Genomic DNA, 46642 nt, shown 5'->3' with positions numbered 1-46642 from the left:
GGGCTTCTGGGGCACGGGGATTGCCCTCAAAGTAGGTGTTGGTGAGATCGTAAAAAATGATCTTTTCTCCGTGGTAAAAGTACGTGGTGCTCTTATGGGAGTCTGTTTTTCTGACACGTCAAATGAACATCGTGTGGGGACGGTAGCACAGTGGGAACGTTGAGTTAATTTGAGCCTCCAAAGCTGACAGACTTGGGCTAAGACGCGGCTGCCCCCTTGTCGGGCACGCTTCTAGCGCACATGCGACGGAGAGGGCATGGGCTCCGGAAGGACTTCCACAGGATTTTCGGGAACCGTGCGGACCACCAATCGGTCCTTGAGCAGCTCGCGGGCAAGCGCTTGCACGTCGTTGGCCGTCACCGAACGTACTAGGTCCGGGTAGCGCGAGGCATAATCGTAGCCCAGGCCCAGCAGCTCGTTGACCGCCGCGCTTTGCGCCTGGGCTTCCAAACTTTCCAAACCCAGTAGATGCATGGTGATGACCATGTCCTTGGCCCGCTGCAGTTCTTCTTCACCGATGGGTTCCTCCATGAGGCGGTCTAAATGTTCATGAACAACGGATTCCACCTGCTGCGCGTTCTTCAACGTGGTTTGCGTGATCACGCCGAAGTATCCCGCACGATACCCATTGAAGGGAAAGGCGTGCACCACGTACACCAGGTCCTTTTCTCCGCCCCGCAAGGCGTTGTGCAACCGCCCTCCAGGGTACCCGATACCGGAGAGGACGGCGTCCACCACATCCAGAACCACGACGCGAGGATCCTCGAGATCGAGGCCCCGAGTACCCACAAAAAGCCCCAGGGATGTCTTGTCGCTGGTTTTTTCCACCACGCGCATCCCCTCAAAAGCCAAGGCTTGTGCCTTGACCATGGGCATGGCGGAAGGTCCGCTCGAAGGCCAGGGCCCAAAAGCCTTTTTGATCAGCGGGATCACCCGCTGCGCATCAAAGTCCCCGTAAATCGCCAGGACGGCCCGCTGCGGCACGACCATTTTGGCGTAGAAACGCTGCAGGATTTCCCTGGTGATGCGTTGGACGGTAGCCTCTGTGCCCAGTACATCGTGGCGGTATGGGTGGTCCTGAAAATAATTTTTCTTAAACAGACGCACCAGTTCCGTTTGCCAGTTTTCATCCTGCTTCTGGATGGCCAAAAGGGTTTCTTGCTTCTTTTTCTCCACTTCCGACAAAGGGAATATGGGATGAAGCACCACATCGGCCATGACGTCCACGGCCAGGGAGAGGTCGTCTTTGAGCACCTTGGCGGCCACGAAATAGGTGTTGTGCTGGGATCCGGTGGCAAGGCTTCCCCCCACCGATTCCAAGGCCTGAGCGATTTCCAGCTTGCTACGCCTTCGGGTTCCGGCTGTGAGCAGGGAGGCCGTCATGGCCGCACAGCCTTCTTCTTCGGGGTTTTCCAGAAGCACACCGCCAATCCCGTAAAGTTGCAGCGTGACAAAAGGAAATCGGTGATCTTCCTTGAGCAGCACGCGTAAGCCGTTGTTCAAAGTGAGGCGCCGGGTCGCGGATGCAGGGGGCCCCACGGCCGCAGCCCCCAAGGCTGTTGTTGCCGACTCGGATGGGCTCGATGTGCCCTGCGGCACAACGGCAGCCACCGTCATGGCCGATTCCACCAAATAACGCCGCGCCACACGAATCACGTCTTCTTTGCGCACGCGCCGAATGTTTTCGGCATACCGGTCCTCAAAGTAGGGATCCCCCGTGTCCATGTAAGAAGAACCCAAGGAAGCGGCCATTGCCTGTGTGGTTTCCTTGCCAAAGACATGCGAGGCGATCACTTTCTTTTTGGCCTTTTCCAATTCCGCCTCTTTGACCCCTTCCTCCTGCACTTTTCGAATCTCATCTTTGAGCGCCTCGAGCGCCTTCGGCCAGTGTTGAGGGGCAAGGGTCATGGACACCACGAACTGTCCAGGCACAAAGGCCGGCGTCCAATTGAAGGCTTGCACCTGAAGCACGCTTTGATCCCGCTCTTTGAGCCTCTGGTGCAGGCGGCTGGTGCGGCCTTCGCCCAAAACAATGCCCAAAACATCCAAAGCGTAAAGGTCCTCATGACTCAAAGCCACCGAACGAAATCCCACCATGGCTTGCACCAATTGCGCCAGGGGAAGGCTTTTTTCCGCCCATCGGGATCCGATGGGAGCCGGTTCCAAAGGAAGTCCGTCCACAGTCCAGTGCGTGCGCTCTGCGCCCCCCGTCTTTTCCGCCACAAAGGCGATCACTTCCTGAGGTTCCACGCGCCCGACCACCGCCAGCACCATGTTCTGGGGCTGGTATCGGGCTTTGTAGTACTGGAGCAGGTCATCGCGGGTTGTCTGCACAAAAAGGTCCTCATACCCGATGACCGGATGCCGCACAGGATGGACGGCGTAAGCGGTTTTCATGAAGAGCTTCCAAAGCTCTCTATGCGGGTCGTTTTCCCCCATCTTGAATTCCTGCTGAATCACGGCTTTTTCGCGAATTACCTGCGAGGCGTCTAAAGTGCATTCGGTCACGTACGACAAGAGTAGATCCAGAGCTGCGCGCCAGTGCGCCGTGCTGGTAGTGATGTAATAAACCGTTCGATCGTGGCTCGTATAAGCGTTGGTGGCCCCACCCAGCTTCTCCAGCCGGTCTCGAGCCTCTTGTTCCGTAAATGATGCGGTGGTCCCTCCGGACACCACATGTTCCAAATAATGGGACAACCCGGCACCCATTTTTTCTCCTTCAAAAATGGATCCGGCGCGAACGAAGACCATGGTCGCCACCACATCGGTGTCGTCACGAGGGCGAATAAGCACGGTCAAACCATTGCGCAAAACGACAAATACGTCTTCACCCTGCGATGGAAGCCTGCGATCCACAAAAGATTCCGGCGCCGAGGACGCCACGGCCTTCGGGGTCGGGACCCACGCAGCCAACCCCACAAGCCACAACGCCGCCACGAAGCGGATTCCAAAAACGAGACAACTACGGGCGCTAGCGAGAAGGCTTTCTTTGGAGCTTCGGGGCTCCAGAAGATGCCTTCCGCGAAACCGAAGCGGCATAATCCGTGCCATCAAAGACGCATCCAAAACTTTCCCTTGGCAAACCGCAAATCGGTGATTTCGTTTGCGGCCAAAGAGCCCATCCATCCCTTGTTCAAGCCTAACGCCGAAAGCTTCGCCGAGAAATGCCTTTTGCCCCATTAGTTCCACTCCTCAAGGATGGACGGCCTATGACCCGCTGCTTTTTCCGGCCCCAAACCTACGCTTCCTGATCCAAAGCCGCACGCACTTTTTCGCCGACGTTTTGCTCGCCTTCGGCACATCAGGTCACATCTCTGCCCGTGAACCACTCATGGAATCATGGCTGGGATATGGATGACAGCGTTCCAAAAGTCCCAAAAGGCAGGCCGGTATCTTCGCAAGGAGCAGGGTCGTAGGTGAGTTATCCATCAGTTCTTTGCAATTCTTCAAGAATCCAGCGGATCTTAGCCTCATCTCGCATATCTTCGGGTTTTTTCTGCTCCGTGCGCAGAAGGTCTTCCAGTTCCAGTCGCCTTCTCTCACGAAACCCGGCAACGTCTTTTCGAAAATGGCGTTGGGCCATGTGAGCCGATTTTTCGTATTCCTTTTCCCATATCATTTGTCATTGCTTTTGACCTCTCAGCCGACCGTTTGCTTTGCACGATGCGCTTGCGCTGCTGCGTGAAGACCCATTGTTTGCCGCTTCTCCAAGGCCTTGATGAACATTCTCACACCACGAAGTCAAGCTTCTTCTCGCCGCGTGAAACCTTCCTCTGGCAACGGTGGTTCAAGAACGTTGGGCATGTTTTGAAGCAACGCCGAAAAGGCGATGCGGTGCCGATCATGTTTTGCTTCACCGACAGTCAAAAACGGCGGGGGCTTGTGCACTCCTTCGAAAAAGACATTCGGGCTGCCATCGAGGCGGCCCCAGGAAAGGACGGCTTCCTCGATGTGCGCCGATCGGCACACCCAGAGGCTGTGCCGGAGGAGTGCTTCATTCGGGTCGGTCCGAAAAACCGCAACCCACGGGCCCCATTGCGGCTCGTTCGCACCGTTCCACATCCCGGTTCTTTGGGCCACGACCATGCCACAGGCCACCCAAACGTCTTCCCGCCATCGGTAAGGCACCCAATCCATCACAAGCCACGGATGCCTCAACGATGCAGCCGCGGCGGGCCAGTCCCGCCAGGATTCTACCAAGACCATGGCATCCTTGCCGGAGCGAGGTCCCATGACACGAAAAGGAGGAGAAAACCGTGAACGGATATCCCGCTTTGCTTTTTGCCCGTAATACAGGCGGGTTTGTACCCTGGGAAGGTTCAAAAAGGCCGCAAGGGTCCATTGAAGTGGGCGCCACCGCTGGTACCGATACGTGACCGCCGAAGGAAAGCATCGGCAGCCGCCCGCCTCTAGAACATCGGCAAACCGCACCGTGGGGAAAAGCACGCAGAGGGCTTGTCGAAGCCGCCGCCTCTCCTCCGGAGAATAATCTCCCAGCGTCGGTCGCACACCCAAAGTCAGTACTCGAGAATCGTCCTTAAGAAAAGAAGCCAGCGCCACAAAGGACACGTTGGGCCTCTCGGCGCACGTCAAGGAATTGTTCCACATTTCCGCCACGGCACATCACTCTCGGTGGCCTGCATTTTTTGAAGACTTCCGCACCCCAAAGGGCACCCCGCATAGGGTTTGAGAGCTTTGAGGAACCTGTTCGAGAATAGCGCATTTGATCCAAGGCAGCGTTGTTAATCATTGGAATTGCAAGACGGCAAATCGTAAGAAAAGAGGTTTCGAAGAAGCTCTTAGGGGCTTGTCCGAGAACACCGATTTTGGTCTAATGCGACCTTGCAACTTATCGAAATTGCTCGGTCGCCAACCGTCATAATTGAGTTCTCGGACTCACTCCTCTAAGGAGCTTGTCCGAGAACCCGTTTTCGCCCATCGACCGTCTGGGAATTGCAATGATGAATAAGGCCGCATCGGCTGAAATCGGCGTTTTCGGACGAGCTCTCAGCTTATGCGGTTCGGCCCGGCGCCCTCAGTTGCCACTGAGCAACACGTCGGGATGGACGCCGTAGTTGTAGCTGCGCATACGGAAATAGTTTTCAAAGAGGCCGATTTTCAGATCCACATAGTCATAGATTCTGACGCGCCGGCCGTTGGATTCGCCGGCCGAGCCGTTGCCACCGTATGCGCCGGACTGCGTCAGCAGCGCACGCAAGGCCTGGGTCACACTTTTCTTAAAAAATAGCGGCACGGCCAGGAACAGCACCTCCGTCGCCACGTGCCGATAGCACTGCAAAAGGTCTTCGGCTTTGAGGAGCACCACGGCCGGCCCTTGAGGAAAGCCGTCCAGGCACGCGCAGACTCTGTTCCCGTCCGCCTCACCCATCTCCTCCAGGTCCTCCTTGGCTTCTTCCCATCGGCACGCAGGAATGAAGACTGCAATGCCCCTTTGATACAGCTCCGCCTGCAGCGCCGTGTTCTGCTCTTCTCCCCCGGAAACCACCACAAGAGGACCTTTCGCCGCCTGCAGCTCGGCTTCAATATCGTCGGCGATCATGCGGGTGCGGTTTTCGTCGCCCATCAGAGCCTGCAACATAGGGCCGTAATCTTCCCGACTCCGGTATGGATAATCAAAGGCGGTGGCCCGCGCCACCACATGGGCTCGAAGAATACCTCGGCCTTCCCGCGCATCTTGTTCATTGATCGTGTAGACCACATCGCCCATATACAAATAGACGAATCGGGACAGCAGATCGTAGCGCTGCGTGGCGTTGCACAGCCCGAGCAGGTAGCGGCTGTCGAAGTTAGGGATCAGCTGCGTGAGCACCTTGGCGGGGCTTCTTTGACATTCGTCCAGCACCACAAAGCCCACGTGGTCCTTGACTCTTCGCCACACCTTCATCATCTCCGCCGTGTGGGCCACGGTGATGCGATCCCCCATCTTGTGCAGTCCCTGCACAAATAAACCGATCTCGTCCAAAGGAATTCGCAGGAAATTGACGATCTTGGTGAGCCACCCCTCCAAAAGGTCCTTGCGTGGAATGAGCACCAAGGTGGGCTGCCTGCGCTGGGCGATGACATAAAGGGCAATGACCGTTTTACCACTCTTGTAGCCGCCACGAAGCGTCGCCGCATCCCGCTCAAGAATCTCTTCCGCTGCGTGGAGCTGGTACTCCTTCAATTGGCCGTGAAATTCCATGGGCACCGATTGCAACAACCGCCGATTGTCAAAAATCTTGTACGGCTGCTGAAACTTACGGCACAGTTCCAAGAGCTGATCCAAAAAACCCCGAGGGGCCACATAACTGGAGCCCACTTTGCGCAGGCAATGAATCTGGGGGGGGATGCCCCCGATCCACTCCCCTCGTAAGTGCCTCTGCTCATATTCCGGATTGGTAAAAACGAGCCGGTCCTGTATCCTGCGCAAGACCTGCGGCGACACATCGCCTGCGGGAAATCGGATCTGCTCGGCCACGTGAATCTTGAGAAGCTTCGCCGCCATGGGATTTTCCCCAGCCTCATGGAGGTCACGGTAACCCCGGTAACCTTCGTCAACATAGCGGTAAGAGGGAATTTTTCTCATTTTCCAGCTTGAAGCTCCTTGTGATGTCAATGGAATGCCTGGAGTCACATACCAGAAAACTGTGATCTTGCAAAGCCGAGTCGCGTCAGGAAATTCGTGTGACTCCGGTCATAGATTTTGTTGTACTCTAGTCACGGTGAACGCCGGTGTCACCCGCAAAAACTCTACCTTTTGACCATTCCTTGCACGGAGAGCGTCCATGACACATTCCGGACCGTCCGCCCTGAAAGAACTGGTTTCTTTGGCCAAAGATTACGACACCAAACGCCGTCAGTTGGACGAGCTGGCTCACGACCTGGACTTTGACCTGCTTTTGCGGCATCTATTGGTCTTTTCGGAACGGGCCACGGACCGGTTTCGCGCCGCGCAACAGGTTTTGTTTGAGCACCTTTCCGAGGGCGAAGCCGACCCCGAGGCCATGGAAGCCGCTCGAGCACTATGTCGATGCTTTGACGAAATGCTCCTTCTTTTCCTCAAACTGGCGGACCACGCCAACCCGAGAGCCTAGAGCCCGTCAGAGAACGGTTGGACCCCGCCCTTTCGCCATAAGGCTGTCGAAGCGCCGTAAGGCTTAGTAAGGCATCACGGCTAGCGCCGCTCCTGCACAAAGTGTCCTCAGAGAAGCTCCCCACTGCGTGCACAAGAAAAGCGCCTGAGGCAGGGGTGCACGCCACAGCGTCTGATCGCGCCTCGAGGCGCTTCACCGGATGAAAGAACGCGCATCCCCCATCGGGAAAAGCAGCCCTCGTGGGAGAGCCAAGAACCCCTTTCGGGACACGTGCTTAGTGTGAAGGCGGCGGTTCCTTTTTCAGCAGCACGTAAAAGGTGCCGGGCGCCTTGAGGTGCCCCGCCACCCGCTCCGCGCTCGGTCCCGTACCGCAAAAGAGGTCTAATCGGTGAGGTCCTCGAATGGCGCCCCCGCTGTCCTGGTGCACCACCCATCGAGACAGGGGTTTGGTGTTCATGGTGGCGTTGTCCCGCGGGTCCGGCAGCGTTCCCTGAAGAAAGCCCACAAGCGCTTTGGGGTAGATTTCGCCGTCCAGGGCGACGGATCGGCCCGCTGTGAGCGGCACGTTCAAACTCCCCACGGGGCCTTCCTCCACCCATCGAAAAAAGATGTAGCTGGGGTTGCGCCCCAGCAGTTCCGCCGTCCTTTCCGGGTGCGCGGCAAAGTACTCCCGAAGCCTCTGCAGGGACATCTCTTCCCTGGGAATGGCTCCTTCCTCCATCAGCACCTTGCCCACACTGACATAGGGATGGCCGTTGGAGGCCGCATAGCCCACTCGCTGCAGGGATCCGTCCTCAAACTGCAGCAGCCCTGAGCCTTGAATATGCAAGGTAAAGGCGTCAAAGGGATTGGCCAGCCACGCCAAGGCGGTGCCTTTGGCCTGTAAGGCGCCATCCCCGTCGATCTCTTTTCGGGAATAATAGGGCACCAGCAGCCGCCCTTCCACCCGCCCCACTAGGGTTCGCACACCCCCTGGATCCAGCTTGACGAATGGAAAGCGCTCCAAAGCCACGCGAACCAGGTCCGGGGGCGGCTCATAAATGGGATACCGGTACTTTTCGTCGGGCTGCCGACGGGCCGAAAGAATAGGCTCATAATAGCCGGTGATGAGCATCGCGGGCTCCGTCTTGGCGGCGGCCTTGGGGGTGTACCAGTCAAACTCCTGGGCCAGCGTGCGCTCATTCAAGCGCCCCTGCCGAAGGCGCTCCAGAAAAAGTTGCACCGTATCGCGCACCCTTTCTTTACTAACCGGGCGGCCGTTCAATTCCAGGGTTCGAAAGTCACAGACCCGGTGCAGGTACACCAGAGACTGTTCCAGAGCCCTTTCCAGCCCTTCTTCGAAAAGGTCGTCGGTGACTCGAGGGATCTTCTTCGGTGCCACCTTCACGAAGCGCTCGGGGGGTTTGGGCCGATGCTTCCAAAGACCGCATCCCCCCACCGCCACAAGCCCTACCAGCACCCACAGCAGCCCGGCCCACAGGTTTTGAGCCCTTCTGCCCCTGTTCACGGCAGCCCTCGCCCATGGGCTTTGCGCAGTGCAGCTGTCATGTTCCCATTTCCCACGAATGGAGGTACTTTTTTTGTTCATCGGTCAGTTGGTCGATAGTCACCCCCATACTTTTCAATTTAAGGCGCGCGATTTCCCGGTCGATGGCTTCGGGCACGCCGTAGACCTTGTTTTCCAGCGTTTGAGCATGCTTGGCCAAGTGTTCCACGCACAGCGCCTGGTTGGCAAAACTCATGTCCATGACGCTGGAAGGATGACCTTCCGCCGCCGCCAGATTCACCAATCGCCCTTCACCCAGCACATAGAGGCATCGGCCGTCGAGAAGTCGGTACTCGTCCACAAAGTCCCGCACCGGCCTCTTGGCCACCGCCATGGCCGCCAGCGCCTCCAAATCCAGCTCCACATTGAAATGGCCGGAATTGGCCACAATGGCGCCGTCCTTCATGACCTCAAAGTGTTCACGGCGAATGACGTGAATGTCTCCCGTCAGCGTACAAAAGAAGTCCCCGATACGGGCCGCTTCCGCCATGGGCATGACCTGGTAGCCGTCCATGACGGCTTCCAGGGCCCGCAGCGGATCCACCTCCGTGATGACCACCTTGGCCCCCATGCCGGCCGCACGCATGGCCACGCCGCGGCCGCACCATCCGTAGCCGCTGACCACAAAGGTGGATCCCGCCAGCAGCCGGTTGGTGGCCCGAATGATGCCGTCAATGGTGCTTTGTCCCGTGCCATAACGGTTATCAAATAGGTGCTTGGTCTTGGCGTCATTGACGGCGATGATGGGATAGCCCAACACGCCTTGGTCCGCCATGCTCCGCAGACGGATCACCCCGGTCGTCGTCTCCTCGGTGCCTCCAAGAATGCCGCGCAACAAGTCCCTTTTGTCCGCATGCAGCGTGGTTACCAGGTCGGCGCCGTCGTCCATGGTGATCTGCGGTGCGTGGGCCAAAGCTTGATGAATGTGTCGGTAATAGGTGTCGGTGTCTTCCCCCTTGATGGCAAAAACGGCAATGCCGTCGTGCACCACCAGGGACGCTGCCACGTCGTCCTGGGTGCTCAAAGGGTTGGAGGCACATAAACGCACCTCGGCCCCGCCGGTTTTCAAGGTTTGCGCCAGGGCCGCAGTTTCCGTGGTCACATGCAGACACGCCGACACGCGCAAGCCTTGCAATGGTTTTTCTTTAGCGAAGCGTTCCCGAATGGAACGCAGGACGGGCATGGATCGAGCCGCCCACTCGATGCGCAGCTGCCCTTTTTCCGCAAGAGACGCCTCTTTCACATGATAGTCCATGCCTTCTCCTCAACTGGGCCACGGCCTGTCGCCGGCCCAGGGCTTCATTCATTACGAAGCGCCGAAACGCCCTGCCCTCTCCAAAAGAACATCCACCATATCGGTTTTTTCCCAAGTGAAATCGGGATCGTTACGGCCAAAGTGACCGTAGCAGGAAGTCTTCTTGTAGATTGGGCGAAGCAGCTTCAGGTCCCGAATCATGTTGGCGGGTTTGAAGCTGAACACTTCCCGGACAATCTTGGCAAGTTCGTCCGGGGGGATCTTGGACGTGCCGTGGCTGTCCACCATCAAGGACACGGGTTCCGCCACCCCGATACTATAAGCCACCTGGACTTCCACGCGATCGCACAAGCCGGCGGCCACGATGTTTTTGGCCACGTATCTCGCCATATAGGAGGCGCTTCGGTCCACCTTGGTGGGGTCTTTTCCGGAAAAGCACCCGCCGCCGTGGCTGCCTTGGCCGCCGTAGGTATCCACGATGATTTTTCGACCCGTCATGCCGCAATCGCCCATGGGGCCTCCGATGACAAACCGGCCGGTGCTGTTGATAAAATAGCGCGTCTTGTCATCGAGAAGCTCCGCCGGCAAGACCTTTCGAATAACTTCCTCGATGATCCCTTCCTGGATGGTCTTGTAAGTCACATCGGGCGAGTGCTGGGCCGCCACGACCACCGTGTCGATCCGCACGGGCTTGTGGTTATTGTATTCGATGGTCACCTGGCTCTTGCCGTCGGGGCGCAGCCATTCCAAAATGCCGTTCTTGCGCACTTCCGCCAGCTTTCGCGTAATGCGATGGGCATAGTAGATGGGCATGGGCATGAGCACGGGGGTTTCGTTGCAGGCGTAGCCAAACATGAGCCCTTGGTCTCCCGCTCCTTGTTCGTCAAAAAGGCCTTCGCCTTCGTTGACGCCCATGGCGATGTCCGGCGACTGCTTGTCGATGGAGGAAATGACCGCACAGGTTTCCCAATCGAAACCCATAGATGAGTCATTATAGCCGATATCGCGGATGCATTCCCTGACGATCTGCGGCATGTCCACCCACGCGGAGGTGGTGATTTCCCCGGCGATGAAGGCCAGCCCTGTGGTCACAAGGGTCTCGCACGCCACGCGAGCGCCCTTGTCTTCCGCGATAATGGCGTCGAGAATGGAATCGGAAATCCGATCGGCCACCTTGTCAGGATGACCTTCGGTCACCGATTCCGACGTAAAGAGATAACGACTCATGGACATTTTTTTTCTCCCTTCCTATGGTCGATGGCGGTCTGTGCCGCCGCCTCGCCTGGTGGGGTCAAGGTCCGGGCGGCACCATTCCACACCAGCCCTTCTTGTGAGCTGACAAGTCCTCCAGAGATGATCAACTTGAAGGCGTCCTCTACGGAGATTTTCAGAGGAATGACATCCGTTTCCGGCACCAAAAGATAAAAACCCGACGTCGGGTTGGGCGTGGTGGGCAAAAAAACATTGAGCACCCGCTGCGCGGTCATTTCTTGCACCTCACCCCGCGCTACTCCCGTGACGAACCCCAGGGCGTAAATCCCCCTACGGGGATATTCGATCAGGACGACCCTTTCAAAGCCTTCGCCCTTTTCGGTGAAAATCGCCACCAGCAGTTGCTTAACGGCCGAATAGATGGGGCGCACCAAGGGAATTCGATAGACAATTTTCTCTCCAAACTCCATGATGCGGCTTCCCACGTAGTTCTTGACCAGCAACCCAGTCGTGAAAACGACAAGCACCACCACCACAATGCCCAGCCCCGGAAGGGGAAAGGGAATCCATCGTTTTGGGTTGTAGGCCTCGGGGAGCAGATTGAAAATCTTATCCGAGTTTCGAAGAACAATGCTGATGACGTAAATGGTAAAAGAAAGCGGGACCACGGCCAGCAGTCCCGTGATAAAATAGCCTCGAATGCGATGTCTCAATCCTTTCAGGGACGACAACTCTGCACTAGCTCCGGCTTCTTGGGTTTGTTGCGTTCATCCAAAAGGACCACGCGCGGTGTGTGCCTTCTGGCTTCTTCCTCTTCATAATCGGCATAAGTGACGATAATAATCAAATCTCCCGGAGCACCCATGCGAGCCGCGGCCCCGTTCAAACAAATGTCCCCAGTCCCTCGAGACCCCTCAATGGCATAGGTCTCAAACCGCGCTCCCGTGCTCACGTTATAGACCCTCACCTGTTCATAGGGCAGAATGTCGCCCAATTCCATGAGCTGCGCATCGATGGTCAGGCTTCCCTCGTAATCCAGATTGGCATCGGTCACGCGGGCACGATGCAACTTGGATTTCATCATGGTACGACGCATGGCAGGTCCTCCTCACAACATGGCCAAGGGTCTAAGGGTGCAGCACGGCGTTGTCGATGAGGCGCGCTCCCCCCACGTAGGCCGCCAGAGCCAGCACGCCCGGGCGATCCAGCGCCACCATCTCTTCCAGGGTCTCGGCATCCCGCAATTCGGCATAATCGATGCGAATGCTCGGCCCTTGCGCCAGAATCCTTTGAACGGCCGAAACCAGCACCGACCCGTCGCGTTCACCAGCCTGCACCAGCCGAGCGGCTTCCGCCAAGGCTTGAGACAAAAGGCGCGCCTGCGTGCGCTCTTCCGGTGACAGGTACACGTTGCGGCTGCTCATGGCCAACCCGTCGGGTTCCCTCACAATGGAGTGCCCGACAATCTTCACGTCCATGGCCAAATCTCGAACCATGCGTCGAATGGTCAACAGCTGTTGGTAATCCTTTTCGCCGAAAACCGCCACATGCGGCTTGACAATGTGAAAAAGCTTGGCGACCACCGTGGTGACCCCGCGAAAATGCCCGGGGCGTTTGGCGCCACACAAGGGACGGGTGACCTTTTCGACTTCCACGTACGTCTGATACCCCTCCGGATACATATCTTCGACCGAAGGGGCAAAGACCACGTCCACACCCACCGATGCCATGAGACCAAGGTCCCGGTCCAGGTCTCGAGGGTAGCGTTCAAAGTCTTCTCCCGGAGCAAACTGGGTGGGGTTCACAAACACACTAACCACCACTCGATCGCTTCTTTCCTTGGCGCAGCGCATCAGAGCCAGATGGCCTTCGTGAAGGTATCCCATGGTGGGCACGAACCCGATGATCAGTCCTTCACGGCGCCACAGGTTCGCCTGCTGCTGCATCTCGCTAACGGTGTCGATGACGCGCATGGCTTCTCCTTTCTTCGGCTCTACGGGCTGTTCACAAAAAAAGCCCTCGAGACCGCTGCCCAGAAGGCTCAAAAAACAACCCTTGCCTTAATCCAGTGATGCCCTTCGTCGGCCGCATCCGTCTCGGTCCTTTACGGATCCAAGCGGCGGTACCGGCATCCCCACGATGCCGCAGCTTCCCTATCAAGCTCAGCCCGCAATGTCAACAACGACGGATACCCTTGGAATCTTTCCCTCCCCCGCAGGCTTGACCGTATGGCCTTGCACGGTGAGCATGTAAGAACCTTGCCTCTCAAAACATGACAAGACCCGCCCCGATGGCGGGCGGCATGAAACGAATAAGCCCATCCCTCCAAGCCCCTGAAGACATTTCCGTCGCAGGTACCGCCGGGGTGAGAGCTGGCCCCAATGTCCTGAGCACCTAGGGACACTATTGGATAAACTGAGCGATGAGCGCGTTGTTTTCCTTGAGCCTCTGAATAATACGGTCTGCATGGCGGATTTTCACCACAGCGGAGTGGATCAAGTAAACTCCGAAGGCCATAAGAGCCAGACAGGCTAGGAGCAGAGGTGTCAGCAACGGCCAGACCCGTAGCACGCGATAATGCTCGGAGGTGGCGATAAGAAAACTCACGAGACTCAAAGGCAGGGCAATGACGGCGATGCCCGTGCGCAGGAAAGCCAGGGAGGTTCTTTTTTCCGCCAGCAACAACTGGATCTCGTTGATTACAAAAGCATCCCGCATCGGCTGCGGTTCGGGGTCTTCGAAAGGTTTCCTCAAGGCTGCGTCCTTTTCCCTCAAACTCTATCTCCTTTCCCGCCGGACCCAATGCGCTCTTTTGTCTCGGTCACCCCACCTTGGTTTGCACCGGTGGACGGCGGGGCTTGTCCTCTGAAAAAGCGAATCTTTCCTTAGCCTAATTTCCAAACCCTAGGGTGACAAGGCCGTCCGCCTGCGGTTCATCACAACGCCTTCGGGGTTCAGACTGCCCCGCCAGCCAAGCAACGCGCCACGGTCGCAAAATCTTCAGGGGTCAGAGCCTCCCCTCTCAAGCCCGGGTCAATGCCCACACTCTGCAAGGCCTCGCGCACCCTTTGCGCGCCCAGTCCTTGAAAGCCGGCAAGGCTGTTGGCCAAGGTCTTTCGCCTTTTTTGAAACGCCGCGTTGACCACAGCTCGAAGCATGGAAAAATCGACCCCGCCAAAATCCGTTTGGGACTCTGGAAAATCGATGCGAATGACCAAAGAATCCACCTTTGGCGGCGGATAAAACTGCCCGGGTCCAATGAAAAAGAGCGCCTGCACGCGTCCGTAAAGGTTCAGAAGCACCGAGAGAACGCCGTAGTTTTTGGAACCCGGAGAAGCGGCCAGGCGCTGGCCCACTTCCTTTTGCACCATGAAAACACCGTGGTGGATGGCTCGGCGATGCTCCAAGAGATGAAACATGAGGGGTGAAGTGATAAGATAGGGAAGATTGCCCACCACCACCACTCGCCGGCCGGTTTCTTTCGCCACGCGTGTCCAATTGAAGCGAAGAACATCCGTTCGATACACGCGCGCCCCATGGCCTCGCTCCCTCAGGGCCTTTTCCAAATACTCCGCCAGCACAGGATCCACTTCCACCAGGTGCACCTTTTGGCACACCTCCAGCAGGTGGGCGGTGAGGATACCCAAGCCCGGTCCAACCTCCACCACGGCATCTTCGGGGGCCAGATCGGCCACCGAGACGATCTTTTCCGCCGTTTTCGGCTGCGTCAGAAAATGTTGGCCCAGACCTTTTCTGGGGCGTCCCCCAAAGCGTCGAAAGTATTCCTGGGGTGATAAAAAGCCGTTCATGAGCCTAAGTCTTGCTCAGCCATCGCGAGACAGCATCCAACTGCAGTGGATCCATCGCAAATCCTCGACGCTGCCACACGCGATAACCAGCCATGGCGATCATGACGGCATTGTCGGTACAATACCGAATCGCAGGCATGTAAAGGTGCGCTCTTCGATACGCCGCTTCCTCTTGAAGCTTGGCCCGCAACCGGCTGTTGGCCGCCACCCCTCCCGCCACGGCCACATGGCGGACCTGAAAAAGTTCCACGGCCGCCATGGTCTTTTCCACCAGGACATCGACCACAGCTTCCTGAAAACTGGCCGCCAGGTCTTCGAGGCAATAGGGCGTTGGCACGCCTTGTAAGGGCAAGCCGTGTTTTTTAACAAAATAGGCTACTGCCGTTTTGATGCCGCTGAAACTAAAATCCAAAGATCCTTTTTCCAAATGGGCCTTAGGAAAAGAAAAGGCCGTCGGATTTCCGTTTTGGGCCAGCCTATCGATGACTACTCCACCTGGGTATCCAAGCCCCAAAAGCTTCGCCACTTTATCGTAGGCTTCTCCCGCCGCATCGTCTCGAGTGGTTCCCACGCAGCGTGCCGAGCCGTCGGCACCCACGTAATAAAGGGCCGTGTGTCCTCCGGAAACCACTAGACACACCAGAGGCTCGTCAGGCCGTTGCGCATTCACGAAGGCGGCTTCCATGTGCCCCTCCAGGTGATTGACAGCGATGAGCGGTTTTTCCAGCGCATAGGCTACACCCTTGGCTGCGCTCAGCCCAACCAAGAGAGCTCCGATCAGCCCCGGGCCTTGTGTCACCGCCAGAGCATCCACCTGGCGCAGCGTCACACCTCCTGAGCGCAAGGCTTCGGCGATCACCGGCAAAATGTTTTCCACATGTTTTCGAGACGCCAGTTCGGGCACCACACCGCCGTAGGGACTGTGCACCGCAATCTGGCTCGCCACCACGTCCGAGATAACGTGACGGCCGTCTCGAACCAAGGCCGCCGCTGTCTCATCGCACGAAGTCTCCACACCAAGAATGAGCATTCGCTTTTTCACCACCCCGCAGCCTTAGGGCGCCTCACCGCGAAGGAACCGGCCCGCTTCATCCACATCCTCTTGACTGCCCACGAACAGAGGCACGCGATCGTGCAAGGTTTCGGGTTCGATGTCCAGAATACGCCGCACACCATCCGTGGCGGCGCCGCCTGCCTGTTCGGCCACCATGGCCATGGGCGCCGCCTCAAACATCAGCCGCAGCTTTCCCGAGGGCTTTTTAGGATCCTTGCGGTCGGCGGGATACATGAAGATACCACCCTTCAAAAGGTTGCGGTGGAAGTCGCTCACGAGTGAACCGATGTAGCGGGCCGTGTATGGACGGCCTTTGGAAACATCAGGGGTTTTCAGGTAGTCCACGTAGCGGCGCACGCCTTCGTCCCAGTAATTATAATTGCCCTCGTTGACACTGAGAATCTTACCCTTGTTGGGAATGCGAATGTTTTCGTGGCTCAGGAAAAATTCACCCAAGGCGGGATGCAGCGTGAAGCCGTGCACGCCCTGTCCCGTGGTGTAAACCAGCATGGTGCTGGATCCGTAAATGAAATACCCCGCCGCCACCTGTTCCGTGCCCTTGCGCAGCACCTCATCCAAAGTCACGGGACCGGTATCCCGAAGGCGACGCCGTATGGAAAAAATCGTGCCCACGCTCACGTTCACATCGATGTTGGAAGATCCATCCAGAGGATCCATAAGCAAAATGTAAGGACCTTGGGGAATGGTGGAGGGAATCTCGATGATATCCGCATCCTCTTCCGAGGCGATGGCGCACAGCTGCTCCGACTGACTCAATCGACGCACCAGCACGCGATGGGCGTACTCATCCAGTTTCTGCACCTGTTCCCCGTAAACGTTCGTATCCCCGGTAAATCCATAAATGTCGTTCAAGCCCGCCTTGTTCAGTTCTCGGTTGATGAGCTTTGCGGCCACCACCAGTTCGTTAAAAAGGAGTGTAAAGGCGCCTGTCGCCTGGGGCGTCAAGCGCTGCTGGCGAAGAAGATGCTCGGTCACCGTAACGCCCAGTTTTTTCCCTTGCATGCCCGCTGCCCTCCCTTTTCGGCCCCTTTTGAAAAACTTTTCTCCGCGCTGCCCGCTTTCGTACCCTTGGGTCGTCAGCTTCCTCTGCCGACATCCAACCTCCACATCACGACTCCCACGGCCGAATCCTCAAGCCAGACCCATCATAGCACCGAAGCCGTGAAGCACAAAAGGCGTGTTTGCGTTATTCACGGCTTGACATAACGCAAGAGCCGGTTTTAATAGATCTCAAAAAGGCGACAACGGAAGACGCGATGATCAAGGATAGCGCCATGCCCCAAAAGCTCGTGGACGGTTTCGAGCGACGCGTGGATTACTTGAGGCTTTCCGTCACGGATCGGTGCAATCTTCGGTGCACCTATTGTCTGCCGGCCGAAGGTTTTCGTTTTCTTCCGCACGAAGATGTCTTGCGCTATGAGGAGTTGCTGCGACTGGTGCACATTGCCTCCGGACTTGGCATATCCAAAGTGCGTGTCACCGGGGGAGAACCTTTGGTGCGCAAGGGCATTCTCGGGTTTCTTGAGCGTCTTTGCGCTTTGACCGAGATTCGGGACGTGAGCCTCACCACCAATGGCGTGCTCTTGGAATCGTTGGCCGAAGAGCTCTGGGCTGTGGGTGTGCGGCGTCTCAACGTGAGTTTGGACACGCTGCAGCCGGCAAAGTACGCGGCCATCACTGGGGTCGATGCCTTTTGGAAGGTGTGGCAGGGACTGTGCGCCGCCTTGGATCGGGGTTTTTCTCCCGTAAAAATCAACGTGGTCACCATGCGAGGCGTCAACGACGATGAAATCGAGGCTTTGGCGGACATTACCCGGTCTTATCCGTTTCACGTGCGCTTTATCGAGCTCATGCCTTTTCAACCCGAAGGCTATGAAGAACGTTATCTGTCGGCCGATGTGGTCATGGAACGCCTGTGCGCCATGGGAACGCTTGTTCCCGCCCGTTCAGAAAACGGCAATGGACCGGCACGCTACTACCAGTTCCTCGACGCTCCCGGAAAAATCGGTTTAATCAGTCCCATGAGCCATCACTTCTGCCCGTCCTGCAATCGGTTGCGCATTACGGCCGAAGGGGGCCTGCGCACCTGCCTCTTTTCCGACCGGCATGTGGACCTTCGGGGCCCGCTGCGCTGCGGGTGTTCCGATGAAGAAATCGCCGCGCTGATCCTTGAGGCCGTCCGAAAGAAACCGCAGCGGCATCACGTGAACGACGGACCCGTATTCCAGCGCAAATGCCAGTCGCGCCCCATGACCGCCATCGGGGGCTAGCCGCACCTTGAAGAAGGCCGCTTCTCAAAGCCACGTGCACGGCACCGCGCCGCCAGAAGATGCGGCAGGCCCTGAGGTTTTGCCCCTCCGCTGAAAGTTCATCCCTTTAACACCTTCAGGAGGAGCGCCGCAAGCCGCGATGCCTTCTTGCGCCTTGGGGCCTGCTCCTGAATGAAACAAAAACGGCCCCTCAAAGCCATTTTCGGACGTGCTTCCAGGCGAATTCCGGCACCTTGCGGCGCGGGTTAAGTGGAATCACCTGCCCGTTCCTGCAGGCCTTGCCAGGCTAGGTGTGCCGCTCCATAGAGAGGCGCCAGGGGACCGAGGCTGGTTCGATGAATTTTTATTTTCGAAGGGTCGAGCATGCGTGGTGTGGTTTTCAGGGTTTCCATGAGGTGAGGGAAGAACAGATCCCACGCTTGGCTCACCCCTCCCCCAATAACGGCCGTCTGAATACCGAGAAAGGTAAAAAGATTTCCCAGCGCCAGACCTAACGCCCAGCCCATGCGCCGGAACAGATCAAGCGCGCGCGGGTGTCCTGTCCGAGCGGCTTTGTCCACGTGTTCCGGCGTGAGGGATCCCGAGGCAATGGCATCGCACAGCCACGAAGGCAAGGGGCTTCCTTCATGGAAAGCCTGCGTTATGCCCCGGGTCAAAGACGATCCCGAAGCATGGGCTTCCAGGCACCCCGTCTGCCCGCACGCACAGGAGGGACCATGGGGGTCCACAATGACGTGGCCGATTTCTCCAACAAAACCCAACCGATCGCCCAGCCACAGGGAACCGTTCGTCACAAGGCAGCCGCCGACGCCCGTGCCCAAAGTGACACCGATCCAGTTAGCCACCTGGCGGCCGTGTCCCGCCCAGAGTTCCCCAAGGCCGAACACGTTGGCATCATTTTCCATAAAGACGGGAATACCCAAGGCCTTTTCAAGGAGGGGCGCCAACGGGAATCCCGCCATATTGGGAAGATTTGGTGAAAAAACGACGCGCCCCTCCTGATTGTCGAGCTTTCCGGCGACTCCGAGACCGACAGCCAAAACACGACCTTCGTGGGCCTGCCGTGCATCCATCAGGTTTCGGCATGCCTGAACGAGGCTTTCGAGCAGCATTTCCGGCGGTCTCAAGGCGTTGGAAGGCAGACGTTCCAACGCGTATTGAACGCCCTTTTCATCAAAAAGTCCCATTTTGATGAACGTTCCACCGATATCGACCCCGATGCAGCAAGCTTTCCCCATAGACGATGTTCCTCTTGAAAACGCGCAGGGCGTGGATTCCGGCCGTTCTTGCGCCCGCTTTTGCCAAAACCCGAGAAAGCCTCAAGAGCACCCCCACGAAAAACGGCGCCGTTATCCATTCCTTCCGGTTCGGTCGATGTCCCGATACATGTCCTCAATCAGCGGGGCGTAGCATTCCAGGATGATCTTTCGCTTGAGTTTCAAAGTTGGGGTCATCTCGCCGTCTTCCAAGGAAAACTCCTTGGGGATAAGGGCAAAGCGCACGATCTTTTCATGGGGGGCGAGGTTGCGCCTGAGGTCGTCGATTTTTTGCCTGAAAAAATCGATCACGGCCGGATGTTTCACCAGCTCTTCTCGCGAAAGCCCTTGCAGGCCTTTTTCCACCACGAAACCTTTGATGTTTTCAAAGCTGGGCACCACCAAGGCCGTCACACACTTTCGCCCCTAGCCCACCACGGCGATGTGTTCCACGGCCGGATCCGCGCCCACCAGGGTCTCGATCATCTGAGGAGCGATGTACTTACCGCCCGATGTCTTGAAAAGATCCTTAATGCGATCGGTGATGATCAGCTCCCCATAGGCGTCAAAGGCTCCGGCGTCCCCGGTGCGAAAATAGCCGTCTTTGGTGAAAACAGCAGATGTCTCTTCGGGCTTGTTGTAGTAGCCCTTCATCACATTGGGGCCTCGAACGAGAATTTCGTTGGTCCGTGGGTCGATGCGCACTTGTTGGCCCGGAAGCGGCCTACCTACGGTACCAAAAGAGAATGCTTTGGGTTCATGGCAGGTGACGCTGGCCGTCGTTTCCGTCGGGCCGTACCCGCACACGATCAAGACGCCGACACCGCAGAAAAAGCGTTCGATTTCCGCCGAAAGGGGCGCCCCGGCGCAGGGCATACAGCGCACCCGCCCCCTGAAAATGGCCCTGAGCTTGGAAAGCACAAGGGCGTCAGCCACGCGATGCTGAACCCTTAAGCCCAATGGAACACCCAGACCATCCTTTTGACGGCGAAAGACATCGTCGCCGACGCCAAGGGCCCACTGAAACAGGCGCCGGCGCGTGGGAGGCGCCGCCTCGACCTTTTCCTGCACGGCCCCATAAATTTTTTGCAGAAGTCTTGGAACCGTGCACATGACCGTGGGACGCACCTGTTTCATGGCTTCCGCCACTTGTTTTGGATCGTCCTGGTAGGCGTTGGTCATTCCCTTGTGAAAGACATAGTAGGTCCAGGTCCTCTCAAAAACATGCGAGAGAGGAAGGAAACACAGGGACAGATCCGATTCCCCGCAAGGCAGGATGCGCTCTTCGTGGGAAGTCATCTGATAGAGCACGTTGGACTGGGCCAACGTGACGCCCTTGGGTTTGCCGGTGGTGCCAGACATGTAAATGAGGGTGAGAAGATCCTGCAGATGCGCTTCGCTCAGCCGCCGGAACACTTCCTCGTCGTGAATGCCTTCGCCCAAAGCCAGAAACGCCTCAAAGGTCATGACCTTGTTCGAAGTTCCATGGTCCAACGCCTCGTCCAGGATCACCACAGCCTGAATCTGCGGCAGATCTTCCATGACGTGCAAGGCCTTGGTGAGCTGATCCTGGGCACCCACAAAAACCACCTTCGACTGAGAGTCTTTGAGAATGTAAGCCGCCTGCTGGGATGTGTTGGTGGGATAGACGGGCACGGAAACCGCTCGAACAAACTGGCACCCAAGGTCCGCCACGGTCCACCGGGGCTGATTGTGACTCCATATGGCCACCCGGTCCTGGGATGTGACGCCCAAGGCGATAAGGCTTCGTGCGGTCCGCCGAGTCGCGTCCTCAAAGGCAGCCCAGGTCATCTCATGCCACTGTCCTTCCCGACGGTAGAAAAGTGCTCTTTTTGCGCCGCTCTTTTCCGCTCGTTCCAGAAAAAGGTGAGTGTAGACTTTCATGAGCAACAGGCATCTCCTTGTCCATCGTGCGCAATGTTCATGGCTTGTTCAACTGGGCTTGGGCTGAGCCTGGAAGATTGAACCTTCAAACATCCAGCCGAGCAAAACTCATAGGAACATAGATAACATAGTGGGAACACAGCAGATCGAACTGCACGGCCGTTTCCCGTTCCACCAGCGAAAAGAGTTCTTGAAGGTTTTCCATGGGTTTCAAGAGGGCAAGAAGGCGTTCCACAACGCCGTGGTGCAGATACAGAGGCAGCAGAAAACGGTCCACGGATCCCCGCCACACCACTTGCAACGCATTTCGTTCGGCCATAATGTTCTGGTAAATGCGGCGCAACAGGTCGGAGCGTAACACGGGACACACGCCCCGCGTGATGCACTCCATCAGTCCTGCCAATCGGTAGACCCGGCGCATGGCGTGCTCGTCGTTCCGATAACGAAAAAGGGCCTGGACCGTGTCGTGGCTGCCACCATCCAGCTTCACATGGTTCGGCAGCCACTGAAGGTGCCCATGCCCGGGGACACGGCGCGATTCCAGACGATGGGACTCAAAAGCCATCGACTCGCCTCGAACGCACAGCCATGCGGGCCCCACGGCCCATTCTCCCCAGCGAAATTCTACAGGACGGGCACAGATCAGGGTGGTCATCTTTTTTCTTTCCATCAAATCAATTAATTTCGCCATGGTCCCGTCCAGCCCTCGCGGCGTCGTCAAGGCATTTACGGCAGATAGGGGGTCAGGTCTTCCACGTATTTAGTGATGACCTTAAATCCACGTTCGCCAAGCACCTGTGCTGCCTTTTCCATGGATGCCAGACTGACCCTGAGAATCAGTTGCCACAAGTCCTGAAAGCCCTGCAGTGGGAACGTCATCACGCTGCGAATGTTGATCCCGGCCTCTTGCATGGTGCGCCCCACTTCCGCGAGGATCCCGATGCGATCCCGCACAATGATGGACAAACGGCCGCTGTCCTCGCTCATGCCCAGAGCCTGCAACAGCACTTCCATGAGATCTGTGGACGTTATGATGCCCACTACTTTGTCGTTTTGAACGACGGGCAGAGCGCTGATACGATGCGCATGCAGAATGCTCGCCGCCCGTTCGATGGTCATGTCGGGAGTGACCGTCAGGACCTTTTTGGTCATAATGGCTTCGACTTTGAGTTTTTGCAGCACATAGGTCAGTTCATAGACACTCAGCGTGCTTGCCGGGGACGCCCAGGCTTCCTTGAGGTCGCGGTCCGTGACAATGCCAAGAAGACGAGCCTTTCCGTCGGTGACCGGCAGGTGTGAGATCTTTTTGGTGTCCATGATTTCGCGCGCTTTGAGCACGGGTGTTTCCGGAGAGATGGTCACCAGATTTGTTTTCATGTGCCAACCCACGTACATGTCCTTAACCTCCCTTGTTCCAGCGGATCGAGAAAAGGTTCAATCCCCCGCGGCACAGCACATCTCCTCACAAAATGATAATCTTTTTTGGGCGAATGTTCTAATATTTTGCGTCATGGCTTGAGGCCGTGCGAAGGCACGGCCGCGAGGGAATCGATTTTTCGCCGCATGGGGTTTAGATTAAAGAAAGCGCAATAAGACGACTCGGGAGCGCTGAAGACCAGGTTTGTGGAAAGGAGCTCTCATGGCGCAACGGCATTCACCAGACCCCGGCCTTTTCAAAGCCCTGCAGGAAGAGGTGGCCGCCTGGGAGGCGTCCCCGTATTTTCTTCCGGAAGAGGAACTTTTCGATGTGGAGCGCTTTCTCAAAGACCGCGGCGCTGAAGATCTGTGTGGGCAGTTGGAACAAGTCTACGGACGCCCTCTGAACGTCTGTTTTTGGAGAACCCTGTTGCCGTACCACAAGCTTCGACGCCTACGTTTGGAAATTCGAAAGGAGGAGGCGGAACATGACAGAAAACGAGCGCTCTATCTGGAATCGGTGCAAGAAGCTCGGCGCAGCCTTCGAGAACTCCTGGCCACGCTGGCCGAAGAACATCAAAAACCACACCTTCGCCTCGTTCGGCCTCCGGATTCCTTTGACGCTCCCTGAGGCCGCTCAGGCGCGTGCCTAAGATCGTGGACGGTGGGAACGTTAAGGCATTTCCGATCGGTAGGCCGGCATGCGGGCCCCGTCCAGGAACCGCACGGTGATGGTGTCCGTACCGCGCGCTTTGAGTATGGCGCAGGTGACGTTTAACGCACAATGGGCGACGCAGATCTTGTCGTTTCGGTCGAACTCTCCGTAACAATCCATCTTGTCTTGAATTTCCGATGCCGTGAACACCTTTTCCATGAAGGACGCTCCTTTTAGTTCACGAAGACATCACGGAAATACCCGAAATGTTCAATGACCGACCCGGCCCCACGCACTACGGCGGTCAGAGGGTCATCGGAAATGTTCACTTTGAGTCCGGTTTCTTGTTCCAGGAGGCGGTCCAACCCTTTGATCAGCGCCCCGCCGCCCGCCAGCCATATCCCGCTTTGGCCGATATCCGCGGCCAGTTCCGGCGGCGTCTTTTCCAAAGCACGGCGCACCGACTCCACAATGGCGTGGATGGGCTCTTGAATGGCAAAGCGCACTTCTTCATCGGTGAGCGTAAAAGTCTTGGGAATCCCGCTGACGATATCCTTCCCCGTAACTTCCAGTGTCATGGGCTTTTCCAGGGGAATGGCCGAACCAATTTGTATTTTGATGTTTTCGGCCAGCACCTCGCTGATGATCATCTGCCTTTCCCGCTGAACGTAGCGCATAATGGCTTCATTGGCTTCATCCCCGGCCACGCGCACCGATTCGCTGTAGGCCACGGCGAACATGGAAATGACGGCCACTTCGGTGGTGCCGCCACCGATGTCCACCACCATGCTGCCGATGGGTTGATCCACGGGAAGGCCGGTCCCGATGGCGGCCGCCATGGGTTCTTCCACCAGGTGCACCCGGCCCGCTCCAGCTTGTTCCGCCGCTTCCATGACCGCTCTTTTTTCCACGGAGGTAATCCCTGTGGGAACGGCCACCACGAGCTTGGGTTTCACCAGGGGACGCCGATACAGCACGCGGGCAAGAAAGGTCTTGATCATGACACTGGTGACTTCAAAGTCGGCAATGACACCGTCTTTGAGCGGGCGAATGGCCACCACTCTTTCGGAAGTCCGCCCCATCAGCCCCTTGGCTTCCTTACCGACGGCCACCACTCTGTGATTGTCCCTGTCTATGGCCACCACCGAGGGCTCATTAAGAACGATCCCCTTGCTTTTAAGGTAAATTAAGGTGTTGGCGGTGCCTAGGTCCATGGCCAGGTCTTTAGACAAAAAACCCAACAACCTTTGCAGCATCAATGCCCTTTCTTCCTTATCGAGGAACCGTTTCCCTCTGTGGCAACGACTGGCAAAAGTCTAGTCTTAAGGTTCAGGGAGGTCAATTTGAAATTTTCTCCGAGGGTGCAGACCCATCGGCCGAGGCTTTGCTTCCTCCGTGGAGCGAGTCAAAGAGCCTTCGACACGCCGCCATCCACAGCTCATCGTAGGTGACACCGTCCTGGGGCATCTGTGCCTGCCCCACAAAGGTTTTGAGCACCAGTTTCTTCTTTTTCGGGCCGGGCAGTCCGCCACAGACGCGACGAAAAGTCTCGGCAAGGGCCAGAAGATCCCGCAGTTCCCCGCCAAGGGCCAAAAGGCCGCATCGGTTCTGGGCCAGACGGCCTACGACGATGCCGGGCGGCACATGCCTTTTGAGGCTTACCATGAGGGTCTTTTCCCAAACATCCAATTCCGAAGGAGGGATTACGGCCTGGGCGTATTGCCAGGGCTCATATTGAAGGATCACGACGGAGAGAGGTTCGCTGTTTTGGAGCGCGGCGTGCACCGCCTCCTTGACGTAGGTCGCAAAGGCCCAGGGGGTCAAAAACCCACTGGCCCCATCCTTACATGTCCATTCCGCATAGGTGTGCTGATAATGCCACCTTTCGTAAAATGCCTCGAAAATGCGAAAACTTTTTTCCACAGCGACGCGATCGTCCTGTGTCAGGCTCAGGCGCTTCTTGCCCAGAAGGGCCAATCCCAAGGCTCCCAATTGAGCGGAACCGCCGTTCAACACCCACAAAGACCCCTGATGGGGAAGATGTTCCCCGGCGACGAACAGGTAATGGTCCGAAACATCCGGGTTAAGTGCGGGGATGAAAAGGGGTTTTGAGGCTTCCAGGGACTCGATGACCAGCCCTCGCGAATCCAAAGGAATGGCGGTGTGCAGCAGCCTCTGGGGCACTCGGCCGGCCGTCCCTACGAGGTGATAGAACTTTTCCCCACAGCCTCGCTCCACGAGAAAGGCAAAATCCGCCCGGGTATAGGCTGCACAGCTTTGCACCAAGGTCTGGGCCGCCTCGGTGGGGGTTCGAGCCTTGGTCATGGCATCGATCAGGTCATGCCAGAGAGTGAGAATGCGCGAAAAGCTGTCTCTTTCTTGAAGTCGGTGCTGTTGGTCCAGGAGCTGTTCCAAAATGAGGGCCGTTTCATGTATCCACTTTTGTTGCTTGTCGTTGAACCCCCAGTGGCGTTTTGTATCCACGTAGAGCAGCCCCGCTTCTCCGGCCACCGGTGTCACCAAAAGCCCCTTGATCCCCCCTTCCCCTTCACGATAAAAAGGAAGGGAGCCTGCGAGCTTTTCCACTTCCACCTTGCCTAGATGCACTGTATGCCCGACTTTGTGCACTTGCGACAAAAGGCCGCTGCCGTCCTTTGGAAAACTCAGGCTTTTGTGCAGGTGTTTGCTGAGAGACTGAGACGTCACAAGGCGGAAGCCGTTTTTCAGGGGATCCAGGACGAAAAACGCCACCGTATACGCATCCAGCACATTGCTCAGCCAGTTGACCACCAATTGGAATGTGGGCATCATCGCCGTGGCCCTTTGTGCTTGCACATTGGCGCAAGGCTTTGCAGGATCAAAAAACGAAGCCGTCTTTTCACGGGTTGCATACTGGAGGAAACCTACCTTTCTTGTCAATAAGGCAATGCTGATGGGCAAGATCAAAGTGCTTCCGGACCAACTGTGCAATCAGATCGCGGCCGGCGAAGTGGTGGAAAGGCCGGCCGCCGTGGTCAAGGAACTGGTGGAAAACAGTGTGGATGCTGCATCCCATCGGATTCGCGTGCTTGTGCACAAAGGAGGTCGAAGCCTCGTGCGTGTGGTGGATGATGGAGAAGGCATGAGCCCCGAGGATGCGCTTTTGGCTTTGGAGAGGCACGCCACCAGTAAGATTGCTTCAGTCCAGGACCTGCAAAACATTCGATCCATGGGGTTTCGAGGCGAGGCGCTCCCAAGCATCGCGGCGGTCAGCCGCCTGGAAATGATCACTCGGGAAAAAGACGCCGTTTTCGGTGTTCGCATCCTCGTGGAAGGCGGAACGATTCGCACGGTAGATGAAGTGGGCTGCCCTCCAGGAACCAGTGTGACAGTACGCGATCTTTTTTTCAATGTGCCAGCCCGAAGAAAATTCTTGCGAGCCGTGGACACCGAAGCCGCGCACATCTCGGACATGTTCCTTCGGCAGGCCCTGGCGAACCCGGAACTGTCCTGGCAGCTGGTGCATCAGGACCGCACGGTGCACGATTTTCCCAAGGCCGCCTCTTTACGCGATCGCGCCTATCAGGTCTTCGGGGCCACCCTGGCCAAAAGCCTTTTTCCCGTGGACTTTAACACCGAAAACGTGGTGATCCGTGGACTCGTCGGCCCTCCTGAACTGCAACGAGCCAACGCACGAAGCCTCTTTCTCTTCGTGAACAAAAGGCCCGTTAAAGACGCCCTTCTGACCCATGCGGTCCTCACCGCTTACGACACCCTGCTGCCCAAGGGATCCTACCCCTTCGGCATTCTGCTCCTGGACGTGCCCCCTCCTCTGGTGGACGTCAACGTGCATCCCACCAAAAGGGAGGTGCGTTTTCGAGATCCATCGCTGGTCCTGGAGATGGTTCGGCAGGCCTTGAACGAAGCTTTGGCTTCGGCCATGCAGGCATCTTGGGCCCGTTCCTTTTACGTCTCTTCAGCATCCTTGAATCCTACGGGAAAAAGCACCGCCGCTCGCGAAGGCCAATCCGCTCTGTCCTCTTTGCCACAGGCGGACCTTCACGCCTCCAAGCGGGTTCAGCCACAGCCCGAACCGGTTCAGCTCACTTGGCTTCATCGACCTATGGCCTCACCCTCAGACCAGGAACTTTTCGGACCCTCACCGCCCTTAAATTCTTCCGCGGTCTTGGGCTCTTCCTCCCTAAAAATTTTAGGACAACTCGCCTGCACCTACATTCTTTTGGAAGCTCAGGACGGCCTCATCCTCATCGACCAGCACGCCGCCCATGAACGCATCTGCTACGAACGCCTTCGCCGAACAAGCTCATCGTCCGGATCCCAGCGTCTCGCGCCGCCGCAGGTTCTGGACCTTCCCCCTGTGGAAGGGGATGCCCTGAAACGATGGCTTCCCGACCTGCAAGCGCTGGGCTTTGAGGTGGAGCCCCTCGGCGGTGGATCTTTTGTCATTCACGCCATGCCGTCCGTGCTCAAGCCTGTGGATCCCGGCCTTCTCCTCAGGCGTCTTGTGGAAAAAACTCCAGCGGAAGACCGCACGCCGCGAGCGGAACTCTTGGAACACCTGGCCCACACAGCTGCCTGCCATTCCTCGGTTCGGGCGGGGCAGAGGCTTCAGACGGAAGAAATACGCCATCTCCTGGCCGAACTGGATGCCCTGGAACTTTCCGCCACTTGTCCTCACGGAAGACCCCTGTGGTGGAAAATCACTCTGGACCAGATTCAGCGCTTTTTCTATCGATCATGACCCCGTGCCTCAACCCTGAGCATTCCCCTTCCTTTCCCATCGTGCTTCTGGCCGGCCCGACAGCCGTGGGAAAAACGGCCCTGTCTCTGGATCTGGCCGAAGTTCTGAAAACGGACATCGTCAATGCCGATTCCATGCAGGTCTACCGATTCATGGACATCGGCACCGCCAAGCCTTCTGCCCAGGAACGGAATCGAGTCCGCCATCATTTGCTGGACGTGGTGAATCCGGATGAACCTTACGATGCCGCCGTCTTTGCTCACCAGGCGCGCGCCGTCATCGAGGCGCTCCATGCTCAGGGTAAGATTCCTCTGGTCGTGGGCGGCACGGGCCTCTATATGAAGGCCCTCACGCGAGGCATCTGCCCAGGTCCGACCACCCATCCCGGCCTTCGACGGCAGCTGCTGGACGACCTCGCACGCCACGGAATGTCATGGCTTTATGCGGAACTTTCCCGCGTGGACCCATCTTGTGCCGCACGGATTCATCCCAACGACCGCCAACGCCTTCTTCGGGCTCTGGAAGTGTATCGGAGCACCGGTGTGCCCCTCTCTCATTGGCAAAGGACCCACGGCTTTCGTCAGGCCTTATATCCCACCATCAAGATCGTTCTCTATCGAGACCGCGACGAGCTCTATGCCCGCATTGACCAGCGCGCGCTGCACATGGTGGACCAGGGTCTCCTGGACGAGGTGCGCCACCTGGTGCGCATGGGCTACGACTGCTCCCTCAAACCTATGCAGTCCTTGGGATACCGACACATGTGTCAATACCTGGCCGGCCGTATGACCTTTGAGGAAGCAGTCAGAACGATGCAAAGAGATACACGCCGTTACGCCAAAAGGCAGATGACCTGGTTTCGAGGGGATCCGGAATTTCGCTGGTTTCATGCGGAGGCACGCCGAAAAATTTTTGATGCCGTCTTTTCGGCACTGCAGGGAAACGAATGCGGCTTTACGGGGTAACTGAAATGGGCTAGCATGCCGCGGCCCTGAGCCTGTGGATGGGGCAAGAATGTGATCAAGGCAACCGTGGAGACCCATGAACGATTACCTGGCATTTAAGAAAGGCATTGAACTCAGGGAACACACCCTGCGCCACGCCGTGAAAAAACTGGTCCAAGAAAAGCTGGTGGACACCTCCCAGAGCGAACACTGGCTTGAACACTTGGACTTGGTTCGTTCCGCCCTGCAGGAATCCCTGGTGCGCATCGCTGTGGCGGGCTCGGTGAAATCGGGTAAAAGCACCCTGATCAACGCCCTATTGGCGGAGGACCTGCTGAAGAGGGGCGCAGGGATTATCACCTCCTTCATCACCCGCATTCGATCCAATGATGTTCGGGGCGGCTGGATCGAATTCAAGAGCTGGGACGAGATCCATCAGGAAATCAACGGGGCGGTGGCCATGCTACCCCTCGGCGAAAACGATGCCTTGTCCAAAACAAACTGGGATCTCAGAAGAAGCACGCATCGAGAGGGTCTTTACAAGAAATTGGCTGCAGCCCAAAGGGAACTGCAATCCCAGCGAGGGGCGCTCAACGCCCATTTCATCATGCTTCACGCTTACTTGGAAGGATTCGCCAAGGTGCGGGACCTCGTTCACAACCACCCTCAAAGGCTCACCTTTAATGAGGATTCCCTGGACCGACATCAGGATTTTGTGGGTGAGGAATCGCGCGCCGTCTTTTTAAAGGATGTGGAAATCCATTGTCCTGCCTCCTGGATTGGAAACCATGTGGAAATCGCCGACTGCCAAGGGAGCGACTCGCCGAATCCTTTGCATTTCGCCCGGCTGCAAGAGTACCTTCTCAAGAGTCACCTCATTGTCTATGTGGTGAGCAGCCGCACGGGCCTTCGAGAGGCGGATCTGAAACTTTTGGATTTCATCAAGACCCTGCGCATGACACCGCAGACACTTTTCGTGCTGAACCTGGATTTGGACAGCCATCACGGCCCTAAGGATATCGAGGCGTCCGTGGAGCGCTTCGTCAAGGAACTGAGTTGGACGATCCCGAGCCCTCAGGTCTTTGCCTTTTCCGGCCTTTACCATCTTCTGGCGGCCCATCCGCCGAAAGCCTCTTCCCGGGATGCCCTTCGGCTGCAGATGTGGCGTGAAGACGCCTTGGCAACAACGGCTTCGGTTTCAGGATTTGAAGATTTCAAAAGGGAACTGGCCGAGCGTGTGGGGTCTCAACGCCGCCGTGTCCTTTTCAGCACGGGGCTCGGCCGCTTGGCCATGGTCGCCCAAACCCTGGCGGAAACCTGCCGCACTCGAGGGCAGCTGTTGAGCCGAGATCTTCAACATCTGGAACAAGCGGCCTCTCACCTGCAACGCCGCCAGGAAGAACTGATCGGCACGTTGAGCACTCTGGAGCACGCCATCGGGGGTTTGAAAGAAAACCTCAAGAGCGAGTTGGACAAGGCCGTCGCGGCTTTTTTTGACCTCAGTTCCGGCCATCTGGTACAGGAAACCCTGCGCATGGTGGACTCCTATCCCGTGGACCCCGCGTATGCCAAAGACTTGGCAAACCCTCGCAAAATTCTTCGACAACTCCACAGTTTTTACATGGAATTTCGCCAATCCCTTTCGGTCTTTTTGGTGGAGCGTGTCCATGTGGAAACGGTGCGGTTCGCCAAGGAGCAGGAGAGGCATCTCCAGGGACGTTTGCAGGAGGCGACCCAGGCCTTTTGGTCTCTCTTTTTGAGCGCTTTGGAAGAGTACCATCGCGCTTTGGAGTCCTTGGGGGTTTCGGTGCAGCGCATGGACGCGCCCCCCGATGCGGAATGGAGCCAATGGAGGAGCATCACACCGCCTGTTTTCAGCGGTTTTGTGGAAGACAACGCTTTGGGCCGCGGCGTGCTTTTCATGAAGTTCGGACTGGGACGCCTCAACCGCTTCCTTGTGACATTAAAAAACCGCCTTGGAAGAAAAGCTCGCCCCGAGGGGCCGGAGCATCCCGGGGACACGTTTCTGGAGGCTGTGGAGGTGGTGAAAGCGGAAACACGCGCGGAATTAATCTATGCTTTTCGCGATTACCGTCAAAACTTTAGGTACCTATACCTACACAAGCTTTTGGACGCAGCCCTGGCCCAACTCCTGGATGCCTTTCAAGCGCGGGCCCGTATGGCCCACATGGATTTTCGACAGCTCCTGCAGCACGGCCGAATGGAAGAAGGCAAGCGCACTCGAGCCATGATGGTTCTGGAAGAAACGGCCCACGAAGCAGAGAATCAACTGCGGGACATCGAGGAACTGCGGCGGGCGGTCAGCCTGCAATGGCTGGATCAGGAGGCAACAGCCAATCGTTCGGAGGGGGAGCTGTCAGGTTGAGTTCACAACCTGTGACGGGATGAAAAAGTTTTATTTTCCAAGCATGGAGAAGCAAGCGGGAGGCCGCGGCGGCCGCCTGAGGCCCGCCGTAGCGGCGATCTCCCACAATGGGGAAACCTTCGTGGGCCAAATGCAGCCGAATCTGGTGCGTGCGCCCAGTGATGGGCACGGCCTGCACAAGGCTTTGACCGGAACCTCGAAAGATCACCGCGAAAAACGTTTCGGCGCACTTTCCGGGTCGATCGGCCCGCGCCACATACCGTCCCGATTCCCTTCCAATGTCCACGCGTACGGTTTTGGTTCCCCAGTCGGGAACCCCGAATACCCAGGCCAGGTAGATCTTTTCCACACGGTGTTCCGCAAAGGCGCAGCCTAGGGCCTTGTTAGCCTTACGGGAGACGCTCATCACCAGCACGCCGCTGGTTTCCCGATCCAACCTGTGGTGCAACCCCACGTAGGACGGCGAACCCCCTTGATGTGCAAGAAAGCGTTTGGCGGCTTCAAAGACGTTGTTGTAGGCGTCCGAAGGCGTGGGCTGGGTAGGAATGCCGGCTTCCTTGTTGTAAGCGAGAAGCCATGCATCTTGATAAAGGATGCGCGCGGCGTCCAATTCGTAGAACCTGCGCACACCCGTCCATGGCCAGTAAATGCGAACTTCTTCTCCGACCCTGAGGACCCGATCGGGATCGCGCACTACTTTGCCCGCCACATGCACGGCGCCGAAAGCCACCACACCCTGCGCCTCCTTGCATTCCACAAAGCATTCGTGCTGAACCAACTCCCACACGCGCCACCCGTCCTGGTCGGGACGCACCACCATCTTCCAAAAACTTGAGCCAAGGGTCTTGACCATGGGAACGCTAAAGGCTCGCTTCCCCCGCGTCGTCGTCGGCGGAGGACCCGTCGGATTCCCTCCGGGAAGACGCTTCCTCTTCCATGGCTTCTTCCACAAGGGCGTCCACATCCTCATCGAAATCGTCCCCCATCTCCTGGGTCATGGCCTTCATGAATTTGGCCATGCTCTTGGGGTCGTTTTCATCCAAGGCGCCGAACTTGGCAGGGTCCGCCAAACGTTCCAAACGCGTTTCTTCGGACAAACGCACCCGCACGCGTGACGGAATGCGCCGAAGTTCCTCGGAGTTGCAGTGCCGGCACTGGGCGTGCACCTCTTCGGATATGCGCAAAGTGATGACCTCGTTTTTCTTGCCGCAACGAAGGCACAGGTATTCGTAAATGGGCATCGGTGTCCTCCTTCCACTCCCCCTTGGGGGCAGCTTGATGCGGAACCTTCGGGAAAGTCCCCCCGCAAATCCAGGGTGCCCTTTGCGCACGATGGCACGTGCTTATCTATAAGAGGTCTTCCCAGGTCAAGTGGTGGGCGGCATCCGTCAACGGCTCTCGGTGGAGCGCATAGGCCTCTTCAAGGTAGGGAGGAACGGTAAAGAGCTTTTCCACCATGGGCGCGTTGAGGTATCGCAGCGGCATGGCCATGGATCGAGCCCGCTGGACCACGGCATCGACGGACCATTGAGGGTTCTTCGTGGCCAGAATGTGGGCATCGGGTCGATGAAAGCTGTGCAGGCTGTACGGGCAGGGATGCACCACAGGGAACACCTGTTTGAGCGTGTTGACGATGCGCGCGTGGGCCGCCACCTTTTGTGGGCTGATACATTCCCCTTGAACAGAAACACAGCCCATGGGCGTCAGACACTGCGCCACTAGTTCATAAAATTCCTGCGTGAACAAAAGGGCCGCCGGGCTTTCGTCCATGGGGTCACTGAGGTCCAACACCGCCACGTCGAATCGTTCTTCGGTTTCTTCCACAAAGGCCCTTCCGTCGCCGATGATCAGCTCCACCCTTGGATCATCAAAGGATCCCTGATGCCATTGAGGCAGCAGGCGCCGGCAAATGTCCACCAGTTCCCCGTCAATTTCCACCATGACGATGCGGCGCACGTCTTGATGCCGACACACTTCCCGCAGCGTAGCCCCTTCGCCGCCTCCGATAATGAGCACACGTCGAGGCGCCGGGTGGCTCCACATGGCCGGATGGACAAGCACCTCATGATAGATAAACTCATCCCGCTGCGCCGACTGCACAACCCCGTCCAGGAAAAGAACGAGGCCGTGCATCTCCGTCTCGACGATATCGATCTGCTGGTAGCGGGACCGCCCGTGCCAAAGAACCGCACGACAGGCGTATAAGGTTTCCTCGCCACTGCTTTGCAGTTCGCGAAACCACAGACGGTCTTGTTGTTTTTCCATCACGGTTTGTGTCTCAATCGATCCGCCGGCAGATTCAACACCCCTCGTTTGATCTCCATGACAGAGCGGCTCCCTGCCTTAAAGGCCTTTTGCAAATAGGCCAAGGAAGCATCGGAGTCGATCAGTTCGCCGCACGTGAAGATGTCCAGAGCACAATAGCCGTATTCCGGCCATGTGTGGATCGTGAAATGGGATTCGGCGATCACAACCACGCCGCTCACCCCGTGAGGCGAGAACTGATGAAAAACGGGTTGGACAATGGTGGCCTTGGAGATGGCGACCGCCTCCACCAAGATTTTCTCCACCTGGGAGACATCGTTGATGAGGTCGAAATCGCAGTCATAGAGTTCCACGATGAGGTGTTTTCCTAGTGATTTCATTTTCTTTTTCGCTTCCTCACGTCATGGGAATCCCTTTTTTGAGCGTTAACAAAACAAAAAACCTCCTATTCATGGGGGGGAACCGCACTCGGTGATGAACCGCATGCTTCCATCCAAACGCCATAAACGGAGGCGCGTTAAACGCGCACACTATACACAGAAAATTTGCCATTGCAACCTAAATGTGCACGCCTTCAGGCTCAAAGAGCTGCCGTATTGCCTGCCACACGGGCCGCTCCTATGGGCACCCTGGAAAAATTCAGGATACAGGAAAGGGTTCCCATCTCCGCGGTCCGCGTCTCGGCCCACGGCAGGAAAGGACGCCCCTTTCCATGGAGGAGCCGGCACCGGCGTTCGCAAACCTGTTGACAAGACGATAATGGGGCTGCGAGTATCGATGGACCCGTGAAACGGATGCGTGCCACTCCAGGATGACACCCACCATGCCATGAGGAGGAAACAGATGTCCGCCATTCGCCTATTTGACACCACGTTGCGCGACGGAGAAAAATCACCCGGCACCATGCTGACTGTTCCTGAAAAGCTTCGTCTGGCCGTTCAATTGGCGCGACTGGGCGTGGATGTCATCGAAGCCGGCTTTCCTGCGGCGTCCGAAGTGCAGTTTGCAGCGGTCCAGAAGGTCGCCCAAACGGTGTCCGGTCCCATCATTGCCGCTTTAGCTCGGGCCACAAATCCTACGGATTTTGATGTAGCCGTGCGGGCCCTAGCCTCTTGTGCGCGGCCTCGCCTGCACACCTTTGTGCCCGTTTCGCCTTTTTATCGAAAGCACTTTCTTAAGAAAGGCTTTCAGGAAACCCTGGATCTGGCATGCAAGGCGGTGCGGTTGGCCAAGGAGCGCTGCGCCGATGTGGAATTTTCCCTGGTGGATGCCTTTCGGGCCTCTACGGAGGATGTCGTCACCATGGTCCAGGCCGTGGCCGAGGCCGGGCCAACCGTGATCAACATCGCCGATACGGTGGGTTACGCCACCCCGGTGGAAGTCGAGAATCTCTTTCGATCCCTCAAGATTGCTTTGGGCGAGAGCTCAGGCGTCATGCTGAGCATTCACTGCCACAATGACTTGGGGCTGGCCGTGGCCAATTCTCTGGCGGCCCTGGCCGCTGGAGCCAGCCAGGTTCATGTGACCGTCAACGGCATCGGGGAACGCGCCGGCAACACTGCTCTGGAGGAGCTGGCGGCCGCTTTAAAGGCGCGGCTCGACCATTTTGGTTTCGAGCTCTCCTTGGATTCGAGCCAGATCGGCCCCACATGCCGACTTGTCAAACGCCTGACCGGTATCCATGTACAGGTGCACAAGCCGGTAGTGGGAGCCAACGCTTTTGTCTGCGAGGCCACAGTGCCCCCCCTGGGCGACGCGTCGGCACAACCTCCTTACCAGATCATGGATCCACAGCAGTTCGGGCTGCATCAGGCAGCCCAACCGGTGGCCAAAGACCTGGGACTCGATGTATTTCACACACTGCTTCAGGACATGGGTGTCCTCCTGGACGAAGAGAGCCTTCAGGCGTGTTACGACGCTTTCCGGCAATTGGCCGAACGCAAGGAAGAACTCTACGTGTCGGATCTGGAAAATCTTTTGGATGAAACCCTTCTGGCTCCGCCCCAAAGGTATAAACTGCTCTATCTTAATGTTTCCGCAGGATCCATTTCTGTTCCCCATGCCACAGTCCAGCTGGAAATCGACGGTCAGGTACGCCAGGACGCCGGATTCGGTCAAGGGCCCGTGGATGCCGCCTTCAAGACCATTTGCAAGATGACCCATCGGTTTCCCAAACTGGTGCGCTACGAAGTCCATGCCGCCACATCCGGAACCGACGCTCTCGGTGAAGTGCATGTGCAGTTGGAAGAGAACGGACAGACTGTCCAGGGCCGAGGCGTGGCCACCGATATTGTATTGGCCAGCACCAAGGCCTTCGTCAACGCCCTCAACAAGTTGGAACAAAAGTCCAAAGAGCCTTCGGTATCCGAATTCACCGAGTGGGAAAGTTGGCAACCTCGCCTTTAAGGCTCACTCCCCGTCCCTGCGGGACCACGAGTGGACAAGACCACAGCCTCGGCCCACTCGGACACATTCCTGCTTCGAGTGGGCTGGTTCCTCTGAAGCGGCCCCAGGGGGTTCACACCAACGCCAGCGGAAAAAGCGGCCGGGACCGCCACCACCTGCCACGAGGGGCTTCCCCTTGACTTTCGCCCACTGGGCCACTAAGAGTTTCCGCGGCTTTGAAGGATGCGTGAAAAACAGGCCGCGCCGCCCCGTGGAGCGGGTCGTCGGCCTGATTCTCGGGAGGACTGATGCCGATGCGTCAAGGCACCGCTGGTTTTGTGCCGTCTTTTATGCCAGCATTTTTCTTTTGGGTGCTCGGATTCACGTGGCTCACCGCATGGGCAGCACCGGCATGGTGTGCGGCGGAATCTTCTTCGACCCTCAATGCCACATCGGCCATTCTCGTGGACGTGACCAACGGGGAAACCTTATTGGAACAGAATCCGGATGTGCCCATTGCGCCAGCGTCCTTGGCCAAAGTCCTCACCCTCTATTTGGTCTTTGAAGCCCTGGAAAACGGCGACGCGAAGCTGGATGATCCCGTCCATATCAGCAAGACGGCCTGGCAGACGGGGGGGTCCAAAATGTTCGTGGAAGTCGGCAACAAGATTCCGTTGGAAGAGCTGATCAAAGGCATCGCTGTGGTGTCTGGAAACGACGCCTGTGTGGCTGTGGCGGAACATCTTTACGGATCCCTGGACGCTTTTGTCGCCGCCATGAACCAGAAAGCTCAAGAACTGGGAATGCACCACAGCCGCTTTCTGAATCCTCACGGCCTGCCGGCCCAGGGGCAGGTGACCACCGCCCGGGATATGGCGACGCTGGCCATGTCCTATCTGCGCCGATTTCCCCAGAGCCTGCGGTTCCACTCCATGATCGAATACACCTACCATGACATCACGCAGCCCAACCGAAACCGGTTGTTGCTCAAGGACAGCTCCGTGGATGGGCTTAAGACGGGTTTTGTGGCCGATGGCGGCTACCACCTCATGGCCACGGCCCAGCGCAACGGGCTTCGCCTTTTGGCCGTGGTCATGGGCGCACCCAGCCCGGCCGTGAGGGAAAAAGAAGCTTTGGCTCTCCTGAACCAGGGATATCGCCTCTACGCCTTCATTCCTCCGCCCAACCCCGATCAAGCGGCCGCGGTGATCAAGGTGTGGAAAGGCGCAGCTTCCCAGGTTTCCCTTTTCTTTAAAGAAACCAGCCCCGTGGTGGTCCGAAAAGAAAAAGCCCACAACGTTCAATGGGTCTTGGACGTTCCTTCAGCGGTCACCGCCCCCATTCACAAAAGGCAAATTTTGGGACGCGCCTATTTGAAAGCCGGCGACACCACCCTGGCTTCCCTGGACCTGGTGAGCAATACAGACATTGCCCTAGCCAACATCTTCGTTCGCCTCTGGCATTCCATTCTGTTGCTTGGTGATTACCCATGGCATCGCGTGTGGAGGCCACTGGCCTACATCTCGGGGGCCATCCTGGCCTGCGGATCCACCCTGCTGGTCTTGATGCAACTGAAGAACCATAGGCGCAAGAAACGCCGCTTACTCTGATATGCAGTCTGCCCCTGCAACGCCGCCCTTTTACGTGGAGGGTTTGCCCTTATCCGGCGTGCGAGATGGCCCGATCTCGCAAGCATCCGAAATTCAGGTACGTACGCCCAGTTTGGGCAAAATCCACTTGTTGAGCACGATCCAGGCGGCAACAATGCCGCCCAGCCACAAAATATCCCTTTCCATTGGTTCGACTCCTTAGGAGAATGTCCACTCTGTGGGTTCTACTAGATTCGGCCGATACCCTACCGGCCCTTGCTCAGCCCGCTCAACTGAAGCCACCCGTCCCACATCCACTGCTCAAGACGCTGGAAAGCGATCCTCTGCTGGCGAAAGAAGACAACAACTTTCTCACGTCCGTGGCTCCGCACCTCGGGCAGGCTAATCTCTCTTGATCCTTGGCCGACCAGATGAAACTCTCAAATTCGTTGCCGCACCGGGCACATTGATATTCGTAAATGGGCATGGTCACCTCCTCCACAAGGTCCCACTGGAACATGAAATGAGGAACAAAGGCTCAGCAGTAAATTAAACATCCTTATGGACGAACGCAACACCGGCAACTGCCCCGAGAACGCTTTTCTTCGCGACCAAGTGCAACGACCCACCAAAGTTCCGCGTTGTCAAAACCTTGAAGATGCCGTCTCAAACTCGTTTTTGCGGGCTCATCATCCGGCAATTTCACCCAGTAGCTTGAGTGAAAAAACACCTTCAATAGGAGAAGCGCCAGCCGCGATGCCTTATCGCGCTTTGCGGCGCTCCTGCAGCCTCAAACCGAAAGGACGTGGCCAGGCCATTCCCGGCCACACCCCTAATAACGTGGCCATGTCCGCTCAGAACCGGAATTGTTCGACGGAATTTAAAGGCTGTTGTTCGGTCATCAAGGCCGCTTGACGAACCCGCAGCGTTCCTTTGCCATCAAGGTGGTGGCGTCGTCATCCTCAACATAAGGGAGTGAGCCCCTCGACACGGGGGCCTCTGACAGCCTATTAGGGTTCTTCATCCTGAGTGGGCGGCCATTGACCCCGTTCCAGCAAGACCTCCTTCAGCACGGCTAAAGCGCCGTTCACAGCCGGAAACCCAGCGTACACTCCGACCTGAAAAATGGTTTCCGCAAGATGGCGCGGCTTGACCCCCACATTCAAGGCACCGTGCAGATGAATGCGCAGTTCCTCCGGCTTTTGCAAGGCAGCCAGAGCCGCCACCGCCACCAATTGGCGTTCCGGCAAAGAAAGGACCGTTCGCGAATACATGTTGCCAGTGATGAAAAGTGAAAGTTCCCGAGCCAGCTCCGGATCAAACTCCTTCCAGAGTTCATAGGGCACTTTAAGGCGTACGGGGCCCGAAAATAGCTTGGCTGCCGTTTGCTTGGTTTGTTCCACTAAAATTTTTTCCAACATGCCATGCCCTCCTTCCTGACACTGGCGTTTTCAAGGAACCCGACCCATGCGTTGACAATTCCCTAGCCTCCCTTTACTTTAGCGCCGGTTTGAGAGAATCCGGAAGATGAGGAGAATACGCTATGGCAACCTGTGAAGGCAAATCATGCTCCACGTGTGAAACCCGAAAGAAGCATTCCAAAGACGAGATTCTGGCCTGCAAGCTGGCGCGGATCCAGAACAAGATTATCGTCATGAGCGGCAAGGGGGGTGTGGGCAAGAGCAGCGTGGCGGTCTACATTGCCTTGGCTCTGTCTCAAAAAAATTATCAGGTGGGGTTGATGGACATCGATCTTCACGGGCCGAGCATCCCCAAGATGCTGGGGTTGCACGGGCTGCTTCGAGTATCCCAGGACCAGGAAATCCTGCCTCATGAATACAGCCCCAACCTGAAGGTGGTCTCCATCGAATCTATGCTGGAGGACACGGATTCCGCCGTTATCTGGCGAGGCCCGCTCAAGCACGGTGTCATTCAGCAGTTCATCAGCGATTGCACCTGGAACGATTTGGATTTCCTCGTGGTGGACTGTCCTCCCGGCACAGGGGACGAGCCTCTGAGCATTGCGCGCATTATTCCCGACGCCAAGGCGGTGATTGTCACGACGCCGCAGGAAGTCGCTCTGGCCGATGTGCGAAAATCCATTAATTTCTGCAAGAAAGTCCAGCTGGACATTGCTGGCTTGGTGGAAAACATGTCGGGGCTTTATTGCCCCCACTGTCAGCAGTTCATTCCCATTTTCAGCACGGGTGGAGGCAAAAAAACCGCCGAAATGATGGGGATTGCCTTCCTGGGATCCCTTCCCTTTGATCCCGCTGTCGTGGCGGGAGGGGACCAAGGAAAACCCGTCATAGAAGCTCCCAAAGCCTCCTCGCCGTTCATCAAGGCGGTCGTCGAAATGGTGGATCGGCTCATCGAGCGGTTTCCCCCCGCAGACAGCGTGCGGGCGCAAAACCAAGCTGTGCATTAGCCTGGCGATGGAGAACGTTCTTTGGCACAAGTGCTGGACACGCACCGGTCCCCCTTGGCGGGACGGTGCCTTGAGGTCCGCTCATGGGCGGACGGCCGAAAGGCCGTCCTCTAAAGGCTCGGTGAGGGGCATACAGGGCGTCACGGTTGTGCGGAGGCCTTCCATAGACCTACCGCAAGGCCCATAACCGACCGTGCCAGGAGTTTTCCATCAAAAGGATGCAGCCCAAGATGAAATTCCAGAAGGTCCGGCGCCGTGGCCATGAGTTCCGGCAGGCGTGAGGCCCTTGGGACCAGGAGCGCCCCCAGCGGGCGTCCCCAACGGCTGAGCAGAAGCCGCTCGTGGAGGCCGTCGCCTGGAGGATCGGCAAAGAGGGTCAGCAAAGCCGCCTGCCAGAAAAGACATTTTCGAAGGATGTTCTCCGACGGTGCGTTTCCGCCAATGGACCATTGAAGAAAGTGCCTGAAATAGGACGCTGCCGGATGGCGCCGCCATAGGGACGTGCGAATGCGGCGAAGTGTTCGACGAAAGCCATCCCATGGGCCCACAAGGGGAATCCAGTGGGCTTCCAACTGGCTCTCCAGCCAAAAGTGGCAGGAACTGGCCTTGAGTCGATAATAGCGACAGGGCCAAAAGGGCGGCATACTGTAATGGTTCACCAGCCCGTGCCAAAAGGCGTCGGCCAAAAAGTGGGTCATCATGCCGAGCAGCCACCACCGCCCCGAGGCACTTGTGAACGGAACGCGGTCTAAGAGGCGGCGGCAGGCATCGGCGCCGGATTCACCCTGCAGGCGATGAAGGCGCCGCCCGAGGCGTGACAGGCGCATGTGAGGGACATCGTAGAACAAGGTGTCCGGCATGATGGATCCCAGAAGGTAAGACTCTTCGTCCACGCGTGACCGACTACCCTGAAACACGATGCGGGCAGCCTCTCCGGCGAGGAGCATATGGAAACGTTCCTTGGGCATAAGGGCCTTCCTTGAAAGCGGCGATGCGGCGACTTCTTCCGAGCACCAAGGCTCAATGGGCGTGGTGCCTTTACGACTGGGCCAATTCCGCCTTTGCCACAAGCATTCTCGCCGTGCTGTTTCCCGTCTACTTCGCCAAGGTGATCATGCCCTCCAAAGGCATGACCCTTGATCTGGGCTTGCTGCGCTGGACCACCCAGGCCTCTTCCCTCTGGGGCTATACCGTCTCCACGTCTCTTTTCTGCGTGGCCGTCATCGCGCCCTGGATCGGCCGATGGGCAGACCTTCACGGAAAACGCCGCCCTCTGTTTCTCCTGCTGGCTTTCAGTGGAGCCGCAACCACAACGCTTCTGGCAACCACGGGCCCCGGCACCGTATGGCGGGCCTTGGTGTGTTTCATCGGTGCTTATGCCTGTTTTTCCGCTAGCGAGATTTTTTACAACGCATTCTTGCCCCACATCGCTTCTCCGTCGCAGCAGGATTGGCTGTCCGGTTTAGGTTACGCTTACGGCTATGTAGGGGGCGGCTTATTACTAGCCGTTCATCTGATGTGGCTGCATGAACCGCGATGGATCGGCTTGGAAACCACCCACCAGGTCATCCGGTTGGCCTTTTTTACCGTCGGCCTGTGGTGGGGCTTCTTTACGCTTCCCTGCCTTCTGTGGCTCCCTTCACAGGCTCCTCGGCTTATCGACTCGGCATCAACAGCGCCGTCCCCTTTCACTGCAGCGCTTTGGAAAGACCTGTGGGCTCACCCGCGCGCGGCAACCATGGTCGTGGCCTATTTCTTCTACAACAACGGCATCCAAACCGTCATCACTATGGCGTCTGTTTATGGCGCCACGGAACTCGGGCTTTCGACAACCTCGTTGACCGGCGCGTTTCTCATGACGCAATGGATCGCTTTTCCCGGAGCCACGCTGATGGCCGGTGCCGGGGAAAGGTTCGGCACACGCCGCGTACTACTCATCAGCCTGGCCCTTTGGTGCGGCATGGTCCTTTTCGCATACGGCATGCGTTCGTCGCTCCATTTTTGGATCCTTGCGGCCGTCGTGGGCTTTATTCTGGGGGGCAGTCAATCGCTCAGCCGGTCGCTTTTCAGCCGCCTGATTCCTGGGAAAAAGAGTACCGAATTTTTTGGTTTCTTTGCCATCGGCGGAAAATTCTCTGCCATCCTTGGACCCTTTGTCTTCGGGGTCATTCGCGATGTTTTCGGAACGCCTCGCCCCGCTATTCTTTCTCTTGCGGTGTTTTTTCTCATCGGAGCCGCCATGCTGGCGACGGTCAAAGACAATGCTTAGCTCTTGTTTCGGCGGACAAATTCTTCGATGGCTCGAGGAATAAGCTTTCGGACAAAAGCAGCCTGATCCCCCACAAAGGTTTTTTGGTATTCGGCGTACAGAGGGTGCGAGGCCAGGATGGCGGGCGTGGCGTGCATAGTGGTCATGTTCCCCTGGGCTGCCTGGTCCACGAGATCCACGATGGGCGTGTCCACGCGAGGATCCGGTTCGACCCACCCAAGCCTTCGCATGCATTCAAAGCGGATCTGATCCACCAGAAACAGGGTTACGTCAATGGTCAGAATCTTTTGGGCAGGGGAGAGCTTTTCCAAGTCCACATCCGATTCCCCGCTGAGGATTCTCAAAACAAGGGATTGCAGCAGCCGAGTGTATTGTTCTCCTGGCTGAATCAGGACGGCCAGCACGGCGTCCGGAAGGTCTCGAATGGAGGTGTGCTCATCAAACAGGCAATGAAAGCGCCTTTCCCAAAGACAAAAGGCGCGACGGGCTCGTAGACGGCGCCGTTTTTCGTCCATAGCAATCACATCGCCCACGCCCCACTCCTTTCTTCTAAAATGGCTGCTTCCCGTTCTTCCAGCTTGTCTGATCAGACAGCCGGTTAGAAAACTTCTGCCGAAAACCGGTACACCTCCACATCCCCCTGCCGCCAGCATTCGGGTGAAAGACCAGCCTTCTTGCACGTCCAGTCCAAAAATTCTTCCTTGCTCCACGAGTGCTCAACGGCCACCTGAGGCAACAGCAGCCCGCTGTGATAGCCTTTGCGAATGACCAGGCCATGGCGACCCACGGTGAACTGCAGAGGATCCCGGATTCGTTCCAAAGGGCTCAAGACGGAGATTTCCAGCTGCAACGCCTCCACTTCCTCCGCTCGCAACGGCGGAAACCTTGGGTCACCAAAGGCCGACTGCACAGCCGCTTCTTTGACCGTCTGCCACAGGGGCTTGTGCGGCTCCACATACCCAATACATCCTCGAAGGGCCGAGTCCTTGTGCAGGGTGACAAAGGCGCCGCGCTTTTGCCAAAGCTTGGGAGCCTCTCCCTCATATACGGGTTCCGACTCGAGCCCGAGTTTCCAGCGAATGGCCTGCCACGCCACCGTGCGCAGGACGTTCTTTTCCTCCTCAGAAAACGCCCCTTCGGCCACCCCGAGGGTTTCCATTGAAGGCGCTTTCTTGAGGGTCCCTCCAGGGTTATCGAGGATAGCGGCCGCCATGTATCCCACCACGCCTCGAAGATCTCCCGTGACGTCTCCGGAATTGGCGTAGTGCAGTACTCGGGCCTTGGTGGCGCCCAGCTCTCGAGCCGCCAGCAACGTCGTCACCAAAGGGCCGCCGCCGCAGGCTTCGCATTCTCTTCGGCGTAACGCTTCAAAAAGTCCCTCAGGGTCATACCCGTCCACCTTTTCTATGACGCGCGCATCCAGATTCTTGGCATCCTGGTAAGGGTAGTAATGGGAAAGATCGGTGCTCGCCACCAACAGAACCTCGTCATCGCCGACGATTTCGGCCACAACGTGGGCAAGACGCCGGCATCCGTCCAGGGTAACATCCCCCACAAGCACGGGAATCATGTGAAAGGTGCCCAGGACTACCTGCAGAAAGGGCAACTGGATTTCCAGGGAATGTTCCTGAGCGTGGGCCTGAGGCACATGAGAAAAGAGATCCTCATGCGCCATGAGCTTTTGGGCCAGCGCGCGATCCACCGGAACCACGCCCAAGGGCGTTCGGTAACCGGCCACATCGTCCACGCTGGCTCCATTGAAATACTCCCGATGACTGGGCGCCATGATGAGCACCTTCTTGACGGGCTTTCCTTCTAGCAACTTGTAGGCATAAGCCGCCACCGGTCCTGAATAAACGTAACCGGCATGCGGAGCCACCAAGCCCACCAGACGCCCGGAAAGGGAAGCGACCGACGCCTTGGCTAAGTATTCCAGAACGGCCTTGCGCAGTTTTTCCGGATTTCCGGGATACCATGTTCCGGCAATGACGGACTCGCGTATTCTTTCCAATCCCATGCCCTTCCCCCCATGGATGAAGCGACAGCTTGTTGCATCCTTGGCGTTACACTTTATAATGATGTCCCTTATGATGAAAGTCTTTTGGCGTTTTCAACCCCTCACTCAGGAGCCTGGCATCGCGTCCATGGAACTCAGCCGAGCCTTTCTTGACAACATCGCCGTGGTTCTGCACCGCCCTCATTTTCCCGAAAACATCGGTGCCGCGGCACGAGCCGCCAAAAACATGGGCATCCGCCACCTCATCGTCGTGGACCCGTTGGACTGTGATCTCACCCGCATCCTCAAGATGGCCACCCATGCCGCCGAAGACGTGGTGGCCACCATGGAAGTTTACGACGATCTGTGCGAGGCTTTGGCATCGTTTCACTATATCATCGGCACCACGGCGAGAACAGGTTCCCAACGACGCACCGTCCTGGACCCTCGGGACATGGCCCGCCGAGTGGTGCACATCAGCCGCAACAATCGAACGGCTCTGCTTTTTGGGCCTGAAAATCGAGGCCTGGCCAATCGGGAACTCAAGTACTGTCACGCCCTGGTCACCATTCCCACGTCCAAGGAATTCGCCTCCCTGAACCTGGCTCAGGCCGTTATGATCATGACCTATGAAATCTTTCGAGCCGCTGAGGAACCGCCCGAAAGCTTTGCGCCCAAATTAGCCACCAGTTTTGAACTGGAAGCCATGTACCAGCATCTTCAAGAGATTTTGGCCAAGATTCACTTCGTGAATCCGGAAAATCCGGAATACTGGATGCGCAGCCTGCGACGGTTTTTCAGCCGCATTGGATTGCAGGCACGGGAAGTGAAGATCATTCGAGGCATCTGCCGGCAGATTGAATGGTACGGGGAAAAGATGGCTTCCGAGGCGCTGCGCCAAGCCCATGCACGGGACAAAGAGATTGACTCAAGGCCGCGCCTTGACTAGAATGTGTAACGTTTGGCGGCGTTTCTTACTCCCATCGCGACGAAGTTCGGAATATGGAGGATAATTATGCAGGGTGCGAGCGGTCAACGCGTCGTGGTTTCTGGGATCAACCGCAGTCTCTTGTTCAAGGGTGCTGTAACCCTTGCCGTGATCCTTGTCGTGGGATCCCTTTTGCTGTTCGCGACGCCGTCCCATTATTATTTTCGGGCGGAGCGGGGCGGCCTTGGCCTCTGCAAGGGCCGGTTGTGGGGCCTGCTGGGTTCCGCCGTGCCGGGGTACGGTTTCATTCCCGTGTCGGCAGACGCCGCTCGATCCTTGGTGGGAAAGCCTTTCGCCAGCCATGAAGAAGCCTTGAACACGCTTCGGCCCATTGTGGAACAGGCGGCGCGAGAAGGCGTAGCTGTCGTCGCCTCTCGAGAAAAAGAGCTGGCAAGGCTTTACCAAACGGTTTTACCCAACCTTCAGGGTGCCAAGCTTCTCGGCATTCAAGGTTACGACGCCCGAGTGGAAGCTCTGGAAAAATGGATGGCCGTCGTCACCGGACAGCCGCACACGCCCTCCGGCTATTAACTTCTACGTCCTCTTTCATCCTCTGAACCTCTTAAGCCCGGCGCCGCCCCGAAAGGCCCGGGCTTCTCTTTTTTTGTTTATCCGCCTGAACTTGCTTTGAGCGCCCCCTCATGGGCGCGGAAGAATTCCTCATAATGGTCTGGTCAATGACCGCCCTGGCAGCTGAAGATAGACGTTTTGGAGCGAAAAAGATTTGCCCACAGAGTCCGTCGATTCTTGACAAAAATATCCGCTCGGTAAAAAAAAATTTTATTGGATCACTTGCCGCTGAACAAGAGGCCGCACTCCATTTCAACCAAGACGCCGTGGGCTCGAAAGTTCAACGGCGCACCGCCGCAGAGGCAAAAAGATGGAAAACGAACAGGTCATCGAGCTGATTCGTCGCGAGCTCCGAGGGATTCTCCAGCGCCATCCCGACTTTCGGGATTGGGTGCTTCGACTCACGCGACACCAATATGCAGACAAAGAGGAGACGGAGAGCCGTTTTGACCGGCTGCTGGAGGAATTGCGCCGGGATCGGGAAGAAAATACACGCAAATGGAATGAAGAGAAACAAAGATGGCATGAGCACAATCAAAGATGGGAAGAGCAGAATCGAAGATGGGAGGAGCAGAATCGAAGATGGGA

The 46642-nt window shown here is 57.2% G+C and carries 44 protein-coding genes and 1 pseudogene; 14 read left to right on the top strand and 31 right to left on the bottom strand.

The window, feature by feature from the left end:
* Positions 1 to 231: 231 nt before the first annotated feature.
* The 4 genes from ACUVSA_RS12770 to ACUVSA_RS12755 all read right to left on the bottom strand — a co-directional run bounded on the left by ACUVSA_RS12770 (position 232) and on the right by ACUVSA_RS12755 (position 6586).
* On the bottom strand, positions 232 to 2937 hold the full coding sequence (locus ACUVSA_RS12770) for a M16 family metallopeptidase (protein ID WP_445895116.1): 2706 nt from the start codon (positions 2935 to 2937) through the stop codon (positions 232 to 234).
* A gap of 484 nt (positions 2938 to 3421) precedes the next feature.
* On the bottom strand, positions 3422 to 3619 hold the full coding sequence (locus ACUVSA_RS12765; RefSeq protein ID WP_445895115.1) for a hypothetical protein: 198 nt from the start codon (positions 3617 to 3619) through the stop codon (positions 3422 to 3424).
* Between the two features lie 122 nt (positions 3620 to 3741).
* A complete protein-coding gene (locus ACUVSA_RS12760; protein ID WP_445895114.1) occupies positions 3742 to 4617 on the bottom strand; it encodes a hypothetical protein in 876 nt (291 codons plus the stop codon).
* A 418-nt stretch (positions 4618 to 5035) separates the two neighbouring features.
* Positions 5036 to 6586: a DEAD/DEAH box helicase gene (locus tag ACUVSA_RS12755; RefSeq protein ID WP_445895113.1), complete on the bottom strand. Its 1551-nt coding sequence runs from the start codon at positions 6584 to 6586 to the stop codon at positions 5036 to 5038.
* 199 nt (positions 6587 to 6785) lie between these two features.
* Between ACUVSA_RS12755 and ACUVSA_RS12750 the strand changes: the two genes are divergently transcribed.
* Positions 6786 to 7094, top strand: a complete 309-nt coding sequence (locus ACUVSA_RS12750; RefSeq protein WP_445895112.1) for a hypothetical protein — start codon at positions 6786 to 6788, stop codon at positions 7092 to 7094.
* A gap of 274 nt (positions 7095 to 7368) precedes the next feature.
* On the opposite strand, the gene mltA is transcribed toward ACUVSA_RS12750, so the two are convergent.
* The 10 genes from mltA to fbp form a co-directional block, all read right to left on the bottom strand.
* Entirely contained in the window at positions 7369 to 8601 is a 1233-nt protein-coding gene (gene mltA, locus ACUVSA_RS12745) for a murein transglycosylase A (protein WP_445895111.1), read from the bottom strand.
* Positions 8602 to 8638: 37 nt separating this feature from the next.
* Positions 8639 to 9895, bottom strand: a complete 1257-nt coding sequence (ahcY, locus tag ACUVSA_RS12740; protein WP_445895110.1) for an adenosylhomocysteinase — start codon at positions 9893 to 9895, stop codon at positions 8639 to 8641.
* Between the two features lie 51 nt (positions 9896 to 9946).
* Complete coding sequence (metK, locus tag ACUVSA_RS12735; protein ID WP_445892138.1) at positions 9947 to 11128, bottom strand: methionine adenosyltransferase; 1182 nt, start codon at positions 11126 to 11128, stop codon at positions 9947 to 9949.
* Entirely contained in the window at positions 11119 to 11838 is a 720-nt protein-coding gene (locus ACUVSA_RS12730) for a DUF502 domain-containing protein (RefSeq protein ID WP_445895109.1), read from the bottom strand. Before ACUVSA_RS12730 ends, metK begins: the two co-directional genes overlap by 10 nt.
* Positions 11826 to 12203 (bottom strand): aspartate 1-decarboxylase, encoded by a 378-nt coding sequence (gene panD, locus ACUVSA_RS12725; protein WP_445892136.1) that lies wholly within the window; start codon positions 12201 to 12203, stop codon positions 11826 to 11828. The genes ACUVSA_RS12730 and panD overlap by 13 nt, the downstream gene beginning before the upstream one ends.
* A gap of 31 nt (positions 12204 to 12234) precedes the next feature.
* Entirely contained in the window at positions 12235 to 13080 is an 846-nt protein-coding gene (gene panC, locus ACUVSA_RS12720; protein WP_445895108.1) for a pantoate--beta-alanine ligase, read from the bottom strand.
* A gap of 430 nt (positions 13081 to 13510) precedes the next feature.
* Positions 13511 to 13825: a hypothetical protein gene (locus tag ACUVSA_RS12715; protein WP_445895107.1), complete on the bottom strand. Its 315-nt coding sequence runs from the start codon at positions 13823 to 13825 to the stop codon at positions 13511 to 13513.
* Between the two features lie 236 nt (positions 13826 to 14061).
* Complete coding sequence (gene rsmA, locus ACUVSA_RS12710) at positions 14062 to 14916, bottom strand: 16S rRNA (adenine(1518)-N(6)/adenine(1519)-N(6))-dimethyltransferase RsmA (protein ID WP_445892133.1); 855 nt, start codon at positions 14914 to 14916, stop codon at positions 14062 to 14064.
* Between the two features lie 4 nt (positions 14917 to 14920).
* Positions 14921 to 15946 carry a tRNA (adenosine(37)-N6)-threonylcarbamoyltransferase complex transferase subunit TsaD gene (gene tsaD, locus ACUVSA_RS12705; RefSeq protein WP_445892146.1) on the bottom strand — a complete coding sequence of 342 codons (1026 nt, stop codon included), beginning with the start codon at positions 15944 to 15946 and terminating at the stop codon, positions 14921 to 14923.
* A gap of 24 nt (positions 15947 to 15970) precedes the next feature.
* Positions 15971 to 16993: a class 1 fructose-bisphosphatase gene (fbp, locus tag ACUVSA_RS12700; protein ID WP_445892132.1), complete on the bottom strand. Its 1023-nt coding sequence runs from the start codon at positions 16991 to 16993 to the stop codon at positions 15971 to 15973.
* A 272-nt stretch (positions 16994 to 17265) separates the two neighbouring features.
* On the opposite strand from fbp, the gene moaA reads away from it, so the two are divergent.
* Positions 17266 to 18261 carry a GTP 3',8-cyclase MoaA gene (moaA, locus tag ACUVSA_RS12695; RefSeq protein ID WP_445892131.1) on the top strand — a complete coding sequence of 332 codons (996 nt, stop codon included), beginning with the start codon at positions 17266 to 17268 and terminating at the stop codon, positions 18259 to 18261.
* Between the two features lie 245 nt (positions 18262 to 18506).
* Here moaA and ACUVSA_RS12690 read toward each other — a convergent pair whose 3' ends face one another.
* The 5 genes from ACUVSA_RS12690 to ACUVSA_RS12670 all read right to left on the bottom strand — a co-directional run bounded on the left by ACUVSA_RS12690 (position 18507) and on the right by ACUVSA_RS12670 (position 22817).
* On the bottom strand, positions 18507 to 19499 hold the full coding sequence (locus tag ACUVSA_RS12690) for an ROK family protein (protein ID WP_445892130.1): 993 nt from the start codon (positions 19497 to 19499) through the stop codon (positions 18507 to 18509).
* Positions 19500 to 19610: 111 nt separating this feature from the next.
* A complete protein-coding gene (locus tag ACUVSA_RS12685) occupies positions 19611 to 19931 on the bottom strand; it encodes a hypothetical protein (protein WP_445892129.1) in 321 nt (106 codons plus the stop codon).
* 12 nt (positions 19932 to 19943) lie between these two features.
* On the bottom strand, positions 19944 to 21422 hold the full coding sequence (locus ACUVSA_RS12680) for an AMP-dependent synthetase/ligase (RefSeq protein ID WP_445895106.1): 1479 nt from the start codon (positions 21420 to 21422) through the stop codon (positions 19944 to 19946).
* Positions 21423 to 21507: 85 nt separating this feature from the next.
* Positions 21508 to 22113: a hypothetical protein gene (locus ACUVSA_RS12675; RefSeq protein WP_445895105.1), complete on the bottom strand. Its 606-nt coding sequence runs from the start codon at positions 22111 to 22113 to the stop codon at positions 21508 to 21510.
* A gap of 35 nt (positions 22114 to 22148) precedes the next feature.
* Entirely contained in the window at positions 22149 to 22817 is a 669-nt protein-coding gene (locus tag ACUVSA_RS12670) for a CBS and ACT domain-containing protein (protein ID WP_445892126.1), read from the bottom strand.
* Between the two features lie 244 nt (positions 22818 to 23061).
* On the opposite strand from ACUVSA_RS12670, the gene ACUVSA_RS12665 reads away from it, so the two are divergent.
* A complete protein-coding gene (locus ACUVSA_RS12665) occupies positions 23062 to 23469 on the top strand; it encodes a hypothetical protein (RefSeq protein WP_445892125.1) in 408 nt (135 codons plus the stop codon).
* Between the two features lie 42 nt (positions 23470 to 23511).
* Here the strand turns inward: ACUVSA_RS12665 and ACUVSA_RS12660 are convergent, their stop codons facing one another.
* From ACUVSA_RS12660 to ACUVSA_RS12650, 3 genes are all read right to left on the bottom strand, one after another.
* Positions 23512 to 23712, bottom strand: coding sequence for a hypothetical protein (locus ACUVSA_RS12660; protein WP_445892124.1), 201 nt, complete (start codon positions 23710 to 23712; stop codon positions 23512 to 23514).
* Between the two features lie 14 nt (positions 23713 to 23726).
* Positions 23727 to 24749, bottom strand: a complete 1023-nt coding sequence (locus tag ACUVSA_RS12655) for a rod shape-determining protein (protein ID WP_445895104.1) — start codon at positions 24747 to 24749, stop codon at positions 23727 to 23729.
* 82 nt (positions 24750 to 24831) lie between these two features.
* Positions 24832 to 26304, bottom strand: coding sequence for a hypothetical protein (locus tag ACUVSA_RS12650; RefSeq protein WP_445895103.1), 1473 nt, complete (start codon positions 26302 to 26304; stop codon positions 24832 to 24834).
* Between the two features lie 121 nt (positions 26305 to 26425).
* Here ACUVSA_RS12650 and mutL point away from each other — a divergent pair, with 121 nt between their 5' ends.
* From mutL to ACUVSA_RS12635, 3 genes are all read left to right on the top strand, one after another.
* Positions 26426 to 28234 carry a DNA mismatch repair endonuclease MutL gene (mutL, locus tag ACUVSA_RS12645; RefSeq protein WP_445895102.1) on the top strand — a complete coding sequence of 603 codons (1809 nt, stop codon included), beginning with the start codon at positions 26426 to 26428 and terminating at the stop codon, positions 28232 to 28234.
* Complete coding sequence (gene miaA, locus ACUVSA_RS12640) at positions 28231 to 29199, top strand: tRNA (adenosine(37)-N6)-dimethylallyltransferase MiaA (protein ID WP_445895101.1); 969 nt, start codon at positions 28231 to 28233, stop codon at positions 29197 to 29199. The genes mutL and miaA overlap by 4 nt, the downstream gene beginning before the upstream one ends.
* A 76-nt stretch (positions 29200 to 29275) precedes the next feature.
* Positions 29276 to 31564: a dynamin family protein gene (locus ACUVSA_RS12635; protein ID WP_445895100.1), complete on the top strand. Its 2289-nt coding sequence runs from the start codon at positions 29276 to 29278 to the stop codon at positions 31562 to 31564.
* Here ACUVSA_RS12635 and ACUVSA_RS12630 read toward each other — a convergent pair.
* The 4 genes from ACUVSA_RS12630 to speD all read right to left on the bottom strand — a co-directional run bounded on the left by ACUVSA_RS12630 (position 31500) and on the right by speD (position 34209).
* Positions 31500 to 32417, bottom strand: a complete 918-nt coding sequence (locus tag ACUVSA_RS12630) for an RluA family pseudouridine synthase (protein WP_445895099.1) — start codon at positions 32415 to 32417, stop codon at positions 31500 to 31502. The genes ACUVSA_RS12635 and ACUVSA_RS12630 overlap by 65 nt on opposite strands.
* Before the next feature lie 7 nt (positions 32418 to 32424).
* Entirely contained in the window at positions 32425 to 32805 is a 381-nt protein-coding gene (locus ACUVSA_RS12625; protein ID WP_445892117.1) for an FmdB family zinc ribbon protein, read from the bottom strand.
* A gap of 106 nt (positions 32806 to 32911) precedes the next feature.
* On the bottom strand, positions 32912 to 33829 hold the full coding sequence (locus ACUVSA_RS12620) for a fused MFS/spermidine synthase (protein WP_445895117.1): 918 nt from the start codon (positions 33827 to 33829) through the stop codon (positions 32912 to 32914).
* Positions 33829 to 34209: an adenosylmethionine decarboxylase gene (gene speD, locus ACUVSA_RS12615; RefSeq protein WP_445895098.1), complete on the bottom strand. Its 381-nt coding sequence runs from the start codon at positions 34207 to 34209 to the stop codon at positions 33829 to 33831. Before speD ends, ACUVSA_RS12620 begins: the two co-directional genes overlap by 1 nt.
* Positions 34210 to 34672: 463 nt before the next feature.
* Here speD and ACUVSA_RS12610 point away from each other — a divergent pair, with 463 nt between their 5' ends.
* Both ACUVSA_RS12610 and ACUVSA_RS12605 read left to right on the top strand, forming a co-directional pair.
* Positions 34673 to 36235, top strand: coding sequence for a 2-isopropylmalate synthase (locus ACUVSA_RS12610; RefSeq protein ID WP_445895097.1), 1563 nt, complete (start codon positions 34673 to 34675; stop codon positions 36233 to 36235).
* 293 nt (positions 36236 to 36528) lie between these two features.
* A complete protein-coding gene (locus tag ACUVSA_RS12605; RefSeq protein WP_445895096.1) occupies positions 36529 to 37824 on the top strand; it encodes a D-alanyl-D-alanine carboxypeptidase family protein in 1296 nt (431 codons plus the stop codon).
* Positions 37825 to 38092: 268 nt separating this feature from the next.
* Here ACUVSA_RS12605 and ACUVSA_RS12600 read toward each other — a convergent pair whose 3' ends face one another.
* Positions 38093 to 38290 (bottom strand): FmdB family zinc ribbon protein, encoded by a 198-nt coding sequence (locus ACUVSA_RS12600; RefSeq protein ID WP_445895095.1) that lies wholly within the window; start codon positions 38288 to 38290, stop codon positions 38093 to 38095.
* Between the two features lie 523 nt (positions 38291 to 38813).
* Positions 38814 to 39224 (bottom strand): carboxymuconolactone decarboxylase family protein, encoded by a 411-nt coding sequence (locus tag ACUVSA_RS12595; protein WP_445892112.1) that lies wholly within the window; start codon positions 39222 to 39224, stop codon positions 38814 to 38816.
* Positions 39225 to 39346: 122 nt separating this feature from the next.
* On the opposite strand from ACUVSA_RS12595, the gene ACUVSA_RS12590 reads away from it, so the two are divergent.
* Positions 39347 to 40231 (top strand): P-loop NTPase, encoded by an 885-nt coding sequence (locus ACUVSA_RS12590; RefSeq protein ID WP_445895094.1) that lies wholly within the window; start codon positions 39347 to 39349, stop codon positions 40229 to 40231.
* A 140-nt stretch (positions 40232 to 40371) separates the two neighbouring features.
* Here the strand turns inward: ACUVSA_RS12590 and ACUVSA_RS12585 are convergent, their stop codons facing one another.
* The gene (locus tag ACUVSA_RS12585; RefSeq protein WP_445895093.1) at positions 40372 to 41199 is read right to left on the bottom strand and encodes a zinc dependent phospholipase C family protein; all 828 of its coding nucleotides are present in this window, start codon (positions 41197 to 41199) and stop codon (positions 40372 to 40374) included.
* Between the two features lie 23 nt (positions 41200 to 41222).
* On the opposite strand from ACUVSA_RS12585, the gene ACUVSA_RS12580 reads away from it, so the two are divergent.
* Entirely contained in the window at positions 41223 to 42500 is a 1278-nt protein-coding gene (locus ACUVSA_RS12580; RefSeq protein ID WP_445895092.1) for an MFS transporter, read from the top strand.
* Here the strand turns inward: ACUVSA_RS12580 and ACUVSA_RS12575 are convergent.
* On the bottom strand, positions 42497 to 43033 hold the full coding sequence (locus ACUVSA_RS12575) for a hypothetical protein (protein ID WP_445893278.1): 537 nt from the start codon (positions 43031 to 43033) through the stop codon (positions 42497 to 42499). The two genes, ACUVSA_RS12580 and ACUVSA_RS12575, sit on opposite strands and share 4 nt — an antisense overlap.
* Before the next feature lie 65 nt (positions 43034 to 43098).
* Positions 43099 to 44517 (bottom strand): AmmeMemoRadiSam system protein B, encoded by a 1419-nt coding sequence (gene amrB / locus ACUVSA_RS12570; protein ID WP_445895091.1) that lies wholly within the window; start codon positions 44515 to 44517, stop codon positions 43099 to 43101.
* A gap of 70 nt (positions 44518 to 44587) precedes the next feature.
* Between amrB and ACUVSA_RS12565 the strand changes: the two genes are divergently transcribed.
* The 4 genes and pseudogenes from ACUVSA_RS12565 to ACUVSA_RS12550 form a co-directional block, all read left to right on the top strand.
* The gene (locus ACUVSA_RS12565) at positions 44588 to 45445 is read left to right on the top strand and encodes an RNA methyltransferase (RefSeq protein ID WP_445895090.1); all 858 of its coding nucleotides are present in this window, start codon (positions 44588 to 44590) and stop codon (positions 45443 to 45445) included.
* Positions 45446 to 45511: 66 nt separating this feature from the next.
* A complete protein-coding gene (locus ACUVSA_RS12560) occupies positions 45512 to 46015 on the top strand; it encodes a hypothetical protein (protein WP_445895089.1) in 504 nt (167 codons plus the stop codon).
* A 110-nt stretch (positions 46016 to 46125) separates the two neighbouring features.
* Positions 46126 to 46392 (top strand): hypothetical protein, encoded by a 267-nt coding sequence (locus ACUVSA_RS12555; protein ID WP_445895088.1) that lies wholly within the window; start codon positions 46126 to 46128, stop codon positions 46390 to 46392.
* Positions 46365 to 46642: pseudogene (locus tag ACUVSA_RS12550) on the top strand (hypothetical protein); the annotation flags it as partial. The gene ACUVSA_RS12555 and the pseudogene ACUVSA_RS12550, both read left to right, overlap by 28 nt.

It is taken from the genome of Desulfosoma sp. (assembly GCF_052743555.1).
The sequence above is the reverse complement of the archived record's forward strand: the minus strand, read 5'-3'. Positions and strand labels throughout refer to the sequence as shown.

Excerpts from the sequence above, each read along its gene's own strand:
- speD (WP_445895098.1), bottom strand. The coding sequence starts at position 34,209 with ATGAAATCACTAGGAAAACACCTCATCGTGGAACTCTATGACTGCGAT.
- ACUVSA_RS12580 (WP_445895092.1), top strand. The coding sequence starts at position 41,223 with ATGCGGCGACTTCTTCCGAGCACCAAGGCTCAATGGGCGTGGTGCCTT.
- ACUVSA_RS12625 (WP_445892117.1), bottom strand. The coding sequence starts at position 32,805 with ATGCCCATTTACGAATACCTGTGCCTTCGTTGCGGCAAGAAAAACGAG.
- ACUVSA_RS12585 (WP_445895093.1), bottom strand. The coding sequence starts at position 41,199 with ATGCCCAAGGAACGTTTCCATATGCTCCTCGCCGGAGAGGCTGCCCGC.
- moaA (WP_445892131.1), top strand. The coding sequence starts at position 17,266 with ATGCCCCAAAAGCTCGTGGACGGTTTCGAGCGACGCGTGGATTACTTG.
- panD (WP_445892136.1), bottom strand. The coding sequence starts at position 12,203 with ATGCGTCGTACCATGATGAAATCCAAGTTGCATCGTGCCCGCGTGACC.
- ACUVSA_RS12620 (WP_445895117.1), bottom strand. The coding sequence starts at position 33,829 with ATGGAAAAACAACAAGACCGTCTGTGGTTTCGCGAACTGCAAAGCAGT.
- ACUVSA_RS12635 (WP_445895100.1), top strand. The coding sequence starts at position 29,276 with ATGAACGATTACCTGGCATTTAAGAAAGGCATTGAACTCAGGGAACAC.
- ACUVSA_RS12600 (WP_445895095.1), bottom strand. The coding sequence starts at position 38,290 with ATGCCCATTTACGAATATCAATGTGCCCGGTGCGGCAACGAATTTGAG.
- ACUVSA_RS12590 (WP_445895094.1), top strand. The coding sequence starts at position 39,347 with ATGGCAACCTGTGAAGGCAAATCATGCTCCACGTGTGAAACCCGAAAG.
- ACUVSA_RS12650 (WP_445895103.1), bottom strand. The coding sequence starts at position 26,304 with ATGATGCCCACATTCCAATTGGTGGTCAACTGGCTGAGCAATGTGCTG.
- ACUVSA_RS12675 (WP_445895105.1), bottom strand. The coding sequence starts at position 22,113 with ATGGCGAAATTAATTGATTTGATGGAAAGAAAAAAGATGACCACCCTG.
- ACUVSA_RS12680 (WP_445895106.1), bottom strand. The coding sequence starts at position 21,422 with ATGAAAGTCTACACTCACCTTTTTCTGGAACGAGCGGAAAAGAGCGGC.
- ACUVSA_RS12610 (WP_445895097.1), top strand. The coding sequence starts at position 34,673 with ATGTCCGCCATTCGCCTATTTGACACCACGTTGCGCGACGGAGAAAAA.
- ACUVSA_RS12715 (WP_445895107.1), bottom strand. The coding sequence starts at position 13,825 with ATGCGGGATGCTTTTGTAATCAACGAGATCCAGTTGTTGCTGGCGGAA.
- mutL (WP_445895102.1), top strand. The coding sequence starts at position 26,426 with ATGGGCAAGATCAAAGTGCTTCCGGACCAACTGTGCAATCAGATCGCG.
- tsaD (WP_445892146.1), bottom strand. The coding sequence starts at position 15,946 with ATGCTCATTCTTGGTGTGGAGACTTCGTGCGATGAGACAGCGGCGGCC.
- ACUVSA_RS12565 (WP_445895090.1), top strand. The coding sequence starts at position 44,588 with ATGATGAAAGTCTTTTGGCGTTTTCAACCCCTCACTCAGGAGCCTGGC.
- ACUVSA_RS12660 (WP_445892124.1), bottom strand. The coding sequence starts at position 23,712 with ATGGAAAAGGTGTTCACGGCATCGGAAATTCAAGACAAGATGGATTGT.
- amrB (WP_445895091.1), bottom strand. The coding sequence starts at position 44,517 with ATGGGATTGGAAAGAATACGCGAGTCCGTCATTGCCGGAACATGGTAT.
- ACUVSA_RS12560 (WP_445895089.1), top strand. The coding sequence starts at position 45,512 with ATGCAGGGTGCGAGCGGTCAACGCGTCGTGGTTTCTGGGATCAACCGC.
- ahcY (WP_445895110.1), bottom strand. The coding sequence starts at position 9,895 with ATGGACTATCATGTGAAAGAGGCGTCTCTTGCGGAAAAAGGGCAGCTG.
- ACUVSA_RS12655 (WP_445895104.1), bottom strand. The coding sequence starts at position 24,749 with ATGCTGCAAAGGTTGTTGGGTTTTTTGTCTAAAGACCTGGCCATGGAC.
- ACUVSA_RS12670 (WP_445892126.1), bottom strand. The coding sequence starts at position 22,817 with ATGTACGTGGGTTGGCACATGAAAACAAATCTGGTGACCATCTCTCCG.
- ACUVSA_RS12765 (WP_445895115.1), bottom strand. The coding sequence starts at position 3,619 with ATGATATGGGAAAAGGAATACGAAAAATCGGCTCACATGGCCCAACGC.
- ACUVSA_RS12755 (WP_445895113.1), bottom strand. The coding sequence starts at position 6,586 with ATGAGAAAAATTCCCTCTTACCGCTATGTTGACGAAGGTTACCGGGGT.
- ACUVSA_RS12750 (WP_445895112.1), top strand. The coding sequence starts at position 6,786 with ATGACACATTCCGGACCGTCCGCCCTGAAAGAACTGGTTTCTTTGGCC.
- ACUVSA_RS12555 (WP_445895088.1), top strand. The coding sequence starts at position 46,126 with ATGGGCGCGGAAGAATTCCTCATAATGGTCTGGTCAATGACCGCCCTG.
- ACUVSA_RS12595 (WP_445892112.1), bottom strand. The coding sequence starts at position 39,224 with ATGTTGGAAAAAATTTTAGTGGAACAAACCAAGCAAACGGCAGCCAAG.
- ACUVSA_RS12605 (WP_445895096.1), top strand. The coding sequence starts at position 36,529 with ATGCGTCAAGGCACCGCTGGTTTTGTGCCGTCTTTTATGCCAGCATTT.
- fbp (WP_445892132.1), bottom strand. The coding sequence starts at position 16,993 with ATGCAAGGGAAAAAACTGGGCGTTACGGTGACCGAGCATCTTCTTCGC.
- ACUVSA_RS12665 (WP_445892125.1), top strand. The coding sequence starts at position 23,062 with ATGGCGCAACGGCATTCACCAGACCCCGGCCTTTTCAAAGCCCTGCAG.
- miaA (WP_445895101.1), top strand. The coding sequence starts at position 28,231 with ATGACCCCGTGCCTCAACCCTGAGCATTCCCCTTCCTTTCCCATCGTG.
- rsmA (WP_445892133.1), bottom strand. The coding sequence starts at position 14,916 with ATGAACGGCTTTTTATCACCCCAGGAATACTTTCGACGCTTTGGGGGA.
- ACUVSA_RS12630 (WP_445895099.1), bottom strand. The coding sequence starts at position 32,417 with ATGGTCAAGACCCTTGGCTCAAGTTTTTGGAAGATGGTGGTGCGTCCC.
- metK (WP_445892138.1), bottom strand. The coding sequence starts at position 11,128 with ATGTCCATGAGTCGTTATCTCTTTACGTCGGAATCGGTGACCGAAGGT.
- panC (WP_445895108.1), bottom strand. The coding sequence starts at position 13,080 with ATGCGCGTCATCGACACCGTTAGCGAGATGCAGCAGCAGGCGAACCTG.
- ACUVSA_RS12690 (WP_445892130.1), bottom strand. The coding sequence starts at position 19,499 with ATGGGGAAAGCTTGCTGCATCGGGGTCGATATCGGTGGAACGTTCATC.